This window comes from Desulfoluna sp., assembly GCF_030145185.1.
Lineage (GTDB): Bacteria > Desulfobacterota > Desulfobacteria > Desulfobacterales > Desulfolunaceae > Desulfoluna.
Genome location: NZ_JAQYWB010000029.1, coordinates 1 through 57,303 on the forward strand (window position 1 = coordinate 1; position 57,303 = coordinate 57,303).

A 57,303-nucleotide genomic window follows, 5' to 3' on the forward strand; every position below is an offset into this window, starting at 1 on the left:
CGGTATTCTGTCTGATTTTCTCACCCTTCGGGCGAGCCGGGTGCACTCATCTGCCGCGTTATCAGAGCTTTGAGGTAAACCACTACATCTTCAGCTCTGATGCCTTGCATATGAGCGCACCCAACTCGTGAAATATCCGGGTTAAGGACGGGGAAGCGAGTCTCAAGGGGGAGGTGTCTCCGGCAACGCGATCTTGGAAGAGACGGGCCAGCCTTTTGCCTGGATGGTTTTTTTCAGGATCTCTATGCGATCTTCCGGGTGGGGGTGAGACGCCACGAGATGGGCGAGGCGTCCGCTGCGTCGGCGCTCGGCGATCCGTATGAAAAAATCAACGGCACCACCGGCATGGCCGTATGCCTTGACGAGAAGCGACAGACCATAAAGGTCGGCGGCCGTCTCCTGTCTGCGGGAGTAAGAGGCGTGAAGGGTGCGGGTGAAAAAAGCGGTGAGGCGTGAAGAGATGGCCTCGCCCAGGACGAGTCGGCTTGCGATGCCAAAAAGAAGAACTCTTCCCAGTCGGGTGAGATGATCCTGGTGGGCAAAGTGGCCCAGCTCATGCCCCACGATCATGGCCAGCTCATTTTCCGACGCCACCTCCTTCAACAGCCCGGAGAAAACAACAATCGTGCCCCCGGGCAGGGCCACGGCGTTGATCTCCTCCCGGTCGATGATGCCGATCCGGAAATGACGGGTGTGGTTGGCCTCGTCTGGCGCGAACTCCCCTTCCAGGCGTTGCAGGATGTGATCGAGGCGAGGATCCTCCGATAAGTCCAGGTTGTTGGTGAGGTGATGGCCCAGCAGGTCTTCATACGAAGGTGGGATAAATTTTACCAGAGAGTCCACAAAGAAACCGGCCAGAATGAAGAGAAGCACCAGGCCCGCCACCATCCCGGAGAGGAGAAGACACAGGTCCCAGAGTCTGGATCCTTGAGACACATTGACGTTTCGGGCCAGGGGTCGGGGTTTGAATTTCATGGGTCTCCGCTGTGAGTGGTGAACCGTCAATCGGGACGTGGCTTCTTCCGGTGTATGGGGGGCGTCCTGCGCCGTCGAAGTTCTTTCAGATTTTTAAGGGTGCCTCGCTGGTGGGGCTTGTGCGGAGCCAGATGGCGGTGCCGTAAGCCAGGGTCTCCACGCTGCCAATCATTCTTTTTTGGTTGGCGCTGTTGCCGATGGCTGCGGTTTCCAATCGCATGTTGACGATGATGGCCGCGCCCGGAGCGCTCGCTTTCATACGAAGGATGGCCTCCCGTCGGGAGCGATCCACCAGGGTCTCGTAGGATTTGACCCGTCCGCCGAAGATGTTTCTCAGGCGGGCAAGAAATCGTTTGAAGTAATCGATACTGATCACCGCACTGCCTGAGACCATCATGCTGCCGCGGATTTCATCGACAGACTGGTCGTGTTTGATGGTCACGGCGGGAAGGGTGAGGAGTGCCTGTTCTCTTTTCATGAGGCTTCGGTAGTGGCGTTTCTCCACCAGGGTTCCCACCGTGTAGCCCAGGGTCACAAGGAAAAGAAGCGTCAACAGGCCGACGTTTTGCATTATCAGTTCGATCATGGGAGCTCCTGTGGGTAAGCCATGGTCCATGGCGGGTTGTGCTGGGATTACTCCACGCGAACGGCGGTTCCATAGGCAAAGAGTTCTGCCGCCCCTTGGGCCACAGATGAGGTGGCGAATCGGACATTGACCACGGCGTTGGCGCCAAGCTGAGAGGCTTGGGCCTTCATGCGCTCAACCGCCTCCTTGCGGGCATCTCCCAGGAGCTCCGTGTATCCCTTCAGTTCCCCTCCCACAAGATTTTTCAGGCTGGCCATGAAATCTCGCCCGATGTGTTTGGCCCGGACTGTGCTGCCCTGGACGAGGCCGTAATGTTCCACGATGGTTTTTCCCGGAATGGTTTCGATGTTGGTGATGTACATGAGATTCTCCGTGGTGAGTCAGGGAGGGTGGTGCTCTGTATGAAAGAGCGGCACCGGGTTGTTGTTTCTTCTTTATTTGGGGTCACCCGGGCGCTGAGATATGGCGTCGGGTGGCTTCACTGTTTGTACCGTTTATAAGTTTACCTTTTTGGGCGTGCACTGACAATTGATTTGTCTAAAGATCAGGTGTCAGAAATTTTTACCAGGGCAACCTATGTGCTTGATATGGATGCGGTACCAACGCAAACCTAACGCGTTAGGTTCGAAAAGGATATAGAGGACACAGAAAAGAACACTGTTTTATATCCAGTTGCTTGTTGCAGGGAGTGACGAGTGATCGAAATAAAAATAACCGGATTTTTAGGAAACGGTGGCACGCGATGAAAAAGTAGTTGGATTACCTTCCTATTTTTCATACCAAAAGTCCTTTTTTTAGTTCTGTTGCTTTCGGGGGAACGATTTTTTGACTGTTGCGAAACCCCGAAAGTAAAAGATCACTGTGGTGCGAAATTTCGTTTTTGTGGCCCAAAATGCCGTTTTTAAGATCGAATCGAATGATTTGATCAAAAAAATTCAACAAAACCGCAATGAATAGAATGTGTAAGCTGTTTCAGTGACTTATCAGGGAACGCAACCGGGGCGGGTGGGGTTCTTCAGACATCGCCGTTGCATTTTGGGGGGCGGCGTGTGTAACAAGATGACAGTTTCAAGATGTATGACGGGGGGTTGTCCTGTACCGAAAGGGAGGAGAGATACAACAATGTCTGAAGCAATCAAGAAGAAGTCCGCGATTCAGTCCATGGACCTGTCCGGTGTTCAGGTGGATGCGTCCGGAGCGGTCCGAAAAATGGAAGGGGTGAAGAACACGATTTTTGCCCCGGGGGTCAATGATCTGGGAAACCTCTATTTCCTTGAGGTGGATCACACGCTATGTCAGGGGTGTGGGGAGTGCGCCCACCACTGCCCCACCGGGGCGATCCAGGAGACGGAGGATGGCACGCGCAGCATTGTGGACCCGGCGGCCTGTATGAACTGTGGGCAGTGCCTGACCCACTGCCCATATGGCGCGGTGACGGAGCGTGTGTCGTACGTCAGCGAGGTGTTCGAAAAGCTCAAGGATCCCGATACCGTGGTGGTAACCATGACGGCGCCTGCCGTGCGGTATGCCTTAGGGGAGTGCTTCGGCATGCCCATGGGGACCTATGTGGGGGGGAAGGTGCATTCGGTGCTGAGGCGTCTCGGTTTTGACTATATTTGGGATAACGAATGGACCGCCGATGTGACCATCATGGAGGAGGGCACCGAACTGCTGGAGCGGGTGACGCAAGGGGGGAAAGGCGACAAGCCCCTGCCCCAGTTCACCTCGTGCTGCCCGGGTTGGATCAAATTCTGTGAGTCGTTTTATCCTGACCTGATTCCCCATCTCTCCACCTGCCGATCCCCCGTGGCCATGCTGGGGCCTCTGGCCAAGACCTATGGGGCCGAGCAGACCGGGAAAGATCCCAAAAAGATCTACACGGTCTCTATCATGCCCTGTATCGCCAAAAAGTACGAAGGCCTGCGTCCTGAGATGAATGCCAGCGGGCAGAGAGATATTGATGCCACCATCAATACCCGTGAGCTCGCGTACATGATCAAGAAAGCGGGGATCCCCTTCACCTCTCTTCCCGATGAAGAGCCGGACCCCATCCTGGGCATGTCCACCGGTGCCGCCACGCTCTTTGGTACCAGTGGCGGGGTGATGGAAGCGGCTCTTCGTTTTGCCTATGAGGCCATCTCCGGAAAGACCCTGGTGGATCCCTCCATCAAAGCGGTACGCACCGGTAAGGGGATCAATAAAGTGGAGGTGGAGGTTCCCGGCTTTGGCCCTGTGCGCATTGCCGTGGTGAGTGGACTTCAGAATGCGGCCAAACTTTGTGAGGAGGTGCGCGCCGGTACCAGTAATCTCCATTTTATCGAGGTGATGACTTGCCCCGGTGGTTGTGTCAATGGCGGGGGGCAACCCATGGACGATTCGATCCTTGAGGCCTCCCTTTTTAAAAAGATGATGGCCCGGGTCAACAAGCGGTTCACCCTGAGAAAGGTTGCATAAAGGAGATATGACGATGAAAAAAGGACGATGGGATCTCTCTCGACGTAGTTTTATCAAGGTGGCCGGCTTGAGTTGCGGGTATGCCCTGGTTGGGGCCAGGATGGCCCGGGAAAGCGTGGCCGCGGTTCTGGATCTGGTGGGACTTCGCCAGCAGTCCGTGTATGGCGCCGACGCCAATCCGAAGATTTACGCACTTCGTAAATCCCAGGAGAACCCCATGGTGAAGAAACTCTATGCCAAAGACGGGTTTTTAGCGGAGGGGCCCTGCGGGCACCATTCCCACACGTTGCTCCATACCCATTACAAGGACAAGAGCATGTTTATTAAGGCGTTAAAGAAAAAGGGCATTGAACTGGCGATGTGATTCGATCGCCTGGGGCTCCCCGGTTTTTCCGGGGTGCCCTGAAAAAAGACGGCGTGGCAGCCTTTTTAGATGAGAGCCGTCATTTTATGAGAGGTATGGCGTAAAATGTGCTTTCTCTCGTAGGGAGGTGAACCGTCGGCCGCCTGTGGAGTTCGAACGGTCTGAACCGCGGAAGCGGGGATGTGGCCGTCAACAGGCTGCTGATCGGAACGGATGCGGTTGAATGCTTCCCGATCCCAACCTGTGGTTATAATGTATCAGAATGCGGGGAGCCTTGACGCCAAAGACTGTCAGGTGTCTGGGACTTTCCGGTGTGACGCCTTGCGCCATGCCACTGGATGGACAAGATGACTTATGATTTTGAGAACCCCCAGGATTTTATTGATGCGGAAAAAATCTGGAACCACATAGAAAAGGCCCAGAGCCCGGCGCCGGAGCAGGTGCGTGAGGTCCTGGCCAAGGCCTTGGAAATGAAGGGGCTGGGCCTGGACGATGCCGCGGTTCTTCTGGCCTGTGAAGACACGGATCTTGATGAAGAATTGTTTGAAACGGCCAAAAAAGTAAAGGAGAGCATCTACGGCAACCGGATGGTGCTTTTTGCCCCTCTGTATATTACCAATGAGTGCAGCAACTGTTGCACGTATTGTGCGTTCAATGCCACGAACAACGAGCTTATTCGACGTACCCTGAACCCTGATGAGATCCGTCAGGAGGTGACGGCCCTGGAAGATCTGGGGCACAAGCGTCTTCTTCTGGTCTACGGGGAACACCCCCGCTTCGGGGCCGAGTGGATGAAAGAGACCATGGAGACGGTTTACGCCACCATGTCTGAAAAGAGCGGTCAGATTCGGCGTGTGAATGTCAATTGCGCCCCCCTGGACGTGGAAGGGTTCCGTACCCTGGCCTCCGCGGGTATCGGTACATACCAGTGCTTCCAGGAAACCTATCACCGGGAAACGTACGCGAAGTACCATATCAAGGGCAAAAAACGAGATTTCCTCTATCGGCTTCACGTCTTTCACCGCGCCATGAAAGCGGGCATCGAAGATGTGGGCATGGGGGCGCTTTTCGGCCTGTTTGACCACCGGTTTGAGCTTCTGGCCCTGCTCTCCCACGCCCAGCAGCTTGAGGCAGACTGCGGCGTTGGTCCCCACACCCTCTCTTTCCCCCGTATTGAGCCGGCTTTAGGCTCCGAGCTGGCCAGTAACCCACCGGACGTGATTACCGATCACCGGTTTAAAAAGATTGTCGCCATTATGCGCCTTGCCGTGCCGTATACCGGGTTGATCTTGAGCACCCGTGAGTCGGCGGAGATGCGGCGTGAGCTCATGGAGCTGGGGGTTTCTCAGATGAGCGCCGGGTCCCGGACCTACCCCGGAGCGTACTCGGACCCTGAGTATGACCGGCCCGAGGTGCAGCAGTTCTGTATAGGGGACAACCGCTCCCTGGAGGATGTGATCCTCGAGATGGCGCAAAACGGTTATATCCCCTCCTGGTGCACGGCCTGCTACCGCAAGGGCCGCACCGGCGATCATTTTATGACCCTGGCCAAGAAGGGTTTTATTCAGGAGTTCTGTATTCCCAACGCTCTTCTTACCTTCCGGGAGTATCTGACGGATTACGCCGGTCCGGAGACAAAAAAAGCAGGGGAAGCGGTGCTTGCTAAAAGCGCAGGGATGATGGCCGGCCGGAAATGTGCCGCAGAGTTTTCAGAGCTGCTCAAGCGGGTTGAGGCCGGTGAAAGGGACCTTTATATCTGAGCCGGGAGGCCTGTGAAAGAGACACTTGATCAGGCTTTTTTCAAAAGGGAGTGCGGATGACGAAAGAAGAGATCATCGCTTTTTTGGAAGGGGTGGACGATCTCTGGCTCTTTGCTCTCGCCCAAGCAAGGCGGACGGAGACCTTTGGAACGGATATCTACCTGCGTGGCATCGTAGAGTTTTCAAGCGTTTGTCGCTGTCAGTGCAATTATTGCGGTCTTCGGGCACCCAACGCGGAGATCCACCGCTACCAGCTCACCGAGGATGAGATCCTGGACGCCGTGGATGAGCTGGCATCCTTGAATCTTCCCACCGTGGTGCTCCAGGGCGGAGAAGATCCCTCCTACGATGTGGCCACCATCGGGCGCATTGTTCGAACCGTGAAAGCGCGGCATCACATGGCCGTGACCCTCTCCCTGGGTGAACGGGGGAGGGAGGCTTTTTCCCACTGGCGGGACTGCGGTGCCGATCGTTATTTATTGAAAATGGAGACGATGGACCGCTCCATCTATACGACGCTTCGGCCCGGATGTGACTTTGACGCACGCCTCGCCGGGGTCCGTACCCTGCAAGCCCTGGGCTACGAAGCCGGGTCAGGAATGATTACCGGCTTGCCTGGGATGACCATAGAAAGCCTGGCGGACGATATCCTGGCCGTTACCGCCCTGGACCTGGATATGATCTCGGCCGGTCCCTTTGTCCCCCATCCCCAGACCCCCTTCGGGGCGGAGGCGGGGGGCGATCCTCAACTCGCCCTGCGCACCATGGCCCTTTTGAGGCTCCTCAACCCTAAAGTCAATATCCCGGCCACCAGTGCCCTGGAAACCGTGCGGGCAGAGGGCCGAAAACAGGGGATCGACGCCGGGGCCAACGTCCTCATGTTCTCCGTCACCCCGGCGGCCGTGCGTAAAAATTACGCCATCTATCCGGGAAAAAATCAGGAGCCCCAGACCGCCTTTCAGACGGTTGAAAATGCCCGTGAACTGATCCGAAGCATGGGCCTGGTCCCCTCCATGAGCCTGGGTGGGTCCAAGGTGGCCAGGGGGTGATTCCGGGTTAATAACGTCAGTAGACGAACGGGTTTTTGTCTGCCGACAGCTTATGCCCTTGCGACGCACTGTGCGTTTCCTTGCACTTCACGCGAATGCGGACGCGTTTCAGCCTGGAATGACGACTCCCGATGCGCATTCGCAAACCCGCTTTCAAGGTGGTGCCACCTTGCCGCCGGAGGCTTTTTTTAAAACTTTATGCCCCTGTGGCTGAAAAAGGAGTTCGATATGTCTGTCAAAGCGCCCAAGGGGGTTCGGTTGGTGATTACGCTGACCGGGCGCCGGAATGCGGGGAAATCATCGCTGATCAACGCCATCTGCGGGGAGGAGATCGCCATTGTCTCGGAGATCCCCGGGACCACGACGGATCCGGTGGCTCGGCATCATGAGCTCTTGCCCCTGGGGCCGGCGACCTTTTACGACACAGCGGGCCTGGATGACGAGGGGCCTTTGGGCGAACTCCGGATTCAGGCGGCAAGAAAAGTCCTGTTTCGAACGGATGTGGCCGTGGTGGTGGCCGGAGAAGAGGGGATCACCGCCTATGAAAAGGAGATCATCGAAGAGCTCCGGCGGCTGGATATTTCGTTTCTGGTGGCGCTGAACAAAAAGGACCTTCGGAAGGACGTAGAGGCCGATCTCTACTGGTGCAACGATCAGGGGATTCAGGCGCTGTCGGTGTCAGCCCAGGGCGGAGACGGGGTTCGGGAACTGAAAGAGGCGCTCATCGCCATGGCACCCGAAGAGTTCCGTCAGGAACCCCTTCTTGTCAGGGACCTCGTGAACGAAGGGGACTGGGTGGTCTGCGTGGTGCCCATTGACCTGGCGGCTCCCAAGGGGCGACTCATTTTGCCCCAGGTAATGGTCCTTCGCGATATCCTCGATGCCGACGCCGTGGGCCTGGTCGTCAAGGAGCGGGAGCTCGAAGCGACCCTTGCCAATATGGGGAAAAAACCGGCCCTGGTCATCACCGATTCCCAGGCGGTGCTCGAGGTGGCCGCCGACGTCCCCGACGAGATCCCCATGACAACCTTTTCTACCCTCATGGCCCGCTACAAAGGCGACCTGAAAATCCTGGTAGACGGCGCCGACATGCTGGACAACCTCAAAGACGGCGATACCATCCTCATGGGAGAGGCCTGCTCCCACCACCAGGTGGACGACGACATCGGACGCGTGAAAATTCCCCACTGGATCACCCAGTATACCGGCCTGAACGTAAACTTTGAGTTCTACGCCGGCCATGATTTCCCAGAAAACCTCGAAAAATACGCCCTGGCCATCCACTGTGGCGGCTGCATGCTCAACCGCACCGCCATGCTTCGCCGCATTCGCGAATGCCAGCGCCGCGGCGTCCCCATCACCAACTACGGCGTGGCCATCTCAAAAGTCCAGGGCCTCCTGAACCGGGTCATCAAACCCTTTGGCATGGGGACGTAAACACGAAAAGCAAGCCTCCGGCGGCAAGGTGGCGCCACCTTGAAAGCGGGTTTGCGAATGCGATGTGGGTGTCGGGCCTTTGGGCGGAGATGCGTCCGCATTCGCGTGACGTTTGAGGAAATGCAACCTGCGCCACAAGGGCAAGTACTGCCTTAAAAGCAATCCTTTTGACCCGCTTTGACCCCCACATATCCCTCATGGTAGCTCTCCAGGCAGAACCCCTTCGCAGATTCGGTAACCCATATGTCTTCGTCTTCATCGGCAAAGAGGGCGGTATAGTGGATCACGGCTTCTGCTTGGAGTTCTATACTGGGGGTGTCGGCATTTCCAAAGGTCACGACGACCACATCGGAAGGCAAAAGGTGGGTTGCAAGGAGTGTGGAAATCAACCGATCCCTCTCGTCATCGCTTCCGTGCCAGATTTTTGTTGCACCTGGCACCTTGTCCCAGTCAATCCCGGAAAAAACGTAAGGGAAGGTCTCTGCGATCCATGCAAACGCCTCATCGTCGAGACGGAGGGTGTACGCAATCCGGTGCGCGTCCAGGTAGTTCCCGAGATCATCGAGCCGTGAGAGGCGGTCCTCCCGTTTCCGCTTAAGCTTGAGCGCTTCCCGCCTTTTGATCAGCTCTTCCCGTTTTGCCATCAGCTCGTTTCTGTTCATATTACGGCCTTAAATCAGTCAACCATTTTTTCATGGAGTAGAAGACCAGAACCCAGACGATGGACGAGAGAATGACACTGAGGGCTCCGGCGATATCTCCCAGTAAACCGGAGACGATATAGGCCGACGCACTGGCTGCAATCATCGCGTAAAAAGTGGGCATTATTGTTTTCCATTACATTGAAATTGAAAAAAATGATGAAGAAGGCAATATGGAAATAAAATTATCCAACCAAAGATATTGCCAAGATAATCCCTCGTGCCAATCGAGTCAATATGTACCCACTGACTGTGCTGGGCGATTGCAGGTAGATTGAAAAAATGCCTCCGGCGGTTCTGCCGGAGGCATGGCTTTGTGTCTCAGTTATCTTCGCCTCACAAAGGGTTACTCGTCAAACTCATAAGCTCCGATGGACCAGGGGGCCGTTCTCGGATGGTCGTCACAATCGTTTCCGATCTGTTCTGCCGAAAGGTCTCTGCCCCCCCGGGTGACTTCTTGCGGGGAGCTCGCCTGAAGATGGGGGGCTGTTGCGGAGACGAACATCGGGTTGACGGAGACGTTGTCGCTTGATTGAAAGCCGGGTAAGCTGTGGTTCAGCGTGTCAACGTCCATGGCGATTTTTTCACCCTTGTCATAGTAGCGAAACAGGCCATTCGGACAATCAAAGATGTTGTTGTTCCGGACAGACTCTGGACGGCAAGTGGGAGAGGAGGCGTTGAAGAAGATGCCGTACCGTTCGTCTCCGCCGGTAGTATAGATGATGTTGTTCTCAATCACCGGTTTTCCATTTTTGTGAAAGACCGAGACATCAAAGATACCATGGCTTTTTTCACCTGAACTACCTCCTGAAATGGTGTTATTCAATATTCGAGCGGAGGAGATCATGATGCTGATGCCATAGCTGGCTTCGGTTCCGGTACCTCCGTCAATGACATTGTTGATGATAAGCGGCCTGGGATCACCTGAAAAATTTGCAGACAGGAGAATTGCCGAGCAGGTTTCCGATCCGGGGCCTCCCGAAATATAATTATTTTTTATGAGGGGGGAGCATGCGGTTGTGGTCTGGATGCCGTATGTATAGGTCGCTCCCTCTTCAAGACCTCCGTATATGGAGTTGTGGCTTATGACAGGGGAGGCGTCAGCGGAGAGATGGATTCCCCAGGAACGTTCGGGGTCTACGTGCTTTGTGGCGATATGCTCATGATCATGCTGGTTTACATCCTGGCCGATGATGGTAAAGCCGTCGATCACCGTGTTGCGGGTTATGCCGCCCCCTGCTTCAACAGCATACCGGTCTGTTCCCCTGATTACCGTTTTGTATGTTTCATTCGCACGGTCCAGGTTGTTGCGGTCGGACCAGTAGAGTGAATGATATCCTCCGTAAAGCGAGATCCCTTCCTCCAATCGTATATTTTCCTTGTAGGTTCCGGCGGCGACATGGAGGCAATCTCCGGGGATGGCATGATCGATGGCATGCTGGAGGGCTCGAAACGGTCGGGCCGAGGAACCGGTTCCGGGATGGTCGGTACCTGCTTTGACAAAAACAATGGTTTTATACCGTTCATAAAGGCCTCCGATGGCATAGGGAGCCTTACAGCCGGATTCATAGGCCCCTCTGTAAATGATGGCCGGGTTATTCTCTGAGTCAATGGCCAGATCAGAGGAATTGCCGATCCTGATCCCCGGCGCGGGGGCGTCAGTTGAATGATGGCGGTGCGGGTGCGCCGGGGTTGGCGGAGTGGCACCCGCTGCGGTGACCACCTTCCACCCGGTTCCGTTGTATAACCCGTACATGAGGCCATGGCTGTAATCCGAGGTGCCTTCCTCCTCACCGCTGTGGTGACGGGCACAGAAGGTGAGGTGGACACGGTTCTGGCCATCGGTTTTCGCACCCATAAGAAAAAAACCGTAATAGGCGTCGGGATTTTCATAGATCAAGTCCGTAGCCCATGAGTCGTTGATTTTTTTTGCGCATTTGACCCCGTTCAGGATCCCGTCCAGCTCGTTTTCATAGCCTGTCATGATATAGGGGATGTCATTGGCTAAGGTGAACCCCAGGGTGACCAGAAAGGTCTCGTTCCATCCGGCGGCATCGCCGACATTTTCGATGGCCCAGCTGCCCTCTTTCTTAACGCCATAGCGGAGATGCATCCCTGCAATGTTTACCTTCGGGTGGCCGTCCGCTGCCGTCACGGTGTTGCCGGCTTCATCTGTGATCAGTTCAAGGTCGGAGCATTTATACGCAATATGAGGGTTGTCCAGGGAATCGAGTTGCAGTTTTAAGCCGTTGTGCCCTGGGATCACTTCCGAGGCGTCGGTCATCTCGACATCTTCCAGGATCCATGAGTCCCCGTCATAAACGGCCATTCTGATGGCCTTTTTCCAAGCCGACCAGGCAATGACGATGTTGTTTTGGGAGTCGATTTGGATGCTGGGCCTGTCTCCTGCATTTTCATATTTATTGGTGTGGGAGCTGCGCTCCCCGTCAACCCATGTGACCGTCCCCCAAGCACCTCCGCTGTTGTTAAGGTATCCCAGGGAGGTGTTGGCGACCGTTTGCCCGCGATACCCGAAGACCACATGGATCGCATCATTTTTGTCTATGGCCATGGCCGCACCCCGTTCGCCGGAGCCGGCTTCGCCTGCTATATCCTCCGTCGACCATTCTCCTGTTGCCTTTCCTTTTACCCCATGAACGAGTTTGAAGCCGTTCGATGCGGCAGGGTGTTTTGCCGTAACGGCTGCGCTTTTTTCAACTTCGGCCAGAAAGAGCACATGCAGGTTGCCTTTGGAATCGAACTCCGCGGATTGAACCACCGCATTGGCTTCACTGAAAATGCGGTTGGCCGGAAGGATACCTTCGGGCCAGGAACTCTCAGCGGGCAGCAGGCCGGTGTAGAACTTACTGAATGTGTACATGTAGTCGGCGGCACTCTGGGCATCGGTGACCTTCGTGGGGGTCAGGATGGGCCACCAGTTCTCGTTCCGGATCCCCTCCATGATTTCGTCAAAACCGGTTTTGTCGTATCTGATGTGGAGGTGCTGCTCCCCGCCCTTATGGTGGTCCAGAGGTTGAAGAATAAGATGACGGTATTTTTCGGCGGCTTCCGGGCTTCCCTCTTTCAGCATGAACTTCCGGGCGGGTTCTCCGCTCATGGTGCCGTCGCCAAGACTTTCGTATTCACAGGTGCATTGCACCGTGGTGCCATCCTGTTCATAAAAGGTGATGGTGTCGCCTTTAATTTTCAGGCGTCCGAAATCAGTATGGTAGGAGTCCTTGACCACGCCCTTGATATCATGGGCCGTATATCCTTCCTGCTCTGCAGCCATCTCCGTGAAATGTACCTGGGCTTCCTTTTCGTCCATGAGCGTGTAATGGCTCTTCCAGTCGCCCTCCCAGGCGGCCAGTGAGCCTTTTGTTGTCGGCTCCTGCGGGATCACATCGTCGTTGCTGTCTCCGCTCCCGCATCCATACAATCCGGTGAGCAGTAAAATAATAAGTGTTGTGATGAGCAGGTTGTTGAACGGCCGTTTTTTTCTTATCGCTGTCACGGGCTTTTTCCTTTTCAATATAGTTCTCCTTGTTTAAGAAACGTTGTGAACGTTGCCTTCTTTATCTGGCTCGATGGGCCTTACCGCAGGTCCCTGATTTAGAAGAGTCAGGGATCAGACGAAACACGGTGAGGCTGACCGCAACTAAAATGAATAGGTGTAACGGGCCAGGACTGTCAGGGGCATGCCTTTGTATCCGTAATAAAAGGTGTCTCCCGTTTGGATGTCGGTGGCCGTGCCCAGATCGGAGGCATATTTCTGGTCAAAAAGATTCTCGATGCGAAGGGACAGCCTGTGTCTCCGTTGGTTTCCAAAATTTACAAAGCCCGAGAGGTCCGTGATAAAATAGTCTCCGTAATGGATCTCGCTGTCGTAGCGCGAGTCGATGTCTCCGATGTATCTTAAGGTCAGATCTGTTCCAAAACGGCCGGAACCGTGCCGGTATGAGGCCATTGCCCTGGCGGTTAAGTTCGGGGTGTCCCCTGTTTCCCTGTCAGGGGAGTCCGATTGGACCGGCGGATTTGTGTCGTCGTGGGAGGTGCTGTGGTGGCGTGTGGTGACTTTGGGGGGAGGGGCGATAGCCGTTCGGGCCTCGGGAGTCCTTCGGGTGCTGATGTCCACGTAGGTCATGCTGCCGTGGAGCGACAGCTCATTGAGCGGCTGAAGCCGGGCCTGGAACTCGAATCCGTCAATTCGGGTTCTGCCCTCTGTGTTTTCGTATCTTGTCCACGTGGATGCTTCGGACGTTTGGGTAAGGTTGTCGATTTTGTGCGTGATCTCCTGGTGGAAATATCCCAGGTCCCAGTGGAAGAAAGAGCCGCTTCCGCCCATGCCGACGGTGGTGTTGAGACTCTCTTCAGGCTCAAGGTCAGGATTGCCTTTGGCGCTGCTTTCGTTCAGGTAAAGTTGTTCTGCTGTGGGGAGGCGGAAGGCGGTCCCGGCCGTGCCCCGGAGATAGGTTGTGCCGACCAGAGGTGTTTTAAGGTTCGCATTCCATATGGCCGTTCTATATTCATCCGTCCAGTTGTAGCGACCTCCAAAACCAATTCGGGTCTGGGGTGAAAAGGAGAGATACGGACGATACTCGGTGAACACCGCATAGACGTGTTCTTCCTTGTCGCTGATATTCCATACCTGATCTTCCGCCCAGTAATTCTGATAATCTCCGCCGGCAAGGATTTCGTGATCGCCGATCATGAAGCTTCCCAGGAGATTGACGCCCTGGTCTTCATAGCCCCATCGTGCTTTGTTATTTACCCAGGTGCCGTCGTTTTTCTGGCTGCTGTGATCGGACCACCACCTGTGAGTATAGCCCTTTAAGTAATAGGAGATATGGTCGTTTACATCGTGGTCCCATTTGAGAAAGGCGATGTCTTCCGTGCGTTCGTTGTACGCGGAGATCTCTTTAAGTTCATTGAAATCGAAGCGTCCCTCATTGCGCTGGAGGTGTGCCTTGAGCGTGGCCGATCCCACAAGGTCGATATCTTTGAGGTACTTTATTCCAAGTGTGGAGCGGCTGTATCCGTGTTTGTTGTTCAGGGTGCTTCCGGCAAGTGTGCAGGCTTGGCTGCTGAAGAGTTCGTATCCGTCCCACTCCTCGAAGTCGCCAAAGACCAGGAAACCGTGATCCTTGATGGTTTCTCCGGCATGTCCAAAAATGTCTTTGTAGTCGTCACTTCCGCAGGAAAAACCGAGGGTCCCGCCAGCCTTTTCGGGGACAGGGGTTGTGATAATATTGATCACACCGGAGGCTGCATCCGTCCCATAATAGAGGCCTTCGCTGTTTTTGAGTATTTCGATGCGCTCAATGAACTTCACGCTGATGGTGTCCAGATATCCAGAGCCGTAGAGCCGGTTGTTCAACCTTACGCCATCAAGGAGCCAGAGTATCTGTGATCCCCCATGTATTCTTGCGGTCGCGTAATCTCCCCGTCCACCTTTGGCTGAGAGATAGAGGCCGGGGATCAGGGCCTGAAGGGTCTGGCTCAGATCCGTAAAACCGCCCTCCTCAATTGTCTCACGCGTAATGATTTCAACGGGGTGGCCGAAGTCTTCGAGTTCTCCAGAGAAGTGATCTTCAATCGTTCTGGCCTTTACGGTGATGGCCGTCAGCCTTTGGGCGGGGGGCGGGGACAAGGCCTCTTCAATCTGGTCTCTGGAAATCACCCAGTCGGCAGCATGGCCGTCGCCGGATTCAAGAACGATTCTCAGCGATGTCCTCTCCGGAATTTTAAAGGAAAAATCTCCCTCGGGGCCGGTTTCTCCCTCCAGCAGTTTTTTTCCATTTGAGCCATAAATCAGGAGCTTTCCCTGGTTTACTTTTTTTCCCGATGGATAGGTACTTTCAGTGAAAACGGTGTCACCGTCTATCCATGCAAAAACATTCGCTCTGTGGGCGTCCGCCTGGCCTGCTCCCATCAGTGTAACAAGCATTACAAGCAACAAAAGAGCAAAACCCTTTCCTCTGGAGGTGTCGTTTGAGCAGAATTTTTCCATCATTTGTTTTGAAATCCTTTGACAGGGCCATGTTGACAGCCGGAGGTGGCCCGTAAAGTGAAACGTAGACATTGTTTGGTCTGGAAGGCGCACCTCTCCTGTATCGCGGATAGCGATTTGTAAGGGTGAGGTATCAATTGACGTGGGGAGGTCTCGGATGGTAGGAATAACCCGGGAATCCCCTTCAGGGATACTCATGTATAAGGAGGCAGCCCATTCTCTTGCCGGAGCCGGGCTGTCTCCTTTTTTTTGTCAGTTCATCGCATAGCAATGGAACATTTTTTTTATGATCAAAAACAATCATTACAGATGTTTGTAGGTCTTCGTTTTGAAAATAAAAAAGCCACAAAATCAGGTGAGAGAAACGTTTCACCTGCCTTCATGGCTTGGCTGCTTATTATGGTCGGTTCGTTAAATTGTTACAAGGTAGTCATTTTAAATTTGTTACTTCTCACCTTCAGGTGAGTATATTTATACTGACTTTTCATACCTTGGCCTTTGTGTCAACAGCTAAAATAAAGCAGGATAGAATATCCGACAGTAGACCCGGGTGGGTGTTTGCATACATTAATGATTCGCTGGGTGTCGACTTTTCGGGCGTTTTGTCGAACAAGTCAGGCGAAGAGTGATTTGACAGTGGCAGGATTTTGCTCTCACAGAGCTCCGCGGGGGCTTTATGGCACCATGAAACGCTTGGGGTTGAGCAGGAAGCGTTTCAACGCTGAGGTCCTCTGGGCCTTAACGGCCTTTTTTATCGGCAAACGGTTGCAAGGTTTGAGTGAACGAGCTTGAGAAGGGGGCCGACTTACTCCGACTGAGACTCCTGATCGAAGTCGACCCTGTCCAGCATCAACCCGGATGCCGGGGCAATTTGTCTTAAAGGACGCGCATCCTTTCCCGTCAGGGATTCGCGAATATCATCCAAATCGATTTCGCCCCTTCCGAGACAAAGCAGCTGCCCCATGATCAGACGGACCTGATATCGCATAAATCCCCGGGAATGGATGTGGAAGGCGTAGCTTGTTTTGGGGAAGAAACTTGCCGTTATCTCGGTGTTCTCTTCGATTTTACTGACCAGAACCTCCCGATCAAACACCGTCCCCGGTTTTGGTTTGGTGCAGTATTTTATAAAATTATGTCTGCCCTGAAACAGAAGGGCGCCTTTTTTCATTTGATCCATATCCAGGATCTCCTGGAAGGAGCAGAGCAGGGGGGCGCAGAAGGGGTGGCATTTTTCCCCGAAGGCGAAGAGATAGGTGTATTTTTTGGTCCTCGGGGCATTGATGATGCTGAAGTGTTTGTCCACCTCTTCGATGTTTAATACCCGGATGTCGTTGGGCAAGTTTTGATTTAAATCGCTAAGCAAGATCTCTGTATCCGCGGGTTCGTTCAAAAAGAGCTCGAAGGCGGAATGGTTGGCAGAGACTTTTGAATCTGTTCGGCTGCATCCTAAAATCTTGAAATCGGAATGCTCAAACAAAAACACCAATGTTTTGTGAATCATAGATTCAACGGTTTGGACCTTGGGTTGCTTCAGCCAGCCATGATACCTGAATCCCAGGTATTGAATATGAACCAGATAATAAAATGTCTGCATAGGCTCCTGTTCGTTTATGATTCCGTCAACGAATCACAGACCTTCATCTGCGATGGACGTCCATCCGTTGTTCTGCGCGTGTCCAGGCCCGCCTCTTGACCCACCGGTTGTCTGTAATACCGACAGTACCCCACAATGTTGCTGGTCATAAAGAGCATTTCCATGATGACGGCCATGGGGGAGTGTGCGAGGAGGTTGTGGCAGATCCAGAAGCCGGTCCCCACAAGGATCAGTTCGCGAAGCCTCTTATCCTCCTGGCAGAAGGCGGCGGTGGTCTGCAGGAGGGAACCCGCGCAGCTCAACAGGCTGAGAAGCCCCCCATAGGTCAGGGCGGTGCTCATCAGGGTGACAAAGGCAAAGAGCCCCATGGTTTTTTTTGAGGTGGTGAAAATGCTCGTAAAAAAACGGAGTGTGGCAATGGCCAGGAGGATGGCGGCCGTCGTCTGGCCCAGAAGCACAAAGTGAGCAGAGATCAGGGTGCAGGAACACGAGAGGCAGGCGACAATCTTTTTTCTCTCTTTGAACTGAAAGGAGAGAAGGTCAGAACAGATGGCACAGGCGATGAGGATTTGTGAGAGGAGGAAAGGGGACATCTTTACCTTGCATGGGTCGTCGTGTGGTAAAGATGCCTGCCGAAAGCCTCAAAACCGTGGAATCATCTCATTGCCCAGGCGTCTCGGACCTTACCTATGCAATGCGTCTGACAGGTTTATATCACGCATTCCATAAAAAGCATGCACCCTCTCCCCTTCTTTTTACATTTCACCTTTCAACAGCTCTCTCAGCACCAGGGGAAGGATTCCTCCGTGGCGGTAGGTTTCCACCTCTTTGGCTGTGTCCAGGCGGACGTTGACGCCGAAGAGGATGGCCTGGCCGTTCTCTTTCTGGGCGCGGACCGAGAGGGTGCCGCCAGCTTCCAGGGTGTCGAGGCCGGAGAAAGAGAAGGTCTCGGTGCCGTTTAAGTTCAGGGTGTGGGCGGATTCGTCTTTCATGAACTCCAGGGGAAGGACCCCCATGCCCACGAGGTTGCTGCGGTGAATGCGCTCGAAGCTCTCGGCGATGACGGCCCGAACACCCAGAAGGAGGCTCCCCTTGGCGGCCCAGTCCCGGCTGGAGCCGGTGCCGTACTCTTGACCGGCGAGGACGATGAGGGGGGTTTTTCGCTTCTGGTAGGTTTGGGCGGCGTCAAAGACGAAGTGCTCTTCGTTTTGGGGGAAGAGGGTGGTGTAGGCCCCTTCTTTTCCACTGGCCAGCTCGTTTTTGATGCGGATATTGCCGAAGGTGCCGCGCATCATCACCTCATGGTTTCCCCGGCGTGATCCGTAGGAGTTGTAATCATCGGTGGGGACCCCTTTTTCGGTGAGGTAGGTCCCGGCAGGGTAGGCGGGGGGGATGGCTCCGGCCGGAGAGATGTGGTCGGTGGTGACAGAGTCTCCGAGTTTTAAGAGGACGCGGGCGTCGGTGATTTTTTCCGGGGGTGGGGGGGCCAGGGAAAAGGCATCGAAGAAGGGGGGCTTTTTGATGTAGGTGGAGCGTTTGTCCCAGCCAAAGGTGAGGCCGGAGCCCGAGGCAATGCCCTGCCAGTGGGCGTCGCCCTCGTAGAGGGAGGCGTAGGTGGCGGTGAAGGTGGCCGGGGTGATGCAGCGGGCCACCACGGCGTCAATCTCTTCTCGGGAGGGCCAGAGGTCTGCAAGGAAGATCTCTTTGCCTTCCGGTGTGCAGCCGAGGGGCTCGCAGGTCAGGTCAATGTCGGTGCGGCCGGCGATGGCAAAGAGCACCACCAGCATGGGAGAGGCTAAAAAATTGCTGCGGATTTTCTGGTGGACGCGGGCTTCGAAGTTGCGGTTCCCGGAGAGGACGGCGGCGACGTTTAAGTTCTCTTCATCAACGACGTGGGCCACTTCCGGGGGCAGGGGGCCGCTGTTGCCGATGCAGGTGGTGCAGCCGAAACCGGCCAGGTGAAACCCCAGTTTTTCCAAAGGGGCCAGGAGGCCTGCATCTTCCAGGTACTGGACCACGGCTCGAGAGCCGGGAGCCAGGGAGGTCTTGACATAAGGGGCGATGGTGAGCCCTTTTTCCACGGCTTTTTGAGCGATGAGGCCTGCGCCGAGCATCACATGGGGGTTGGAGGTGTTGGTGCAGGAGGTGATGGCGGCGATGGCCACCGAGCCATCCTCCACCCGGCATAGCTTGCCCCCGATGGAGATATCCCGGCCCTTTTTTCCCCCTTCAAAGGTTTTTTTCATGACGGGCTTGAGTTCCCGTAAGGGAATCCGGTCCTGGGGACGGGAGGGGCCTGCCACGCAAGGGGTGATGTCGGAGAGGTCCAGTTCGATGACGCGGTTGAAGGCGGGTTCTGCTTTGGGGTCAAAGAAGAGCCCGGTCTCTCGGGTGTATGCCTCGGTAAATCGGGCGGCTGCATCCCGGCCGGTGATTTTCAGGTAGGCCAGGGTGACCTCGTCCACGGGGAAGAGGCCGATGGTGGACCCGTTTTCAGGGGTCATGTTGGCGATGGTGGCCCGGTCGGGCAGGGAGAGGGCGGCCAGGGAGGGGCCGAAGTACTCCACAAACTGCTCCACCACCTCCTCCCGTCTCAGCCGTTCGGTGACATAAAGGACTACATCGGTGGCGGTGACGCCTTTACCCGGTGTTCCGCAGAGGCAGACGCCGGTGACGTGGGGGAGTCGCATGGAGAGGGGCTGGCCCATCATCACCGCTTCGGCCTCGATCCCCCCCACCCCCCAGCCCAGGGTCCCCAGGGCGTTGATCATGGGGGTGTGGGAGTCCGTGCCCACCAGGGAGTCCATGTAGGCCCAGGTGCGGCCTTCCCAAGTGCTTTGTGTGACCACACTCCCCAGTTTCTCCAGGTTGATCTGGTGGCAAATGCCTGAGTTTGGGGGGACAATCTTCAGGTTTTTAAAGTTTTTCTGGGCCCACTTCAGGAAGGCGTAGCGTTCGTGGTTCCGTTTAAATTCCAGGTCCACGTTTTTTTGTAAAGCATCTTTCCTGCCGAAAAAATCGACCTGCACCGAGTGGTCGATGATGAGATCCACGGGCACCTCAGGGTTCACCCGGGAGGCGTCGAACCCGGCGGTGATGGCGGCGTCACGCATGGCCGCCAGGTCGCAGAGGGCGGGCACGCCGGTAAAATCCTGCATCAGCACCCGGGCCGGATAGAACCGAATGCCCACGGGGGCGAAGCCCTCGGGACGCCAGGAGAGGAGCCGGGTGAGATTCTCCGGTTCAAGGCGCCCCCAGAGGATGTTACGCACCATGTTCTCCGCCAGGATTTTCAGGGAGAAGGGGAGCCGGGACGGGACCACATGGTGGAGCGCCGTGAGGCCGGAGAGGTTGATGGCCGCATACGGGGTGCCATCCACGACAAGATTTTGAATCAAGGTGTCCAGGGAACTCACGGAGTGCCTCCTTTTATCGTTGGTCCGTGGGGACAAGGGTGCATCCTTCCGGTCCGCAGTAGGTCCCGATGTACTCGGATTCGGGCCGGTAGAGGACCGGTTTGTGGGCCTCATCGGCAAATTGCTCTTCGATGACGTGGGCGCACCATCCGGCCACACGGCTCATGGCAAAGACCGGCGTGAACAGGTCGTAGGGGAGTCCCATGGTGTGGTAGAGGGAGGCGCTGTAGAAGTCAACATTGGGGAAGATATCGATGCCTTTTTTTTCCTTGAACAGGGCTTTTCCCACGGTCTCAAGCTCTTCGGTCATTTCGTACCAGTGGGTATCGCCAACCTTTTCACCCACCTCTTTGCTCATGGGGCGCAGAATCTCCACGCGGGGGTCTCCGTTTTTGTAGACGGCATGGCCCAGGCCCATGACGAGCTCGCCTTTTTCCAGCTTCTCCTCCACAAAGGCTCTGATGTTGGCTTTCTTGCCGATGGCTTTGAGCATCTCCATGACCCGGGTGTTGGCGCCGCCGTGGAGCTCTCCGGAGAGGGAGCCGATGGCCGCGGAGACGGCCGCGTACATGTGGGCGCGGGTGGAGGCCACCTCGCGGGCGGCAAAGGTGGAGGCGTTAAAGGCGTGCTCGGCGTGGAGGACCAGGGCGCGGTCGAACAGCTCGGCCATGCGTCGGTCCGGCTCTTCGCCGTGGAGCATGTAGAAGAAGTTCTCGGCCATGGAGAGGCCCGGCATGGGATCGATGGGCTCCAGCTTTTGTCGGATGCGTGTCCAGGCGGCCAGCACGGTGGGGAGTTTGGCGATGAGGCCGATGGCCCTGTTCCGGGCGAGCAGGAGGCTGTTTTCCGGCAGGGTGTCGTCGTGGTGGGCCAGCAGAGCGACGCAGGCTTGAAGGATGTCCATGGGCGGGGTGGTGACCGGGCGCGTCTGCATGGCGCAGAGGAGGTTGGGGGGCAGGTAGCGCAGGCGTTCCAGCTGCTGGGTGAAATTAACCAGCCCCTGGATGTCGGGCAGCTTGTCATAAATGAGCAGGTGGGCGACCTCGGGGAAGGTGGTCCCCATGGCCAGGTCCTGAATGCGGTATCCGCGATAGACGAGCCGGCTGTTGGCGCCGTCTACGTCGCAGATTTTGGTGCTGGCAATCACCACACCTCGAAGGCCGATGTTTTTGATGGGGCTGTCCATGGGAACCTCCTTGAATACAGACGAATTTAAGAATGATAAAAAGATGAAAAAGTAGCCTCCGGTGGCGAGGGGTACCGCCGTGAAAGCGGGTTGGCCATGTGCATCGGCTCTGGAATGTCAGGGAGCCGTGCGTTTTTTATTTCAGGTGCCGGATACGTACAAAGGGGGCGGGGAAAGCATCACGAGGAGACCCAGCGTTATCGATGTGGGGTACAGGGCGTAAAGTAGGTGGTTGGCAAGACGCCTTGTAGTGACAAGGTTTTGATATCAATGAATTTTTGATGGTAGCTCATCGGAGAAATGAATGAATTTATTAAACATCAAATCCGGGATAACCACAAGGTAAAAAAAGGGCAATCGTCTTGCATGCCGATGGAAAAGAAGGTATATTCCAAGGGAACAATTTCTTTTCCAGGGCATTGCCATCGTCTCCGCTGTCCCATCGGCCCTGTTCCCCCGAGAGATGCTCTCCCCGTCGTGCCGGGTCCTTTCTTTCTGCCTTTTACCATCGGCACGTTCCAGGGCCAGGGCGAGAGACCCTATACCTTTTGGGCCCCCCATACCGAATGGATCCGATCGAGGCCCCCCCATCATTCGTTTTGAATGGCGACGAAAGAAAATCGTTTCGTCATCGCGTGAGATGAGCCGCCGCGATGTTGACCCAACGTATCTTGTTTTCTCACCCTCCCCTGAAAAAGACCGGTGACGGGTTTTTTACGGGACAGACCCCACGGGAAAAGCCGATGAAACGAGAGATCTACAGCAGCCAGGTGGGAACCGAAGGCACCAGTGGCATGCTCCGCATTATTAAGGAGATTGCCTTTTCCGACGACCCTAGAGATTTCGGTTACATGGCCGACAACGTTCCCTGTCAGCACGCATGCCCTGCCGCCACCAATATCCCCGGCTACATTCGATGCATCACCGAAAATCGCTATGGCCGGTCCTATGAGCTGAATCGGAGCTATAACATCCTCCCTGCCACCCTGGGACGCATCTGTTCCCGCCCCTGCGAAGCGGCCTGTCGCCACGGGGAGGACGACCTGGGCGATCCGGTGAATATCTGCCAGCTCAAGCGGGCCGCCGCCGATTTGAAGCCTGCCATGCACCGGATCAAAGAGGATCTGTATGCCCCTTCTGGAAAAAGTGTGGCGGTGATTGGCTCTGGTCCGGCAGGGATCGGCGCGGCACATGACCTGGCGGTTTACGGGCACAATGTGACCCTTTTTGAGAACATGCCGGAAGCCGGTGGGATGCTGCGATACGGGATTCCCGCCTTCCGGCTCCCCCGCGATATTCTCAACCTTGAAATCGCCAATGTCCTGCGTCTCGGGGTGACCCTGCAGACCCGGGTTCTGGTGGGGCACGACATTCTTTTAAAAGATCTCCTGAAAAAATATGACGCCGTCATCACCACCGTGGGATGCATGGAACCCAATCGTCTGGGGGTGGAAGGCGGTGAGATGGATGGGGTGGTGTCCGGTCTTGATTACATGGTGCGGACCAACCTCGGCCAGGAGGTGGAGACCGGCCGGAGGGTCATTGTGGTGGGGGATGGTTTCACCGCCATGGACTGCGCGCGCACCTCCCTTCGCAAGGGGGCTGAGAGTGTGCGCATCAACATCCGGGCCACCGAGGAATACATGCCCGTGGACGATCATGAAATTCGTGAGGTGAAGGTGGAGGGGGCTCGGATTTACAGCCTGGTAAGCACCCAACGCATTCTTGGGTCCCATGGAAAGGTGGAAGGCATTGAGTTTTTGAGGACCCGACTTGAAGACAGTCCAGACGGCATCGGCCGGATTGCCGTGCCCATCGACCATTCGGAGTTTGTCATGGAGGCCGATACCATCATCAGCGCCATTGGCCAGCACCCCAAGGTGGAGTTCGGGCAGCCCCTGGAGATGCACGGGCAGCGCATAGGCGTCCGGCCCGGTTGCTTTCTCACCTCCGTGGACCGTCTGTACGCCGCAGGGGACTGCGTCACCGGTGCCTCCAACGTGATCTCTGCTTTGGCCGCCGGGCGCAAGGCGGCCCATGAGGTGGATGAACGGTTTGCCGGGCGCCGGCGTAAAGCGCTTTTGGTTCGGTTTGAACCGGCCGAACAGACCGATCGGGACCGGGAGTACGATTTTATCAAGCCGGTGGTCATGCCGACTCTGCCCGTCAAAGACCGGCTTGAGGAGCCGGACAACGAGGTGGAACTGGGCTACAGCGAGGGGGAGGCAGGAAAAGAGTCCCTGAGATGTTATCTCTGCAGTTTAAAATACGAGATCGATGTCTCCCGGTGCATTTATTGCTCCATGTGTATCGACGTGGCTCCGAGGGACTGCATCAAAATGATCTCAAGCGTGGCTCAGAGGCCGGATGGCAGTTACGGCGAGTACGGTGAGACGGGTAACTGGAACGATGTGGTGGCCATCGCCATCGACAACAAACGCTGTATTCGATGCGGGAAATGTTACGAGGTCTGTCCCATGAACTGTATAACCATTACCAAAACCGAGCTGGTGGAGGTGGACAGGGAGGAATGATGCCGAAGGACGACCATTACGTGATCATAGGCAATGGGCCGGCGGGAAACAGCGCGGCCGACACCTTGCGGAAGGAAGACCCGGAGGCAAAGATCACCCTTATCTCCGATGAGAAGTCTCTTTATTACTACAAGCATCGGGTGCCTCTTTATACCGTGGGGGGCTGTGAGCCCGAGGACCTCTCCATTCGCCCCTACCGGTCCTACCTGGAGAATCGAATCCGTTTGCGACTGGGCCAGCGCGTGGAGAAAGTGGTCCCCGCGGAGAAGCTTCTCTACTTAAATCACATGGAGAAGGTTCACTACACCAAATTGATTCTGGCGGTGGGGGCCTCGGCGCGTCGGCTTCCCAACCACGCGGGTTTTGCCGATCACCTCTATTGCCTGGCCGGTTTAGATGACGCAAGGCGGGTCCGTAAGGCGATGATGGCGGCGTCCCGTCTGGTCGTGCTGGGGGGGGACCTCATCAGCATGGGGTTTGCGCGGGAGGCGCGCAAAGCCGGAAAAGAGGTGGTGTTTATTCTTTACAGCAGCCTCTTCTGGCCCGTGAGTCTGAAGGAGGAGATTCAGCAGAGCGTGACGAAACGCCTGAATTCCCTGGGGGTGAAGGTCATGAGCGATGCCGAGCCCGTGACGGATGTCCGGCCCGAAGGGGAAGGCTACACCCTGACCTTGCCCGATGGTGAAGAGATGTCAACGGATCTGGTGCTCTCATTTTTTGGGTCGGTTCCCAATATCCGTTTTTTGGTGGGCAGCGGCATCAACACCGAAAAAGGGGTGCTGGTGGATCATCTGATGCGCAGCAACCAGGAAGATGTTTACGCCTGCGGGGACTGTGCTCAGATTTACAACCCGGAGCTCAAGGATTACTGGGTTTCGGTGGGGTGGGGCAACGCCGAGGCCCAGGGGGAGCTCACCGCCATGAATCTCCTTGGACGGGAAAAGGTGATCGATTACCAACCCAAAGAGATCTTTGAGATGGACGGGGTCACCATCCGAACCTCCTGGTGGAAAACCTTTGCCTGAAAAAGAGGCCGGAGGCCTGTTGTTTAGGCCAGCTGGGCTCATAAAGAGGGCCTGACTTTTTGTCGTGAAGGGTGCATTAAATACCTTAGGGAGCGAACAAACAATGACGACCAGCGTTGATATTGTGATTGAAATCTGTGGCAGCGCAGGGGAGGGGACCATCTCCGCCGGAGAGGTGATGACCCGGTTCATGAGCAGTAAGGGCTATGAGATTGTCTCTTTTGATTCTTTCCCTTCTGAAATCAGAGGTTTTGGAAAGTGTGTGGCCCATTTTCGGGCCAGCACGGAGACGGTGCTCGCGCCGGGGAAATACACCGACGTGCTGATTGCATTAAACGATGCCCATGCCATTACCCAGCTTTCCGGGCTCAGGAAAAACGGGGTCCTGATTTACGACAGCAAGCCCCCGGTCTGCCACGAAGAGGACCGGAGTATTGCCGGATGGGCCGAACCCGGCATGACCGCTTACGGCATCCCCATGCTGGAGCTGGCCAATAAAGCCGCGGGTAACGCCAAGGGCCGGAACATGGTGGCCATCGGTGCTGTGGCCTGTCTTTTCGGCATCGCCCCAGAGGAGATGACTGCCTTTATCGAGAGGCGTTTTAAGGGCAAGAAGCCAAAGATCATCGAGAGCAATATCGACTCCTTTCTTCTCGGGTATGAATGGACGAAAACCCATGTATCCAAGGAAGATCCCTACACCTTTAAAGGGGCGGAGATCGTGCCCCCCGAGGGTGAAAAAACCATCATGAACGGCAACGAGGCCGTGGCCATGGCGGCCATGGACAGCGGGCTTCGCCTCTATGCCGGTTATCCCATCACCCCGGCCACCAAGATCATGGAGATCTTAAGCAAGCGCTTGGGAGAATCCGGTGGGGTGATGATCCAGACGGAAGACGAGATCTCGGCCGCAGGCAATGTGGTGGGAGCTGGCTTTTCCGGAAAAAGGGCCATGACGGCGACCTCAGGGCCGGGCTTTGCCCTGATGGGGGAGATGATCAATCTGGCGGTGATGGCCGAGGTGCCTGCCGTGATCGTCAATTCGCAGCGGGGCGGGCCCAGCACGGGGTTGCCCACGAAGATGGAGCAGAGTGACCTGTCGGCCGCGGTGAACGGCGGCACCGGTGATTCTCCCCGGGTGGTCTTTGCCCCCCGGGATGTGGTGGACTGCTACGCCATAACCTGTCTCGCCTTTTATATCGCTGAAAAGTACCAGACCCCGGTGGTGATTCTCCTTGATTTTTACCTGTCCAACAGCATTCGAAATATCGACAAGCCGGTCCCGCCGGATGCGGAGATGTGTTCGTCTAACGTGTTCCCCGCCGATGAGGCGTTAGATGATTACGAACGCTTTAAGATCACCGAGAGCGGCATCTCTCCGCGCACCCTTCCCGGCATGCCCTTCGGCATGTTCGTGGACACCGGGCTGGAGCACAACACCTATGGAAAACCCGTTTATGATGGGGAGAACCATCTGGTCATGACGGAGAAAAGATATCGCAAATTTCACACCATGCAGGCAGAGCTCCCTCCGGCCGTGGAGACAGGGACCGAAGGGGAGGTAGAGATCGGCATTCTCTCCTGGGGGTCGTCTTCGGGGGCCGCCGAAGAGGCGGTGAGAAAGGCCCAGGAGAAAGGGCAACGCATCGCTTCTTTTCATTGCTCGGTGATCTATCCTCTGCCTGAAGAGGCCCTGAAAGCCTTCAGCAGGCGGTGCCGGATCCTCGTGGTGGCTGAACTGAATTACACCGGTCAGTATGCCAATCTCATCGCCCCGGTGCTCAACCGGGAGGTGCGTCGCCTCACCCTGATCACCGGGCTCCCCATGGCGTCTGAAGATATCCTGGAGTTCATCGGGACGTTTAAGGGTTAAAAACCCACAGCACATGCGCTTGAGACGAAGGGGGCACCGCCTTACACATCACGCGAATGCGGACGCGGGGTGCCGCAAGTACCGATAGCCGGGGAGCATTCGCAAACCCGCTTTCAAGGTGGCGCCACCTTGCCGCCGGAGGCACGTTTTTACCCCGTACTTTAACCAGAGAAGGCATTTTTTTGAGACAGGACGGAGAGTTTCCATGACCTATATCAGTGACGCCCTGGTGAAAGTCCGGGGAGAGGGATTCCTTGATTACCGGACCCGTGAGCTACCCACCTGGTGCCCCGGTTGCGGGTACTTCGGCATTGCCCACGCCCTGTTGCAGGTGGTGGGGGACCTGGGCCTTAAAAATGAAGAGATGTGCGTGGTCAGCGGTATCGGCTGTGCGGGGCGGTTTCCGATCTTTATGAAAGTCTATGGGTTTCATACCCTTCACGGGCGGTCGGTTCCCATTGCCAGCGGCGTTAAGCTGGCCTCGCCGGAGCTGACGGTTTTTGCCGTGGGAGGCGACGGAGATATTCTGGGCATCGGAGGCGGACACCTGCCCCATATTGCCCGGAAAAACATTGACGTGACCCTGTTTCTTTTTGACAACTCCATCTACGGACTCACCAAGGGCCAGTCGTCACCCACGACCCCACTGGAACAAGCCACCGGCTCCCATCCCCGGGGCAACCCGGACACCCCTTTAAATCCAGTGGCCCTGGCCCTCTCCTATGGGGCCTCTTTTGTGGCCAGAGGCTTTGCCGGGGATGTGGAGGGCATGAAATCCATCATGCACCAGGCCATCACCCATAAGGGCTTCAGCTTTTTGCATCTGGTCTCCCCGTGCGTCACCTTTGACAAGGAAAATTACACCTGGAAACGGCTCTCGGAGTCGGTGATGCCCCTGCCCCACACCCATGTTCCGGGAGATCACGACGCGGCCCTGCGCCTTGCCCGGGACGAACGTCTGATGACCGGTCTTTTTTATCAGGACACTGTCCGTCCCTCTTATATTGATCATCTGGAAGCTCAGCGCCAGAGCGTCTAACCCCGATATTTCACGAGTCAGGCAGGAGCTGAGAGTCCCCTCAAACAACCGCGGCCCATGATGTTTAAACCCATCATGGGCCGCGATTGTTTTTTATCGGGTGGCGTCTCAGGTATTGGTGAGGATGTCGTCGATGAACTCTTCGATGGGCATGGCCGGCAGGGTCGTGGTTTTGACGGTGCCGAGGGCGTCTAATTCGGTGGTAATACGGAAGATGGCTTTCTCGTCGGCGGCCTGGATAATGGTCAGAAAATCCCAGGGGCCTAACAGGGCATACTGGTCCACGAGGACCCCGCCTCGGTTTTCGATGGCCTGGTTCGAGAGTTTCATGCCGGCGGGGTCGTTTTGAATGGTTTTTTTCCCCTGGTCGGTCAGTTCCGTCAGAATGATAAAGGTTTTCATCGGAGCACCTCCGGTTTGAGGTTGGCAACTGGCTGTCCGACAGGGTGTGGCGTAGCCCACGGGCCTGGCGGAGGGTGATGGGAATCGGTTGGGTTTTGTGGCTTGTGGTGGGATTTTATACCTTGTTGAGTATACCGTTTAATGAGGATTACTGTCAAACGAGACGTGAGGGTATCAATCACATTGGGCAGGTGGCGTGGGGGAGAAAAAAGGAGCTCTCCCATTGTGAGATGGGGGGGAATCCTGTATTAAAATAAAATTTAACACTCTTTTGCAGACGCATCATTTTTTTTGATTCGGAGGAACGATGGTTATTGATTTTGCAAAAATGGAAGGCCTGGGAAACGATTTTATCCTGCTTGACGACATGGATGGGGCCCTTGGCACCTTAGGCTATGCTGCCCTTGCAAAAAAGCTCTGTGACCGAAGGTTTGGTGTGGGGGCGGACGGCATGATTCTGGCCCTGCCCTCGGACTCGTGTGACATCGGTTTTCGTATTTTCAACTCGGACGGTTCGGAGGCAGAGATGTGCGGAAACGGGATGCGCTGTTTTGCTGCCTTTGTGACGGCTCGGGGGCTTCTGTCTGGAACCCGGTTTCGGGTAGAGACCAAGGCGGGGGTGATTGTGCCGGAGATTATAGAAGAGACGCGAAACGGCGTGACCCAGGTGTGCGTGGATATGGGGGAACCTGTGCTGAAGCCTCGCGACATTCCTTTTGATGTCGAAGGGGATCGAGCCCTTTCTGTTCCTCTGATTGCCGATGAACGGGAATTTGCCATTACCGCTGTCTCCATGGGCAACCCCCATGCCGTGATTGTGGTGGATCACCTGACGGGAGAGGAGCCGACAATTTTCGGGTCCGCCATTGAGACCCACCCTCTGTTTCCGGTGAAAACGAACGTGGAGTTTGTGGAGGTGGTGTCGCCTTCTGAGGTGAAGATGCGTGTCTGGGAGCGCGGGGCCGGTGAGACCCTGGCCTGTGGTACCGGGGCCTGTGCCACGGCCGTGGCCACTCATCTTCTGGGGTTGACGGGCCGTCAGGTGACCGTGGGACTGAAAGGGGGGGATTTGGCCATCGCCTGGAATGAGGGGGACAATCACATCCTGAAGACCGGTCCGGCCACCCTGGCCTTTGAAGGGCGTGTGAGGGTGTGACATTCGTGAGACGGTTTCTGGGCCTTGATCATGAAATCGCCGGAACGTTTAAAACCGAATCGAATCAATCCTTATAGCAGGATGTTTTGCACCGAATCCCATACCCCGTTGAGGCCACCGCCTCACGGGGTTTTTTGTTTGGGCTTTCGGGTCAATCTTGCGGCCGGAGGCTTTTTTTGGCGCTGAATAGTTACAGGCTTTTTAAAAATAGCTTTGATAGACGAGGCGCGCGGTGGTGAGGAAGACCACGGTGATGAAGATGGGCTTGATGAGTCGGGCCCCATTTTTGATGGCCAGGGAGGAGCCGGTGCGGGCGCCGATGATTTGTCCGACGGCCATGATGAGTCCGGCGGTCCAGATCACATTGCCTAAGGCGATGAAGACGGAAAGGGCCACGATATTGCTGGTGAAGTTCATGACGCGGGTGTATCCGGCGGCCCGGGTCATGGAGAACCCCAGGAAAAGCACCATGCCGGTGGTCCAGAAGGAGCCAGTGCCGGGGCCGAAGAAGCCGTCGTAAAATCCCAGAAGCAGGCCGAAGAGGGTGTAAAAGATGGGGACAGGCAGTTTGGGTTTACGCTGGGTGTCTCCGAAGTCCGGGGAGGCCAGGGTGTAGAGAAGAACCGCCATGAGCAGGATGGGGATCAGGCCTTTGAGAAAACCGGCCTCCATGTGCTGGATGGTCCAGGCTCCGGTGGCGGCCCCGGCAAAGGTGGCGGCGATGCCGACGACGGCTTCTTTGAGATGGACCTCGCCTTTCTGGATGTAGTTCAGGGCTGCTGAGAAGGTGCCGAAGGAGCCCTGCAGTTTGTTGGTACCCAGGGCCATTTGAGGTGGCATCCCCACGGCAAGCAGCATGGGCAGGGCCACAAGTCCGCCTCCTCCCGCGATGGAGTCCACAAATCCGGCGACGGTTCCGGTGGCGAAGAGACAAAGGGCGATGATGGGGGTAAGAGCAAAATCCATGGGCCTCCAAACGGTGCCAGAGAGAGTACGGTGCAAGAGAGAGTGTTGAAACGTGACTATTTAGTTTCTCTGTGTCCGCGGGGTCAATCTCTTTTTAGCAGGCCTCGAAAAAAAGACCCCGGAGCCTGGCTCACCCCTGTCTCAAAGGAGGTCGCCTCCCGCCCCCCGACTCAAGCCGTCGGCAAAGGGGCGTCATCTTGAACGCGGGATTGTGACTGCCTTATTTAAGGGGTCAGACAAACCGATTATCCGATCTTTTTTCTGAGACGGTTTTTTTATCGGCTGTCATCCACCCCGAGGTGCTTTCTTCGATGTGGTCGAAATTCTCGATATACGGTTTGATGTCGAGCAGAGGGGTGCCATCGAGCATATCGGCGCCGGTGAAGTGGAGGGTGTCCTTTGTTACCTTTGTGATGCGGACGATGGACATCCCAATGTGGGTAGGCCGCAAGGGAGATCGGGTGGAGAAGACGCCACGGGTTTCGGTGTCCATAAAGGGCACCACGGTAAGCTCGGTACGGGTGGTTTTATGAAAATGATAGATGAGGTAGATGTGGCTGAACCCATCCAGGTCGTTTAATCCTTCGATGTATTCCGGATGAAGGAGGGCTTGGCCCTTAATCTCAAGGGCGCCTTTGGGCTGGATGGGCATGGCCTCGAGTTGGGTGTGTGGGGTGTGCAGGGTCCCGATGGGGTGGATTTCCATGGTCTCTTGTCTCCTCTGCTTGTATCGATAGATGAAATGCATTACAAAAGATCTTCTTTGAACGGACTTTTCGTGAACACCGCAAGAACGGGGGGAATCCATGGACGCATTGTTTGAAAATTATGAGACGCTTCTTGCGCGAGTGAGTGCACGGTGTGAGGAGATCGAATCGGTCCTCTCCGGGCACATGGCCTGTCGAAAGGGGTGCGGTGGCTGTTGCCTCAATATTTCTCTTTTTCCGGTGGAGGCGTTGCGACTTCGCCTGGCCTTTGACACCCTGGAAGAGGACAGGACAGCTTTTGCACTGGCCCAGGCTGCCACCTCCAGTGATGAGGGGCCCTGCCCCTTGTTGGATGAAACAGGGGCCTGTCTCCTTTATGCCCATCGGCCTTTGATTTGTAGAACCCATGGGTTGCCCATTTTGTTTGACGATGGCCAGGGGAATCGCAGAGTCGATTTTTGTCCTGAGAATTTTCAGGCTCTGGAGTCCCTTTCCGGTGAGGTGATGCTAGATCTTGATCCCATGAACCAGATGCTGGCCGCCGTCAATGCGATGTTCTGTAAGGCTCTTTTTGGTGATACGCCCCCGTTTGAGAGGCTCTCCATTGCCGAGACCCTGTCCCTGGAACTTGAGTAGCGGCGGCAGGGGCATTCTCACCCCAGCCGGATGATGTCTCCCTTGCTTACCCTTTGATCCAGCGGGTCCAGCCGAATTTTGTCATATTTTTGCGGACGTAGCTGCTGTGAAGAACCAGGTGAAGTATCACGGCGAGGATGAAGACAAGGCCCACCCACTCATGGCATTCGGTCAAGAAATGTCGGATATCTATCAGAACGCTCCCCTTTGCTTCGTATCCGTGGGGTAGAACCCAGGCATTGATCAGGCCGGTCACCGCGAGGAAGCTTCCCAGGACAAAAAGAACCACGTTGACGCCCCACATTTTTTTTGGTCGTTCCATCTGTGTTTACTCCTTCATGTCAAATGTATCTATTCTTCTTTGAGTACTAGATATACGCTTGACACCTGAAAAAATCAAACCCCGCAAAGGCTGTTTCTTTGCAGGGTTTAAAAGGGGGGCTGATTTTCAGGATTCAGGGTTTACCTCATCGGTGCCCCGACGCACGGGTTTATCCTTCGGGGTTCCTCTCCCCGGCCGGTGGTTCGAGGGATTCCTGCTCGTTCAATATCTCTTGAAGCACGTGTTGGAGTTCAGCCATCCGGTAGGGCTTCTGGAGGTAGGCGCAGCGCGTGCCCGTGGCTGATTTGGGTTCAGTCGGGGCTGAATGATAGCCGCTGGCGATGATGGCCTTGACCGATGGATTGAGCTGCTGAATACGCTCCAGAGCTTCACTGCCACTGAGGCCCGGCATGGTCATATCCAGGATGACACAGCAGATATCTTTCTGGTGTGCCTCATATTGAGAGACGGCCTTGGCTCCGTCGTCTGCTGTAATCACAGAAAATCCCAGTTTTTCGAGCATGCGCTGAGAAATTTTCCGGATCGGCTCTTCGTCATCTGCAATCAGGATCAGTCCGCCATGAGGCTTGATTGGCTCTTTTGTGGGCGGCTTTTCCGGCGTCTCTTGTTCGTGTGAGGTGGTTTGAGACGCCGGAAAAAGGACGCGGATACGGGTGCCTTCACCCGGCGTGCTGTCGATGGTCATGGTGCCTCGTTGCTGGCGTACGATTCCAAGAACAGCGGCCATTCCGAGGCCTGTGCCTGTTTTTTTGGTGGTATAAAAAGGGTCAAAGAGTTTGGCCTGGGTGGTTTGATCCATGCCACACCCGGTGTCCTCAATGTCGATGAAGGTGTATGTGGCTTCGGGCAGGGGCGGGTCCACCCCCAGGCGAACAGGCATGGAGCAGGCGGCCAGGTCGTTTTGAGTATAAAAGACGTTCCCCGCCTGAATCGTGATTCGACCGCTGGCGTCGCCGATGGCCTGGGAGGCATTGGTCAGCAGGTTGAGAATGACCTGCTGGAGCTGGCTCTTGTTTCCTTCGACGACGGGGATGGGGTGGCCCGGATGAAAGTCGATCTGTACTTTTTTAGAGACCGACACCTTGATGAGGTGCATCATGTCTGTCACGAGGTCATTCACGTTGACGGCGCTGGTCTCCAACTCTCCTTTCCCTGAGTAAACAAGGAGCTGTTTCGCCAGCTCCGTGGCGCGTTTTCCTGCGGTGATGATGTTAAGGATGCTTTTTTTAGCCGCAGGATGTGATTCCGCCTCTTCCAGAGCGATGTCGGCGTGTCCGAGAACCGCCATGAGAATGTTATTAAAGTCATGGGCAATGCCTCCCGCAATAATACCCAGGCTCTCCAGTTTCTGAGCATGCTGCATCTTCAGCTCGAATTTGATTCGTTCTTCTTCGGTGTTTTTTTCCCGGGTGATATCGTTGCAGGCCCGAAGGACTTTAATCCCTGCCCCTTTGGTTCTCAGGGTGGTGGTGCGTTCCCGGAAGTGACGCCATCCATGGGCCAGGTGTCTGACGCGATAGTCCATGGGGAGGGGCGTGGCCCCGTGGGTGTTGTCCCGGTAGGTTTTGGCAATGCGTTGCCGGTCATCGGGATGAATGAGGGAGAGCCAGGAGCCCATGGTGGTGGGGCGGTTTTCCGGAATGGAGCCAATGACGGCGTCGATGTTTCCAAGCCAGACCAGGTCGTCAGTTGCGGGGTTCCATTCGCTGATGAGGTCGCTGGCGGTGAGGGCGGCCAGTTTGTATTTTTCTTCACTTTTGGCCAGGGCTTCCATGGCCCGGACGGCTCGCAGGGTTTCGGAGCTGTAGGAGGCCAGGAGCCCGCCCACCTCGCGGTCCTGATTCACGAAAGGGGGCGTTTTTTTCCCGTGCAGGGAAACGAGTCCAAAGGATTTGCCTTCCTGATTCTGGAGGGGAAAGATCGCAAAGGATCCATTGTGATAGCCGTTGTATCCGCTGGGTCGCAACGTTTTATCGCCGTGGATGTCTCCACTGAGTAATGGCATTTTTTGATGCAGGGCGTATCCGAAGGGGGATCCCTTCTCCACGGGGTAGGAGATGAGGCTGGGGGCGTGCCCACCGTCCAGGCAGTGGACGAGCCGCAGTCCTTCCTGGCCGGCAATATACAGGCTCCCTCCTGAGGCGTTCAGGTGGTGGCAAAACTCCTCAAGCAGACGGGACCCGAAGCTTTCAATGGTCACGCATGAGGAGAGTCGTTTGGAGGAGTCCACCACCCCCGTCAGGCGCCGATTCAGTTCGGTGAGGTAGCGGTTGGTCGCTTTGAGTTTTTCAGAACTCTGGGACATGCGTTCTTCTATAAGCTTTTTATAGGCCTGGTTTTGTTTTTTCAGTTTGGACTCCCGGATGGCTTTGGAGACTGCATGCGAGAGGCGGGCCATGTCTTCCATGGGTTTGGGTAGAAAATTGCGGGCTCCCTTTTGGAGGGTCGCCACCACCTCAGAGATCGTTGCCGTGGTGGCTTCGGTGATAATGATGATGGGAATTTCCGGCCATCTTTTTTGAAGATGGGTGAAGAAGGGGTACCCGTTCATCGCGGGGATCCGAAGTTCGGAAAGGATGAGATCCGGGGGGCGCACAGCGATGAGCTGGGTGGCGGTGCGGCCCTCTTGTGCGGAGATTACCTCATACCCACTTTTTTCCAGGTGCGAGGTATAGCGGCTGAGAACCGAGGTGTCTTCATCAATAATAAGGATGAGGCCCTGGGATGTCGGGTGGATCGCGGTCATGGTGATCTCCATTACATCGTCTGAGCAAAGGCGATGGCCTGCTATGGGCCGTCCAGGGAACACGGGTGACGAAAGAAGCAGCGGTGACATGACGTCTCATGAAATATCCGGGATAGGACTCCGAAGGAGGGGCATCCGTTTTCAGAGCATGGCTGCAGAAAAGGGGGTAGATGCCTGAAGAATTGTGATTTATTACATAAATATACCCAATGTGTCATTGGTCTGTCAATTGGGATTTCAATGGCTTACCCCTCGTCAGGATGCTTCGGGTCTGTGGGAGCCAGAGCGGAAAGGGGTTTACTTGTGTTGGAAAGATGGATGATTCTATTTTTACTTTGGGTTTGACAAGAGCATTTCCTTCACGGTATCTGTGTTAAATAATAGCAGACACGAAGTCTGCTGCGAGTCTCGTTGTTCTCAGTTGTCATGAATGGGCATTCCACGAAGGTAAAAGGCCACGAAGGCTTTCCGGTTTACTTAATGGTGGTTTTTTGCTTTTTGAAATGGAGGAAAGAGATGAAACGCTACGCAGCAGCCGTTGTTCTGACTTTAATGGTCTCCCTTCCCACGTCCGCCCTGGCCCATTTTGGCATGGTGATTCCTGACACATCCGTTGTTTCCCAGAAAACCGGAAAACAGGTCGATCTGGCCCTTTCTTTTTCACACCCCTTTGAGGGCATCGGCATGCCCCTTGAAAAGCCGGCGGAGTTTTCCGTTGTGATGGACGGGCACACCCAGGACCTGACAAAGACGCTTACCCCGATACAGGTCATGGGCCATTCTGCCTGGGCCTCCAGCTATGCCGTGAAGAGACCTGGGGTCTATCATTTCGTCATGACTCCGACTCCCTACTGGGAGCCCGCCGAAGATATTTTCATCATCCATTATACCAAAACCATCGTTCCGGCCTATGGCGGCGAGGAGGGCTGGGATGAAGAGCTGGGCCTCAAGACGGAAATTGTGCCCCTGACCCGTCCCTTCGGCCTCTATGCAGGCAACCTCTTTCAGGGGGTTGTAAAACTCGATGGTAAGGTGGTCCCCGGGGCCGAAGTGGAAGTGGAATTTTATAATCGGGACGGCAAGGCAAAAGCCGCCAACGACTACCTGGTGACCCAGGTGGTGAAGGCTGACGTCAACGGAATTTTCTCTTTCACCGTGCCCACCGATGGCTGGTGGGGTTTTTCAGCCTTGAATGAGGCGGATTACCAGCTGGAAGCGGAGGGTCAGAAGAAGGGCGTTGAGCTGGGTGCCGTTCTCTGGGTTGAGTTTACCAAGTGGCAGGGATGATGTGACCCTGAGGGTGGCTCGGATTTTAACGCTTCGGGCCATTAAGATAAAGATGATGTGTGCAATAAGGCATCATCGCAAAAGCGCCTCGCAACGTCACCCCGTGTTGTACGGCAGGTCCGAATATCGCGTGAGTGCCTGTTTGCGAGGTCCTTGAGAGCGACCAAGGAATTCAGCAATGCATATTTCGGAAGGTGTTTTGTCCGCCCCGGTTCTTATCGCGGGGGCTGTTGTTGCCGCAGGCGGTGTGGCTTATGGGTTGAAGCGCATGGACGGAGAAGGAACCGTCAGCGCGGCCCTGGTGACCTCCGCTTTTTTTGTGGCCTCTCTGATTCATCTCAATATCGGACCGGCCAGCGTTCATCTGGTGCTTAACGGGCTGGTGGGGCTGGTCCTTGGCTGGGCGGCTTTTCCGGCGATTTTTACCGGGCTGCTCCTTCAGGCCCTTCTCTTTCAATACGGGGGGTTGACCACCCTGGGGGTGAACACCGTGGTGATGGCCGCCCCGGCCGTGGCCGTCTCCCTGATGCTGTCGCCTCTGATCACGCGTAAAGGGCGCATGGGGGCAGTCGCCTCCTTTGGGTGCGGATTTCTTGCCGTGTTCTTCTCATCCCTTCTTCTGGCCGCTGCCCTGGTCTTTACGGGTGAAAATTTCAAGGTGATCGCCTGGGCCTCCGTCATTGGCAATGCCCCTGTGATGGTGGTTGAAGGATTCTTCACCGCTTTTGTGGTCTCTTTTCTCCGGCGTGTCTACCCGGAGCTGCTTCTCTGCCTTACCCCTGAGCCGCCCCAGATGGAGGAACGCATATGAAATCTCTGCGTTTTATTTTGCTCCTTGGCCTTTTCATTGCCCTGGCCTCTCCTGCCCTGGCTCATCGGATCAATATTTTTGCCCTGGACGAAGGGGGTGAGGTGTACACGGAAAGTACCTTTGCCGGAAAACGTCCGGTGAAGAAGGGGGTGATTCGCGTGTTTAACGTTGAAGGCACCCTGGTCTATACCGGTCAGACCGATGAGAAGGGCATTTGCACCTTTCCGAGGCCGGAGCCGGGCGCTTTGACCCTTGAGGTCGATGCGGGGATGGGCCATAAAAATAGTTGGGCGCTGGAATCTTCAGACCCGGCGGTTGCCTCCAATGAACCGGTTCTCATGCCCAACGATTCGGCGGTTGTTCCACCGAAGACCGCCTCCGTGGGGGGACTCTCTCCCGCAGACTGGAAGCGCATGGAACAGGTGGTGGATACGGCGGTGGCCAAGTCGTTGCACCAGGCCAGGGAAGAGACTCGGCTTCAGGATATCGTGGGGGGGATCGGTTATATTGTTGGTTTTTTTGGGCTGTTTGCCTGGATTCGAAGCCGTCGGGAGGCCGTGTGAACGAACCGTTTATCGATATTGATTCACCGATTCACCGAACCTCTCCTGCCGTGAGGGTGGCCGTCGCCTTTTTACTTTCCCTGGTGACGGCGCTGGCAAAGACACCCGTCGTCCCCCTGGCTGCCCTGGTCTTGGGCGTTTTTTCGGTGCTTGTGGCTCGGCTTCCCTTAGGGGCTGTGGCCAAGCGTCTGCTCCCCCTCTGTTTTTTTCTGATTCTCCTTTGGGTGGTCCTTCCCTTCACCGGGGGAGGCCCGGTTCTCCACACCTTTGGCCCCTTGACCGTCAAGGCGGACGGCCTGAACCTTGCCCTTCTTATCAGCCTGAAAGCCTTTTCTATTTTGCTGGTGCTGATGGCTTTGGTTTCCACCCTGCACACCTTTGCCATGGGGCACGCCCTTTACGCCCTGGGCATGCCGGAAAAGCTGACCTTCCTCATCGTGATGAGCGCCCGTTATATTTCCGTAATTGAACGTGAATACCAGAAGTTGAGGAACGCAGCCCGGATGAGGGGGTTCCAGCCCGACACCTCCCTTCATTCGTATCGAACCTTTGCCCACCTTGCTGCCATGCTTCTGGTCCGTTCCCATCTGCGCGCCGGCCGTGTTTACAACGCCATGGTGCTGCGAGGTTTTGACGGCCGGTTTCGTCTGCTGACGGACTCCCGTCCCGAAGGGCTGCGGGGCTGTCTTCCCCAAACCGCCGTGATGGCCTTTTCCGTGGTTGTTCTTGTCGCCCTTGAGGTGGCGGTGCGCATGGGTTGGGGTCTGTTTAACTGCTAAATGATCATTCAGGAGTGTGCGAATGGATGGACCATTGATGACGCTGTCGGGGTTGACCTATACGTATCCCGGTGGCCGTGACCCGGTAATTGACGGGTTGGATTTCACCATTTCCGAAGGGGCGAGCCTTGGGCTCATTGCCCCCAACGGCAGTGGAAAAACGACCTTGTTTCATCTGATGATGGGGCTTTTAAAACCCCAGGCCGGTGTGTTGACGGCCTTTGGCAGGGAGGTGACCGGGGAGAAGGGGTTTCGAGAGGTGAGGCGTCGGGTGGGGTTTTTGTTTCAGGACGCCGATGACCAGCTTTTCAGCCCGACGGTGATAGAGGATGTGGCCTTTGGCCCTCGGAATCTCGGGATGGGGCCTGAGGAGGCGCGGTCCAAGGCGAGGGCGGTGCTTTTAGAGTTGGGGCTTGCCGGTTACGAAGATCGGATTACCTTCCGGCTTTCCGGTGGGGAGAAACGGATGGTGGCCCTGGCCACGGTGCTTGCCATGGACCCGGATCTGCTTCTCCTGGACGAGCCCACCACGGGGTTGGATCATGAAACCTTTAAGCGGCTGGTGGCTGTGCTTCAAGCCTCCAAGGTGGCGCGCGTGGTGATCTCCCACGATTTTGATTTTCTGGAGAAGGTGGCGGATTCCATGTGCAGCCTGGTGCGGGGAAAAATCGTCATGGATGAGGGGCTTCATCTGCATCGGCATGCTCATGTGCATCGTCACGGGGATAATCCTCATTATCACTGAGGATGCGGGCGGCTTTCCGGAAGAGCGCGGGGCAGTCGTCCCTGCTCTCCTGGCGCCTGGCAAAGGCCAGGAAATCATCCGGGGTGTCGATGTCCTGCCAGCCAGCCAGACATCGAAGGCTGATATTGTGGGCCTTTGCCCGTTTGATTGTCTCGGCCATGACCGAGTGATGGCTCCATCGCATTCCTTCAAAAAGGGGGGTGAGAAGGGCTCCTTTCCGCGCTCCCACCAGGCAGTATCCTCCATCGGAAACCGGCACAAACACCGTGTCAAAGGTTGTCAAAGCCTGAAAGGCTTCATCAATCAGGCCCACGGGAAGGTCGGGGATATCCCCCCCTATGATGACGGCTTTGGCGTGCCCTTCTGAAAAGGCATCGGTCAGGGCATTTTCCATCCGTTTGCCCACGTCCCCCCCCCGTTGGGGGCGCATCTCATGGCTTTCTGAAAGCCACTCTTTGATCACATTCTTCTTCTTTTCAGGGCTGTAGGCAATGCGCAGCGGCGCGAAGGCGTCCAGGCGGGCCAGGGTGGTTTCCACAAAACATCGGTAGAGGGACAGGGTCATCGCCTTTCCGAAGGCGGGGACCAGGCGCGTTTTGACCCGGCCGTACTCCGGGGCTTTGATAAAGAGAATCACGAGGGGCATGGACCTCTCCCATGGGGTTTAAAACGAAGGGTTTTTTCACCACCTACTGTGGGACTGGCCTTTGGTATAACTGGATTATCTTACCGGGCAAGCGGGGTCTCTGTCCACCTTTCTTCTTGCATTTGAGGGGCTATGGGCTTCATAATGAATGTTTATGAAGCCAACCACTCATAATGATGATGAGACCCTTTGTTACTGTTTTGGGTTCACCCGCAAGGAGATTGTGGATGACCTGAAGCAGCATGGTACCTCTACCCTTCTGACGAACATTACCCATGCCAAGCGTGCCGGTGAGTGCCGGTGTATGGAGACCCACCCGGAGAGGCGCTGATGCGTCGGAGACATTCGCCGGGCGGTGAAATCGGAACTTTTGAAGGCAACCCAAAAAGCAGACCGCTGATATCTGAAAAGTGATCCATGAGTGAATTAACCAAAGAAAGAGTGACCGCCATGCTCTCTCGATTTAACCGAGATGACCAGGTGATGATTCTCATCAACGCGGACCCCGACGCCATTGCCAGTGCTGTGGCCGTTAAACGACTCCTCTGGAGGCGGGTCAACCATGTGGTGATCGCCTCGATTAACGTGATCAAGCGTCCGGACAATCTGGCCATGGTGCGGTACCTTAAGGCAGATATCAAGCCCTGTTCCCACGCGTTGATGCAAGGGGCGACTCGGTTTGTGCTGGTGGATTCTCAGCCCCATCATTCAGAGGTGTTTGAAAAAATCACCTTTGACGTGGTGATCGATCATCACCCCGATGGGGGCCGCCGGGATGGGTTTACCGATATCCGTCCCGAGTATGGGGCCACCGCCACCATGATGACCGAATACCTCCGGGGCGCCCACATCAAGCCCTCTGTCCGTCTGGCCACGGGTTTGCTCTACGGCATCAAGACCGATACCAATAATTTTCAGAGAAAGACCCAGGTGGAGGATGTCAGGGCGTTTCAATACCTTCATCGACTCTGTAACGTGCATATGCTGCAGAAGGTGGAGCAGGCGGAACTCAAACCCAGTTTTCTCAAATATTTTCAGCGGGCCCTTAAAATTCGGCAAATCAGGCGAAGCCGGATTTACGCGCATGTCGGCACGGTGCCCACCCCGGATGTTCTGGTGCTCATCGCCGATTTTTTTATGAAGGTCGATGCCGTCAGCTGGAGCATTGTCTCGGGGATTTATGGGAAAAAGCTGGTGGTGATTTTCAGAAATGACGGGGTGAGAAAAAACGCAGGGCGCCTGGCCGAGAAAAGTTTTGGTGGGTTTGGAAGCGCGGGCGGGCATAAGGATATGGCTCGGGCTGAGATGGTGGTGGCGGAGTGCGGGATTGATGCCGTCAGCCAGGATGATGTCAAGATGCAACGATGGATTATCGGGCAGATCGAGAAACGAGGATAATGGACACACAGACAAAACAGGCAAGGGGAAAAATCAGCCGAAATCGGCTGTTGGTGATTATCATGGTGCTTTTCAGCCTCTTGGCGCTGGTGGTGGCCGCCGGGGTGACCACAGGGTTTCGAGCGAAGCAGGAGGTGGTCCTTACCGGAAGGACCATGGGCACCACCTATCACATCAAGGCGGTGGTCTCCGGTAAAATGTCCTCGGACATCTTGGCCCAAGCTGTGACCCGTCGCCTTGCAGAGATCAATCGCAGCATGTCCGTTTATGATCCAGAGAGTGAGATTTCCCGTTTTAACCGTGCAGAACAGGGCGAATCGGTCTCTGTCTCCTCGGATTTGTTGACGGTCTTTTCCGTGGGTTCGCGGATCTATGCCCTGACCGATGGCTCCTGGGATGCCACCGTGGGGCCATTGGTCAATCTCTGGGGGTTTGGCCCGGCGAAGGCTGCAGAGCGTTTGCCGGAGGATGCCGAGGTGGCACAGGCCCTTGCCCGCGTGGGGTTCGGAGCCATCTCCCGGCAGGGTGAGACGAGGCTGGTGAAGAACCAGGCCGGTCTCTATCTTGACTTCGGGTCCATTGCCAAGGGGTACGGTGTGGATGCCGTGGCGAGGCTTCTCCGTGAAAAAAAGATTCACCACTTCCTGGTGGAAATCGGCGGTGAGGTCTACGGTGAAGGCCTCCGCATGGATGGCACCCCCTGGCGGGTAGGGATCAACACCCCCGAGCGGGGGGCGATGGTGGGGGATCTGTTCCAGGTTCGCCCCCTGAAAGGCCAGGCCCTGGCCACGAGCGGCGATTACCGTAATTATCGTGAGGTGGATGGGCGCATCTGGACCCATGTCATCAATCCCCGCACCGGCCGTCCCGTTGACAACGGGGTGACCAGCGCCTCGGTTCTGGCTGGGTCCGCTGTCTTTGCCGATGGTCTGGCAACGGCCCTTATGGTGATGGGACCGGAGAAAGGGCTTCCCCTGGTCAACCGGCTTGACGGGGTGGAGTGCCTGCTGGTGGTCCGAAAACCCGGGGGCGATCTTCAGGTGTTCGCCTCGGATGCCTGGGTGGTTCCCTCCGAATAGCGGCAGGCAGCGAGGCCGTGTGTTGTTTTTATTTGAAAATGAGCCGGGGAAAATGATTTTACTTCGTTCCCTGGTTCCTGACCCTTTGGTTGACACAATGTTTTTGTCTGGTGTACCATGACCGACATGGTGCCAGGTCATACCAACGAGTGGATGACTGTTTTATCTCATCATTTGGTTCCTTCTGATTCCCCTCTGGCCGCACTTAGCCCGGATATTTCATGAGAAAACAATCAGGACTAAGGAATAATCTGTAATTACAGATCTTTGTGGTAATATTTTCAGTCGTTTCAAAAATTCAAAATGTAATTCACCGTTTTCTGCTCGCTTTTCTCATCCTTCGTGCAAGCCGAGTGAAATATCCGGGTTAGAGCCCCGTCATACGATGTTTCTTAGACGATAAGCGTGCAGGAATAAATACGTATAACTTATCCTGCGACCCATCAGAGTCGTATCGTCTACCGTATTAACAGCATACGCCACATGTGCCCAACAGGTTTCTTCTGATCATTTATGCGCGCATGCTTATCCCCTTTTCCAGACGTTTATTCATGCCTTTAATCAAGGCGTCTTTCGGGACAGAACCCTCTGAAGACGCTCATGTTCCCGAAAGGTGTGTTTCAGATGATCAAAACCTTGACGGTCAAAAATGGATTTTTTCTCACCACCTCCGGGCAGGTGGCGGAGCGTGTGCGAAAGGCATCCGCCCCGTCCATGGTGGCGTTGATGCCGGGATGGATTCCCCATGTGAAGCCTCGTCTTCTGGTGAAGGAGGGCGATGCGATTAAGGGCGGAGCCCCCTTGTTTGAAGACAAACGAAACCCTGTCGTGGTCTATCCGAGTCCAGGGGGCGGGGTGGTGAAGCGCATTGTTTTCGGTCCGAGACGCCGCATCGACGAGGTGGTGATTGCCCTTGATGAGACCGAAGGCTGGGAACGATTTGAGCCCATCTCTCCCCACCGAATTGCCCATACATCCACAGATACCCTGCGTCATATGCTGCTCAAGGGAGGCGCCTGGCCTCTGATTCGGGCCTTGCCTTTTCGGGATCATCCCGAGCCCTCCAGTCGGCCCGTTCATATTATTGTTACCCTGGGGTGGGCCGGAGGCCATCTTGCCCGTCCCTCCCTTGCCTTGAAAGGAGAGGAGGCGGCCTTTCAGGCCGGCCTCGCCATCTTACGCCAGTTCTGTCCTTCAGTGTCTGTGATCGCCCCCTCTGACACCGGGGTGCTTCCAGAGTCCATTTTGCATTCCGTCACCGCACGCATCCAGGGCGGCTACCCCGCCGGTGACCCCGGTCATTATCTCTATCGCATCCGCAAAGAGGCCGCTGAGAATCACAGCTGGTATATCGATGCCCAGGATCTGGTCGCCCTTGCCCGGTTTGTCACCGAAGGGTGTTTTTATCCGAAACGGGTCTATGCGGTGGGGGGCAATGCGTCCACGGTTTGTGAGCATGTCTCTTCCCGCGTCGGCGCGCCGGTGGCCACGCTGGACCCTTCCGGGGCACGTCGGCGCCAGATCGGCGGGTCTCCCTTTGCCGGACTTTTTCTTCCCGCGACAGGCTTCATGAACTTTTTCGATAAGGGGTTGACCCTCTTACCCGTGGGTGATGAGGAGGACTTTTTCGGGTTTCTTCGGGCGGGATACACCCGGCCGAGCCTTTCCCGTACCTTCCTTTCCGTTTTCAACAAACGACCGTTGGACCTGGATTGCGGAATGCATGGGGAGGAGCGGCCCTGCATCAACTGCAGCCGATGTGCCGAGGTCTGTCCTGTCGGAATTCTCCCCCAGTACACCATGAAGTCTATGGCGGCAGGAGAGGTGGAGGAGGCTTTGTCACACGGCCTGTTGGATTGCATTGAGTGTGGCCTTTGCGCCTATGTCTGCCCGTCGAAAATTGAATTGCTTGATCTCTTGAAAACCGCCAAGACCCAGTATCGGAAGGAGCGCGACGGATAGAATGAAAAATGTGAAGCAGGCCTTGGATCGACTGGAGATTTATTTTCATAAGGGGGCGAAACTCGAACGGTTTCACCCCCTTTACGAAGCCACCCGGACCATTTTTTTTGTTCCGGGGGAGGCCACCGTGTGCATGCCGGCGCTACGGGACAGCCTTGATTTGAAACGGTTCATGTCCCTGGTGATCCTGGCCCTGATTCCCCAGACCCTTTTCGGCATGGTCAACGTGGGCACCATGGCCCTGATGGCCGAAGGGGGGGCCGTCTCTTGGGGCCATGCCCTCTATCGGGGCGTCGAGGTCTTTCTTCCCATGCTGGTGGTCTCCTACGGGGTGGGGCTTGCCTGGGAAGGGCTTTTTGCCGTGGTGAGGGGGCATAAGATCAGCGAAGGCTTTCTCGTCACCGGCCTTCTCTTCCCCCTGACCTTGCCGCCTACGGTTCCCCTCTGGCAGGTGGCGGCGGGGATCTCTTTCGGGGTGGTGGTGGGCAAGGAGGTCTTTGGCGGGACCGGACGTAATATCCTGAATCCGGCCCTCACCGCACGGGCCTTTCTCTTCTTCTCCTATCCCATCTCCATGAGTGGCGACTCGGTGTGGATCGCGACACGGGCCGTGGATGCCGTCACGGGTGCCACCCCCCTTTCTCTCACCTTAGGTGCCCGGGGGGATATGGTGCCTGAGGCCATGATCAGGCATGGGTATACATTCTGGAACGTGTTTTCCGGCGGGATCCCGGGAAGTGTCGGGGAAACCTCGGCCCTTCTCTGCATGGTCAGCGCGGTGTTTCTCTGCGTGGTGGGGGTGGCGAGTTTTCGCATCATCGTGGGAGGGGTTATCGGGGCGCTCGTCATGGGCTTTGCCGCGGCGCTTGTCTCCACCGAGCTTTCCCCCTGGCACTGGATCAATCCCTGGCATCATCTCATCATGGGGGGCTTTGCCTTTGGCATCACCTTTATGGCCACGGATCCGGTGTCGGCACCCGGTACCAACGGCGCCCGGTGGGTCTACGGTTTTTTTATCGGCGTGCTGACGGTGATTGTCCGGGTTTACAATACGGCCTATGCCGAAGGGGTGATGCTGGCGATTCTTTTTATGAACCTTTTTTCTCCCATGCTGGAGATCATCGAAATTAAACTCCGGACAGGAAAACGGGTGCCCAATGTCTGAAACGAGAAAGGCCCTTACCTTTGCAATCCTTGTCGCCTTTATCTGTTGCCTTTGTATCACGCTGGCTTCCACGGGCTTGAAAGCCAGGCAACAGAAGAACATGCGCTTGGATCGCCAGAAGAACATTCTCAAGGCGGCCGCCATTGGCTATGACGCCAAAAAGGTCTCAGAGGTTGAGATTAAGGCCCTTTTTGATCAACACATCCTCCAGGTCTGGGCGGGGATGGACGGGGTGCTTCACCCGAAGCCTTTGGGGGCGGATGTCTCCTATCTCCCCCTCTATTTGACATTGAACGGGGGGCAGATCGTCTCCTACATTCTGCCAGTGGACTCCCGGGGCCTGTGGGGGCGCATTAAAGGCTACCTGGCCATTGACGCCGATGGGATCACCATCAAAGGGTTTACCGTTTATTCCCATCAGGAGACCCCCGGATTGGGGGGCGAAATCGAGAGCGAGTGGTTTCAGAAAAATTTTACGGGTAAGAAAATCGTGGGCAAATCGGGTGAATTTGTCTCGATAAGAATAGCCAAGGGAAAGGCTCTGGGCGATCTGGACAACGTGGTGGATGGAATCAGCGGAGCCACGTTGACCGGAAAGTACCTCAGCCAGGGGTTGGCTGCCAATCTCGAGACGTATGAAAGTCTCTCCCTGCGGTTTCGCCAGAACCTCATCAAAAAACATGTGGAAAATCTGAAAGATCTGGAGTGATCATGCGCTTTTCCCGAACCCGAACATTTCGAACCTTTAAGGCCGCGCTCTGGGAAGACAACCCCATCTCCCGTCAGATTCTGGGGATCTGCTCCGCCCTTGCCGTGACGGTGCAGATGAACACAGCCCTGGTGATGGCCCTGGCCCTGACGGCGGTGCTGACCTGCTCGAATTTCATTATCTCTTTGCTGCGCCATCAGATTCCCCGCAATATTCGCATGATCGTGGAGCTGACCATCATCGCCTCTCTCGTGGTGGTGACTGACGAAATCCTGAAAGCCTATCTTTATGACATCAGCAAGCAGCTCTCGGTGTTTGTGGGGTTGATCATTACCAACTGCATCGTCATGGGCCGCGCCGAATCCTTTGCCATGGCGAACCCGCCAGGGCTTTCCATCGCTGATGGGCTTGGAAACGGCATGGGCTACGGTCTTGTCCTGGTGGGCGTCGCCTTTATCCGGGAGTTGCTCGGGGCCGGGAAGATCTTCGGGATCTCCGTCATACCGCAGGCCCTCTATGATCTTGGCTATATGGATGCCGGCCTCATGGTGCTGGCCCCGGGTGCTTTTATCGTCATCGGCCTGCTTGTCTGGATCCAGGGCGACATGGGGGAGGAGTAGGGGATGAGCGATTTATTCGGTCTGTTTTTCAATTCGGTGTTTGTGGGCAATATCCTCCTGGCCTATTTTTTGGGGATGTGTTCCTTTGTGGCGGTCTCTAAAAACCTTCGAACGGCTGTGGGGCTGGGGCTTGCCGTGGTCTTTGTGCTGACCATTACCTCCCCTGCCAACTGGTTTATCTACCATTTCCTTCTGGCGCCGGGGGCGCTTTCCTGGGCTGGACTTCCCGACGTGGATCTTAACTTTTTGAAGTACATCGCCTTTATCGCCACCATCGCCGCCATGGTGCAGGTGGTGGAGATGATCATCGATCGTTACTCCCCGGCCCTTTATGCCAACCTGGGGGTTTTTCTCCCCCTGATCGCCGTGAACTGCGCCATCCTGGGAACCTCGCTTTTTATGGTGGAGCGGAATTACACCTTTGTGGAGTCGGTGGTGTTCGGGTTCGGCTCCGGGACCGGATGGATGCTCGCCATCATCACCATGGCCGCCATTCGGGTCAGGATGCGGTACGCCAATGTGCCGGTGGGGCTGAGGGGGTTTGGGATCACCATGATCGTCAGCGGCCTCATGGCCATGAGTTTTATGATTTTTTCCGGGATGGGGACCTGAAGGAGGTGGCTTTGATTTATCTGGTCAGCCTGTGCGTCTTTGTTGGGATTATTTTGTTTCTGGTGGTGCTCCTCCTCATCGTGGAGCGGTTCGTTATGGTTCAGGGGGAGCGGACCATCATCATCAATGAGGACACCGGAAACCCCATTCGTGTGGAGGGCACCCCTACCCTGCTTTCCGCCCTGCTGGGCAACGGGGTACTGCTTCCCTCCGCCTGCGGAGGCTGTGGATCCTGCGGGATGTGCAAGTGTGTGGTGGAGAAAGGCGGCGGTGAGGTTTTACCCACGGAGCTCAGCCATGTGTCGCGCAAGGAGCGTATGGCCAACGTGCGGATTGCCTGCCAGCTCAAGGTGAAAGAGGACATGGAGATTCACGTCCCCGACGAGATCTTCAGCATCAGCAAATACAACGGCACCGTGGTCTCCAATGACAATGTCTCCACCTTCATCAAAGAGCTGATCATCGACCTGGATGATGGCAAGGTCATGGATTTCAAGGCCGGATCCTATGTTCAGATCGATATCCCGCCCTACGAGATCGGTTTTTCTGATTTCGACATCGCCGAAGTGTACCGGGAAGACTGGGACACCCATCACCTGTGGACCCTCTCACACAAAAACGAGGAGAACGCCTTCAGGGCCTATTCCATGGCCAATCCGCCGTCAGACGACCGGCGGGTGATGCTTAATGTGCGTATCGCCACCCCGCCCCCCCATGTCCCCGATGCCCCCCCTGGGGTGGGATCCACCTATCTCTTCAATCTTCATTCCGGTGATAAGGTGGTTTTGTCCGGTCCCTACGGGGAGTTTTTTGTTCGTGAGACCGATCGCGAGCTTTGCTTTATCGGCGGCGGTGCGGGCATGGCCCCCATGCGCAGCCACATCTTTCATCAGCTGCACACCCTTGGCAGCCATCGAAAGATCAGTTTCTGGTACGGAGCCCGTTCCAAACGCGAGATGTTTTACGATGAAGAATACAAAAAACTCACGGACGATTATACGAACTTTTCCTACCACGTGGCCCTGTCTGTCCCCCTTCCCGAGGATGAATGGAAAGGCCATCGGGGGTTTATCCATAACGCCGTTTATGAGTACTTCCTCAAAGACCACCCCGATCCTGCTGAGATTGAATATTACCTTTGCGGTCCTCCTCTGATGATCGACGCCGTCCTCGCCATGCTTGACAGCCTGGGTGTCGAAGAGGAGATGATCCTCTTCGATAAATTCTCCTGAAAAGATAAACAGAAAAAATCAAGGCGGTCATCGGCCGGGGAACCACCGCGAAAGCGGGGTTGCCCTGGGGACCTTCTCTTTGGATCCTTGCGTGTTTTGTGGGGGTGTATTACATGAATCATGCAACGCAAAATTAAAAATTCCGATTGTTTTGACAGGGATTCGGGTGCGTAGGTGACTCGTGAAATATCCGGGTTAGCGGCGGTCAGGCTATCGGGTGATGAGGGTAAAACGTGGAGGAGCAGGGATGGCGGGACCGAAACTTAAGATCCGTTCGAAGGTGTGGCTTGAAAATGAGGCGGGGGAGGTGGTGTTCGGCCTGGGGCGCATGAAGATTCTTGAGGCGGTTCAGCGATTGGGGTCCATTCACGCGGCGGGCAAAGAGTTGAATATCGGGTACCGTGCGATTTGGGCACGGATCAAGGCCACGGAGGATCGCCTGGGCGAGCCGCTGCTGATCAAAAAAATTGGCGGGGCCACCGGCGGAGGATCCACCCTGACCTCCCTGGCCGAAGAGCTGGTAACGGAATACGGGAAGGTTCAGAAAACCATCGCAGACAAGACAGACGCCCAGTTTGAAAAGCGTCTGGGGATGCATCTGGATCTTTAAATGATCCGGGACAGGTGCCCTTGCGCCCTGCAAAAAATTGAAAAGCCCTTTGCACAGACTTGATGTGCAAAGGGCTTTTTTTTGTAACTATTCAGTTCCCAAAAAAGCCTCCGGCGGCGAGGTGTGCCACCTCGAAAGCGGGTTGGCGAATGCGCATCGGGAGTCGTAACTCCAGGCTGAAATGCGTTCGCATTCGCCTTTAAAACCTGTTTGTTAAACCCGTCTTAATAAAATCAGGCAAAAGTTTAGCCCCCGGCAGGGCCGCCGGAGGCACTCTCTGAATAGTTACTTTTTTTTAAATCTTTTCTACCTGCACGGCGCAGGCTTTGTATTCAGCGGTGAGGGTTTCAGGGTCGTAGGCCGGGTTGGTGAGCCAGTTGGAGTTGCCTTCCCGAAAGTGAAAGGACATCCAGATCATGCCATCGGGGATTTCCCGGGTCACCCGGGCTTTGACCTCTACGGCGCCGCGTCGAGAGGAGACCCGGACCGTCTCTTCCGGGTGGATGCCCAGGCGTCGGGCGTCTCCGGGGGAGATATCGCAGGTCTCTTCGCCCAGAAGGTCGTCTAAGCCTTCGCAGCGGCCGGTCTGGGTTCGGGCGTTGTAGTGGTAGAGGCGTCGACCGGTGCTCAGGACAAAGGGGTACTGCGCATCGGCCACTTCGGCGGGGGGGGTCCAGGTCGTGGGGGTGAAGGCCCCTTTTCCGCGAGTGAACTGCCCCTCTTTGTGCAGGAAGACGGTGCCGGGATGGTCCGCATGGGGGCAAGGCCACTGGAGGCCGTTGGTCTCGATGCGGTTGTATGTAATGCCCTTGAAGTTGGGAGCCAGGGCTGCAATTTCATTGTCCCAGATCTCCTGGGCGCTGTTGGAGGGCCAGGTCTGGCCGAAGCGTTTGGCCAGTTCTTTGAAGATCCACCAGTTGGGTTTTGCTGCGCCAGGTGGGGTTGATGCCGTGCGCACGCGGTTGACGCGGCGTTCGCTGTTGGTGAAGGTGCCGTCATTTTCGCTCCAGGCGGCGGCGGGCAGGACCACGTGGGCAAAGGCGGTGGTTTCGTTTAAGAAGATATCCTGGGAGATGAGAAATTCTGCGGAGCTGAGCTCATGCTCGACTTTGCGGATATCGGGTTCGGTGTTGGCGAGGTTTTCTCCGAAGATCCAGAACGCTCGGACTTTTTTGTCCACGAGTCCATCCATCATCTGGGGGATCATCAGGCCCGGTGTGGCGGAGAGACCGGTCACCCCCCAGGCCGCCTCGAATTTCTGGCGGACGGACGGGTCGACCACGCTTTGATACCCATGGAAGACACCGGGCAGGGCCCCCATATCGCAGGCTCCCTGGACGTTGTTCTGGCCGCGCAGGGGGTTGACGCCCCCGCACTCCACGCCCATGTTCCCTAAGAGCATCTGGAGGTTGGCCACGGACATGACGTTGTTTTTGCCGCAGGTGTGTTCGGTGATGCCCAAGGTGTAGCAGAGCATGGCAGGGCGCACCGAGGCAAGCATGCGGGCGGCTTCACGAATGGCCTCTGCCTCGATGCCGCAGATGGGGGCCATGGCCTCGGGGCTGGTTTGGGCCACCTCGGCGGAGAGGGCCTCAAACCCTTCGGTGTTTTCCTGAACAAAGGTGGGATCAAAGAGCTCTTCTTCGATGATCACATGCATCAGGGCGTTTAACAGGGCGATATCGCTGCCCACCTTGAGCTGGAGGTGAAGGTCTGCATATTTTACGAGGTTTTGTCTGCGGGGGTCGGCCACGATGAGCTTGGCCCCATTTTTGACCGCATTTTTAAGAAAAGTGGAGGCCACGGGGTGGGCCTCTGTCATATTGGAGCCGATGATAAAGAACATCTTGGCGTGATCAAACTCACCGAAGGAGTTGGTCATGGCACCGGAACCAAAGCTTGTCGCCAGACCGGCGACGGTGGGGGCATGTCAGGTGCGGGCGCAATGGTCTATGTTGTTTGTCTTGAACACCCCCCGAAACAGTTTCTGCATTTGGTAGGAGTCTTCGTTGAGGCTTCGTGCGCAGCTGACGCCGGCAATGGCATCCGGTCCGCTCTCCGCAATGATCCCCTTTAATTTATCGGCCACCAGGTCCAGGGCCTCGTCCCAGGAGGCTTCCCTAAATTCACCATTTTCTCGAATCAGGGGGGTGGTGAGTCTCTCGTCCGAGTAGATGAAATCGTACCCGAATCGCCCTTTGACGCAGAGGCGACCCTTGTTGGGGAGCCCTTCCTCATCTCCGGTGATTTTGACAATACGTCCCTCTTTGACATGCAGGATCTGTTGGCATCCGACCCCGCAATAGGGGCAGGTGGTGCGGATGGTCTCCACATCCCAGGGCCGCCAGATGCCCTTGGACTTTTTGTCTACGAGGGCCCCGGTGGGGCAGACTTGAACGCATTCTCCGCAGAAGACACAGGCCGATTGGCCCAGGGGCAGGTCGCCCAGAGCAACGATTTTACTTTCGGATCCCCGATAGCCGTAACTGATGGCTTCGTTGACCTGCACTTCGTTACAGGCCTGGACGCAGCGTCCGCAGAGAATGCACCGGGAAAAATCCCGTATGATCATGGGATTCTTAAGCTCGGGGGGGTAGGTTGGTTTTGACCGGGGATAGGCGGTGCCGGTGGCCCCATAGGCGAGGGCGTATTCCTGCAGTTTGCAGTCTCCCCAGGAGGGGCAGAGGTGCTCGGAGTGCCCTTCGGCTTCGGCTCTTGCGTTGAAGAGCTCCCGGGCATCGGTGCCTGCGCCGGAGGTGATGCAGTCATGGTTCCCTGATGAGAGAAGAAGCTCTAACGTCATCTTTCGAGAGCTCATGACTGTCGGGGAGTCGGTAGTGACCTCCATGCCGTTTTCAGCCGGAGTGGAGCACGATGCCAGAAGATTCCTTGCTCCCTTGACTTCCACCACACAGAGGCGGCAGGCCCCTGTGGGTGTGGTGCCTTTTAAGTGACAGAGAGTCGGAATGGCAATGCCGGCTTCTTCTGCCACCTCGAGGATGGTCTGGCCGGGTTTAAAAGGGTGAGTGGTGCCATTGATCAAAAGGGTGCCGTCAGACATGTGCGTGAACCTCCGCTGGATGATCCCCTCAGCTGCGGACCGTCCCGCTGCAAATTCGGAGAAAGGGTTCTTCGTGGACGGTTATATCTATTCGGATGTCATGGTCTAAAGCCGCACAAGGAGAGACGAATTGAGGTCGAATCCATTATGCTCTTTATGTCATAACGGTTAATCGGAATACCGCCAATTGTCAATACAATTATCCGGGTTAAGTCCCGAAATTCAGCTTGATTTACGTGGTGGGGCCAAATGGGGAGTGGCCAGGGAAACCGAAGGGGGAGGCGGGTTACCTTTCATCGTGGCTCGGAACAGGTTACGCTCACTTTAATGAGTGATATATGGGGCTCCGATGTGCTCATGGATTGCTTGCGAGACAAAGAAAGCCCTTTGGGGTGATTGGCATTGCCCCATGGCCCTCTGGCCTATCCGAAAACGGTCACCCCTTGCCGGGAAATTCCAGCGAGCTGTCCGTCCGGGGTCCACAGCCTTGCTTCTTCACTCACATAGCCGGCATGGGCGGTATCCACGTGGGTTTTGAATCGCCACCCATCCGCCGTGGTGAATCCTTGTCCGGTGTGAAACAGTTCGAGGTGCCAGGTGAGCGTGCTGGCCGGTGCCACGGCGGAGAGCATCGAGAGGGAAGGGGACGGCCAGGCGTCCATGAGGCTGAGGAGGTAGGCTTCGTTGGTCTCGTTTTTCTCCCCATGGCAGCTGATCCAGCCCCCGTAGGCTCCTTCGGATCTGCCTTCAAAGGGGTAGGGGCCCTCGGCCCAGTGGTAGCGGAAGTATTGGGTAAAGGCGGGGGACAGGCCTTCCATGAAGGGGAGCTCGGTGAGCTCATCAGGGGCTGGCCAGGAAGGAGCTGTGTGGCCGTTTTGGGTGATAGCTGAGGGTCGGTCGGCTCCGAAGCATCCATGGAGGGTCGCGCAGAGTTCGCCTTCGTCGGTCATCACACTGGCCTGGGCGTGGGTGACGGATTTGCCTTTCCTGAGCGGTTTCCCTTCTGCACGGATGCCGCCGGTGCCTGTGGGCCCCACAAAGGCGATGAGAAGATTTCGCAGGGGCAGATCCTTTGGAACCTGCTCCCGCATGGCGGCAAGTCCGAGCACTGCCACGAGGCCCCCGAAGGCGGTTCGGCCCTGGAGCCAGGCCTCAGGAAGGTTCAGCCGGGTTCCGGATTTATCTTTTTGGATGGCAGCGATAACGGCGTGTATATCCACGAGGGGCTCCTTGGCTGATGTTTGTGTTGTGGACAATGTTTTTACCATTAAAGGCCGACTTCTGGCAACCGTACCTCATTTTATCGGTGCGGTTAGCCCGAAGGGTGAGAAAAGCGATCAGAAAACTGTGAATTATATTTTGTATTTTAAAATATTAACCCGGCAACTTAATATACAAAAAGCAGGTGAAAGAGATGTCAGCTTTATCGAGGTGATAACGCTCCTCGACATTCATGCATTTAACCGCCGGGTTAATATCTAAATTTTCACAGTAACTATCTGTAATAACATAGTATTGATTTGGCGCGATCGTCTTATTATGAACTATCCGGGTTAGATCGGGTCGCAGGGTGGGGGGGGAGCCCACGGGCCAGTGGCCTATCTCAGGGCTTCCATGGAGAGGGTGATGTCGACCTCTTTGTCGATGACCCCCATTTCATGAAATTTGCCGTTCCCCACCTGGAAGTCGAGGCGGTTGATGGTGAACTGGGTCGTGAAACCGGTGACGTTTTGTGACTTTTTAAAGGGGTTGGGCTTGACCCCATGGAAGGTAAAGGGGGCAGAGATTCTTTTGGTGATGCCTCGGATGGTGAGGTCCCCTTCAATGAGGTAGCGGTTTCCCCCCTTGGTGAGGATTTTTGAGCTCTGGAAGGTCATGGTGGGGTGGGTGCCGGTGTCAAAAAATTCGGCCGAGCGCAGGTGGGTGTCCCGTTTGCGGTTGAAGGTGTCAAGGCTTTGGGTCTGAACCGTGAAACGGCAGGCGGAAAGGGAAAGGGTGTCGGTGTCTATGCTGAGGGTGGCTTCATAGTCTGAAAAATGGCCTCGGAGGGTGGCAAAGATGTGTTTGACGTCGAAATAGAGTCCGGAGTGTTTGGTATCCAGCTTCCATGGAAGAGGGGCGGCCTGGGCGTTGGCGGTGATAAGAAGCAGGAACATGGGGATGAGAAGGTGTCTGGCTTTCATGGTGGAGTCCTCCTGAAGGGGGGTTAAAGTGGACGCATGGATGACACAGCTAAAATCCGAAGGTTTCGGTGTGGATTCGAGTGCAGGGGATGCCGATCTCTTTGAGCATGGTGGTGACAGAGGCCTGCATGGGGGGTGGCCCGCAGAGGAAAACCTGGGGACGGCTGAGGGGGCCGATGATCTGGTGCAGTCTTTTTGAGGTGAGTCTCCCTTCGCCGGGCTCGCCGGTGAAGAGGAGGTGCACGGTGAGTTGGGGGTGGTTTTTTTTAACGCGGATAAGTTCCTCGGTGTGGAAGAGGGTTTCATCGTTTCGGTTGCTCCAGATCAAGAGGGTTTTTCTGTGGTCGCCGGTGGCCTCCATAAAGCGCAGCATGCTGATCAGGGGGGTGATGCCGATGCCGCCGGCAATGAGGACCAGAGGGGTTTCATCTTCTATCAGGCAGTGAGAAAAGTGCCCGTAAGGTCCGTCAATATGGGCGATCTCTCCTTTGCGGAGGCAGTCGATACCCCGGGTCCAGTCCCCGTTTTTTCCGATGATGAATTCAAGGGCGTCTTTTTGGGTGGGGGTCGAGGCCATGCTAAAGGGATGGGGCTCTGGGGAGACGATGGAAGAGGGGAAGGAGAGAAAGGCAAATTGGCCGGGGAGATAGAAAAAGTTTCCCGGCCCGTCGGCTTTAAGACAGACGCGGGTGGCCCGTTTCCCGGCAGGGGCCACCTCAGAAACGTGCCAGGAGGTGAGGCCCCGAAAGGGGCGCCCGTGCCGGCGGAGGAAGACCAGCAGGCAGACGGCGGCAAAGGAGAGGCCTGCGCTTCGGGGGAGCCCCGTTTCAAACGTCTCACTGGAGAAAAGAAGGTGGACAAACAGAGCGGTCATGACCAGGCCGCCACCGATTTGATGGCTGCGCATCCAGAGGTGAAACGGGAAGGCGAGTTTTCGCCTGAAAAGGGCCGCGGCGGTCATGTAAAAGAGTCCCATGAGAAGCCCGGCCCCGACGATTTCAGGCCAGTATCTTGCCTCCAGGGGGAGGGTGGAGATCTCCTCGGGGCCGAAGACGAGCAGAGGGTGGATGAGAGCCAGGAGGGCAAGGAAGACGCCATTAAATTTGTGTGCCGTCAGGAGGTGGTCCATGCCGACCAGCCGGTTGACCCAGGTGAGGCGGGCCGCCAGGATCAGTTGTCCCACCAGCAGAAGAGCGGCTGCCAGCCCCACCAGCTTTCCGCTTCGGAGGAGCATTTTTTGAAGGCCGAATTTGTAGGTAAGGGAAAAGGACTCAAAGAGAAAGGGGAGGGTGGCGGCGCTTGAAAAAAGGAGGGCCAGCCCCACCCCGCAGAAGGCTATGCTTAGGTGGCGAGTCCTTCGGGACCCGAAGGTCGCCGTGTGAATCGTCATGGCCCCTCCTTTTGTACTTCGCTGAAAATGGCCTGGGCCAGCGGCAGTTTGCTCAGGAGAAGGCAGACAGGGATCAGGGTGGAATGGGTAAGAAGGGTCTCTGGGGTCAGGGGGGCCGGGGGGTTGAGAAGGGAAAAATAAGCCATGCCAACGCTGCCGGCTGTGACGGCAAAGGCGTTCATCAACACAGCCACCCCCGCGGTGGAGGCCCTTAAAAAGAGCGGAGGCAGGAGACACAGGCTCACGGCGCTCATGGGTGCGGCCCACCAGAAGTAGAGGCTTTTCATCGGCGGGTGGAACCTGAGGTGGAGAAACAGTCCGCCTATACTGAGCAGCATGTGGGATAAAACCAGCATGTGGGCAGGTTTGCGTGTCATCAGGGATCCATAAGGGGTGTTGGAGGTTTGGGATTGGCATGATTGAGCGCTAACAGCTTTATATTTAACAGATTCGTGGAGGGCTGTAAAGGATGCGAGTAGTCTGAGAAGGGGTGACGGGCAGGGCTTTGGGGGCGGCACCTTCCGGCCTGTGGCTACCGAATCTCCATTTGTTAAATGGCCCATAAAGACAAGCCGTTATTGTTGACATGGGGCGCGATATGGGTGAAAATAAGGCATTGTCAGGCTGACAGGATTGTTTCTTTATTCTTGTGATTCATCATCGCCTCGCCAAAAGCCGATCCAGTGCCTTTGGTTCGAGGCGTTTTGGTTTGTCCTTTCTCTTATGCATCATCTCCCCTTGTTTGTCCTTTGTGGGTCTCCCCAGCAGTATCCTGCTTGCCTTCCGCCCCGGGTCTTCGTGTCGTTGAAAAGGCTCGGGGTATCCTCATCATGATCAGTCCATGAATCCGGTCACCGGTGCCTTCCGGGGTAGGTTCGAGGCCCTCTTTGAGCGTTTTGAGTGATTCGGATGCCGGGTTTGTATGGGGAGGAAGCCATGAAACGCATCCTTTTTATCTGGTGCCTTCTCTTTGGCATGTCAATGGGTTCGGTTTACGGAGATGTCGGGTCCCTTCAGGTCTCGGGCGGTGTGGTGGCCCCGTATGATGTGTCGGCGAGTGACTCCGCGGTCGGATGGCAGGTCTCCTATGCTGCCGGGGTGACGGATCATGTGGAGATTGGGGCCGTGCTGATGAAGACCGGTGAATTCGAGGTGGACAACGATATCACAGACGGGGAGGCGGAGGTCTCCGCCTTGATGATTCAAGGGCGTTGGCTTTTTTCACCTGAACGGAAGACCCGTGGCTTTATCGATCTTGCCGGTGGGATGATGGATGTGGACGCCGTGACGCCGTCGGTTGTTTCCAGTCGGGCCGGGGGCGCGGCGCGCCTGGGACTCGGGGTGGACCACGATCTCTCAAGGAACCTTGCTATCCGTTTCAGTGTCGGCTACACCACAGGGATCGGTCGGACCAGCGAGATCGATCTCATCGATGCCGGTATTTCCCTTGTGTTTGGGGTCCGACTGTTTCGTTGAGCGAGGCATCGGT

At 56.0% G+C, this 57,303-nt stretch carries 50 protein-coding genes; 28 read left to right on the forward strand and 22 right to left on the reverse strand.

The window, feature by feature from the left end:
• Positions 1-162: 162 nt before the first annotated feature.
• From Q1Q75_RS10970 to Q1Q75_RS10980, 3 genes are all read right to left on the reverse strand, one after another.
• A complete protein-coding gene (locus Q1Q75_RS10970; protein WP_300670315.1) occupies positions 163-975 on the reverse strand; it encodes a M48 family metallopeptidase in 813 nt (270 codons plus the stop codon).
• Positions 976-1,060: 85 nt separating this feature from the next.
• Positions 1,061-1,561 (reverse strand): heavy metal-binding domain-containing protein, encoded by a 501-nt coding sequence (locus Q1Q75_RS10975; RefSeq protein ID WP_300670317.1) that lies wholly within the window; start codon positions 1,559-1,561, stop codon positions 1,061-1,063.
• Positions 1,562-1,608: 47 nt separating this feature from the next.
• Positions 1,609-1,923, reverse strand: coding sequence for a YbjQ family protein (locus Q1Q75_RS10980; RefSeq protein WP_300670319.1), 315 nt, complete (start codon positions 1,921-1,923; stop codon positions 1,609-1,611).
• 760 nt (positions 1,924-2,683) lie between these two features.
• Here Q1Q75_RS10980 and Q1Q75_RS10985 point away from each other — a divergent pair.
• The 5 genes from Q1Q75_RS10985 (at position 2,684) to hydF (ending at position 8,625) form a co-directional block, all read left to right on the forward strand.
• Positions 2,684-4,015 carry a [FeFe] hydrogenase, group A gene (locus tag Q1Q75_RS10985; RefSeq protein ID WP_300670321.1) on the forward strand — a complete coding sequence of 444 codons (1,332 nt, stop codon included), beginning with the start codon at positions 2,684-2,686 and terminating at the stop codon, positions 4,013-4,015.
• Positions 4,016-4,028: 13 nt separating this feature from the next.
• Positions 4,029-4,379 (forward strand): iron hydrogenase small subunit, encoded by a 351-nt coding sequence (locus tag Q1Q75_RS10990; protein ID WP_300670323.1) that lies wholly within the window; start codon positions 4,029-4,031, stop codon positions 4,377-4,379.
• Between the two features lie 347 nt (positions 4,380-4,726).
• Positions 4,727-6,139 (forward strand): [FeFe] hydrogenase H-cluster radical SAM maturase HydG, encoded by a 1,413-nt coding sequence (gene hydG, locus Q1Q75_RS10995; protein ID WP_300670325.1) that lies wholly within the window; start codon positions 4,727-4,729, stop codon positions 6,137-6,139.
• A gap of 56 nt (positions 6,140-6,195) precedes the next feature.
• The gene (gene hydE / locus Q1Q75_RS11000) at positions 6,196-7,188 is read left to right on the forward strand and encodes a [FeFe] hydrogenase H-cluster radical SAM maturase HydE (RefSeq protein WP_300670327.1); all 993 of its coding nucleotides are present in this window, start codon (positions 6,196-6,198) and stop codon (positions 7,186-7,188) included.
• Between the two features lie 228 nt (positions 7,189-7,416).
• Positions 7,417-8,625, forward strand: a complete 1,209-nt coding sequence (hydF, locus tag Q1Q75_RS11005) for a [FeFe] hydrogenase H-cluster maturation GTPase HydF (RefSeq protein ID WP_300670329.1) — start codon at positions 7,417-7,419, stop codon at positions 8,623-8,625.
• Positions 8,626-8,777: 152 nt separating this feature from the next.
• Here hydF and Q1Q75_RS11010 read toward each other — a convergent pair whose 3' ends face one another.
• The 8 genes from Q1Q75_RS11010 to Q1Q75_RS11045 all read right to left on the reverse strand — a co-directional run bounded on the left by Q1Q75_RS11010 (position 8,778) and on the right by Q1Q75_RS11045 (position 21,535).
• Positions 8,778-9,287 carry a hypothetical protein gene (locus Q1Q75_RS11010; protein ID WP_300670331.1) on the reverse strand — a complete coding sequence of 170 codons (510 nt, stop codon included), beginning with the start codon at positions 9,285-9,287 and terminating at the stop codon, positions 8,778-8,780.
• A gap of 1 nt (position 9,288) precedes the next feature.
• The gene (locus tag Q1Q75_RS11015) at positions 9,289-9,450 is read right to left on the reverse strand and encodes a hypothetical protein (protein WP_300670333.1); all 162 of its coding nucleotides are present in this window, start codon (positions 9,448-9,450) and stop codon (positions 9,289-9,291) included.
• Between the two features lie 222 nt (positions 9,451-9,672).
• The gene (locus tag Q1Q75_RS11020; protein WP_300670335.1) at positions 9,673-12,840 is read right to left on the reverse strand and encodes a ZinT/AdcA family metal-binding protein; all 3,168 of its coding nucleotides are present in this window, start codon (positions 12,838-12,840) and stop codon (positions 9,673-9,675) included.
• 144 nt (positions 12,841-12,984) lie between these two features.
• Positions 12,985-15,339: a TonB-dependent receptor gene (locus Q1Q75_RS11025; protein WP_300670337.1), complete on the reverse strand. Its 2,355-nt coding sequence runs from the start codon at positions 15,337-15,339 to the stop codon at positions 12,985-12,987.
• An 802-nt stretch (positions 15,340-16,141) separates the two neighbouring features.
• Positions 16,142-16,933 carry a tRNA pseudouridine(38-40) synthase TruA gene (locus Q1Q75_RS11030; protein WP_300670339.1) on the reverse strand — a complete coding sequence of 264 codons (792 nt, stop codon included), beginning with the start codon at positions 16,931-16,933 and terminating at the stop codon, positions 16,142-16,144.
• A 14-nt stretch (positions 16,934-16,947) separates the two neighbouring features.
• Positions 16,948-17,526, reverse strand: coding sequence for a YgjV family protein (locus tag Q1Q75_RS11035; RefSeq protein WP_300670341.1), 579 nt, complete (start codon positions 17,524-17,526; stop codon positions 16,948-16,950).
• A gap of 162 nt (positions 17,527-17,688) precedes the next feature.
• On the reverse strand, positions 17,689-20,349 hold the full coding sequence (gene acnA / locus Q1Q75_RS11040; protein WP_300670343.1) for an aconitate hydratase AcnA: 2,661 nt from the start codon (positions 20,347-20,349) through the stop codon (positions 17,689-17,691).
• A gap of 13 nt (positions 20,350-20,362) precedes the next feature.
• Positions 20,363-21,535: a citrate/2-methylcitrate synthase gene (locus Q1Q75_RS11045; protein WP_300670345.1), complete on the reverse strand. Its 1,173-nt coding sequence runs from the start codon at positions 21,533-21,535 to the stop codon at positions 20,363-20,365.
• A gap of 743 nt (positions 21,536-22,278) precedes the next feature.
• Here Q1Q75_RS11045 and Q1Q75_RS11050 point away from each other — a divergent pair.
• The 4 genes from Q1Q75_RS11050 (at position 22,279) to Q1Q75_RS11065 (ending at position 28,006) form a co-directional block, all read left to right on the forward strand.
• Positions 22,279-24,069 carry an FAD-dependent oxidoreductase gene (locus tag Q1Q75_RS11050; protein WP_300670347.1) on the forward strand — a complete coding sequence of 597 codons (1,791 nt, stop codon included), beginning with the start codon at positions 22,279-22,281 and terminating at the stop codon, positions 24,067-24,069.
• The gene (locus tag Q1Q75_RS11055; protein ID WP_300670350.1) at positions 24,066-25,094 is read left to right on the forward strand and encodes an NAD(P)/FAD-dependent oxidoreductase; all 1,029 of its coding nucleotides are present in this window, start codon (positions 24,066-24,068) and stop codon (positions 25,092-25,094) included. The genes Q1Q75_RS11050 and Q1Q75_RS11055 overlap by 4 nt, the downstream gene beginning before the upstream one ends.
• Before the next feature lie 103 nt (positions 25,095-25,197).
• On the forward strand, positions 25,198-26,967 hold the full coding sequence (locus tag Q1Q75_RS11060; RefSeq protein WP_300670352.1) for a 2-oxoacid:acceptor oxidoreductase subunit alpha: 1,770 nt from the start codon (positions 25,198-25,200) through the stop codon (positions 26,965-26,967).
• 205 nt (positions 26,968-27,172) lie between these two features.
• Positions 27,173-28,006, forward strand: coding sequence for a thiamine pyrophosphate-dependent enzyme (locus Q1Q75_RS11065; RefSeq protein ID WP_300670354.1), 834 nt, complete (start codon positions 27,173-27,175; stop codon positions 28,004-28,006).
• Positions 28,007-28,114: 108 nt separating this feature from the next.
• On the opposite strand, the gene Q1Q75_RS11070 is transcribed toward Q1Q75_RS11065, so the two are convergent.
• On the reverse strand, positions 28,115-28,408 hold the full coding sequence (locus tag Q1Q75_RS11070; protein WP_300670356.1) for a GYD domain-containing protein: 294 nt from the start codon (positions 28,406-28,408) through the stop codon (positions 28,115-28,117).
• Between the two features lie 307 nt (positions 28,409-28,715).
• On the opposite strand from Q1Q75_RS11070, the gene dapF reads away from it, so the two are divergent.
• The gene (gene dapF, locus Q1Q75_RS11075; protein WP_300670359.1) at positions 28,716-29,564 is read left to right on the forward strand and encodes a diaminopimelate epimerase; all 849 of its coding nucleotides are present in this window, start codon (positions 28,716-28,718) and stop codon (positions 29,562-29,564) included.
• 201 nt (positions 29,565-29,765) lie between these two features.
• Here the strand turns inward: dapF and Q1Q75_RS11080 are convergent, their stop codons facing one another.
• Together Q1Q75_RS11080 and tsaA are read right to left on the reverse strand one after the other, a co-directional pair.
• A complete protein-coding gene (locus Q1Q75_RS11080) occupies positions 29,766-30,530 on the reverse strand; it encodes a TSUP family transporter (protein ID WP_300670361.1) in 765 nt (254 codons plus the stop codon).
• 232 nt (positions 30,531-30,762) lie between these two features.
• Complete coding sequence (gene tsaA, locus Q1Q75_RS11085) at positions 30,763-31,236, reverse strand: tRNA (N6-threonylcarbamoyladenosine(37)-N6)-methyltransferase TrmO (RefSeq protein ID WP_300670363.1); 474 nt, start codon at positions 31,234-31,236, stop codon at positions 30,763-30,765.
• A gap of 100 nt (positions 31,237-31,336) precedes the next feature.
• On the opposite strand from tsaA, the gene Q1Q75_RS11090 reads away from it, so the two are divergent.
• A complete protein-coding gene (locus tag Q1Q75_RS11090; protein ID WP_300670365.1) occupies positions 31,337-31,873 on the forward strand; it encodes a YkgJ family cysteine cluster protein in 537 nt (178 codons plus the stop codon).
• A gap of 46 nt (positions 31,874-31,919) precedes the next feature.
• Here Q1Q75_RS11090 and Q1Q75_RS11095 read toward each other — a convergent pair whose 3' ends face one another.
• Positions 31,920-32,195, reverse strand: coding sequence for a DUF4405 domain-containing protein (locus Q1Q75_RS11095; protein ID WP_300670367.1), 276 nt, complete (start codon positions 32,193-32,195; stop codon positions 31,920-31,922).
• A 169-nt stretch (positions 32,196-32,364) separates the two neighbouring features.
• Positions 32,365-34,962: a response regulator gene (locus Q1Q75_RS11100; RefSeq protein ID WP_300670369.1), complete on the reverse strand. Its 2,598-nt coding sequence runs from the start codon at positions 34,960-34,962 to the stop codon at positions 32,365-32,367.
• A 516-nt stretch (positions 34,963-35,478) separates the two neighbouring features.
• Here Q1Q75_RS11100 and Q1Q75_RS11105 point away from each other — a divergent pair.
• From Q1Q75_RS11105 to Q1Q75_RS11125, 5 genes are all read left to right on the forward strand, one after another.
• Positions 35,479-36,249: a DUF4198 domain-containing protein gene (locus Q1Q75_RS11105; protein ID WP_300670371.1), complete on the forward strand. Its 771-nt coding sequence runs from the start codon at positions 35,479-35,481 to the stop codon at positions 36,247-36,249.
• Between the two features lie 178 nt (positions 36,250-36,427).
• Entirely contained in the window at positions 36,428-37,060 is a 633-nt protein-coding gene (cbiM, locus tag Q1Q75_RS11110) for a cobalt transporter CbiM (RefSeq protein ID WP_300670373.1), read from the forward strand.
• Complete coding sequence (locus Q1Q75_RS11115; protein WP_300670375.1) at positions 37,057-37,623, forward strand: hypothetical protein; 567 nt, start codon at positions 37,057-37,059, stop codon at positions 37,621-37,623. Before cbiM ends, Q1Q75_RS11115 begins: the two co-directional genes overlap by 4 nt.
• On the forward strand, positions 37,620-38,402 hold the full coding sequence (gene cbiQ, locus Q1Q75_RS11120; protein WP_300670377.1) for a cobalt ECF transporter T component CbiQ: 783 nt from the start codon (positions 37,620-37,622) through the stop codon (positions 38,400-38,402). The genes Q1Q75_RS11115 and cbiQ overlap by 4 nt, the downstream gene beginning before the upstream one ends.
• A gap of 22 nt (positions 38,403-38,424) precedes the next feature.
• Positions 38,425-39,147, forward strand: coding sequence for an ABC transporter ATP-binding protein (locus Q1Q75_RS11125; RefSeq protein ID WP_300670379.1), 723 nt, complete (start codon positions 38,425-38,427; stop codon positions 39,145-39,147).
• Here Q1Q75_RS11125 and Q1Q75_RS11130 read toward each other — a convergent pair.
• Entirely contained in the window at positions 39,074-39,793 is a 720-nt protein-coding gene (locus Q1Q75_RS11130; protein WP_300670381.1) for a TIGR04282 family arsenosugar biosynthesis glycosyltransferase, read from the reverse strand. The two genes, Q1Q75_RS11125 and Q1Q75_RS11130, sit on opposite strands and share 74 nt — an antisense overlap.
• Before the next feature lie 154 nt (positions 39,794-39,947).
• Here Q1Q75_RS11130 and Q1Q75_RS11135 point away from each other — a divergent pair, with 154 nt between their 5' ends.
• The 10 genes from Q1Q75_RS11135 (at position 39,948) to Q1Q75_RS11180 (ending at position 49,180) form a co-directional block, all read left to right on the forward strand.
• Entirely contained in the window at positions 39,948-40,124 is a 177-nt protein-coding gene (locus Q1Q75_RS11135) for a hypothetical protein (RefSeq protein ID WP_300670383.1), read from the forward strand.
• 86 nt (positions 40,125-40,210) lie between these two features.
• Complete coding sequence (locus Q1Q75_RS11140; protein ID WP_300670385.1) at positions 40,211-41,191, forward strand: DHH family phosphoesterase; 981 nt, start codon at positions 40,211-40,213, stop codon at positions 41,189-41,191.
• The gene (locus Q1Q75_RS11145) at positions 41,191-42,270 is read left to right on the forward strand and encodes an FAD:protein FMN transferase (RefSeq protein ID WP_300670386.1); all 1,080 of its coding nucleotides are present in this window, start codon (positions 41,191-41,193) and stop codon (positions 42,268-42,270) included. The genes Q1Q75_RS11140 and Q1Q75_RS11145 overlap by 1 nt, the downstream gene beginning before the upstream one ends.
• Positions 42,271-42,894: 624 nt before the next feature.
• A complete protein-coding gene (locus Q1Q75_RS11150; protein ID WP_300670388.1) occupies positions 42,895-44,232 on the forward strand; it encodes a 4Fe-4S dicluster domain-containing protein in 1,338 nt (445 codons plus the stop codon).
• A gap of 1 nt (position 44,233) precedes the next feature.
• Positions 44,234-45,397: an NADH:ubiquinone reductase (Na(+)-transporting) subunit B gene (locus tag Q1Q75_RS11155; protein WP_300670389.1), complete on the forward strand. Its 1,164-nt coding sequence runs from the start codon at positions 44,234-44,236 to the stop codon at positions 45,395-45,397.
• Positions 45,390-46,106 (forward strand): FMN-binding protein, encoded by a 717-nt coding sequence (locus Q1Q75_RS11160; protein WP_300670390.1) that lies wholly within the window; start codon positions 45,390-45,392, stop codon positions 46,104-46,106. Before Q1Q75_RS11155 ends, Q1Q75_RS11160 begins: the two co-directional genes overlap by 8 nt.
• Before the next feature lie 2 nt (positions 46,107-46,108).
• Entirely contained in the window at positions 46,109-46,726 is a 618-nt protein-coding gene (locus Q1Q75_RS11165) for an NADH:ubiquinone reductase (Na(+)-transporting) subunit D (RefSeq protein WP_300670391.1), read from the forward strand.
• 3 nt (positions 46,727-46,729) lie between these two features.
• Positions 46,730-47,338: an NADH:ubiquinone reductase (Na(+)-transporting) subunit E gene (gene nqrE / locus Q1Q75_RS11170; RefSeq protein ID WP_300670392.1), complete on the forward strand. Its 609-nt coding sequence runs from the start codon at positions 46,730-46,732 to the stop codon at positions 47,336-47,338.
• A gap of 5 nt (positions 47,339-47,343) precedes the next feature.
• The gene (nqrF, locus tag Q1Q75_RS11175) at positions 47,344-48,570 is read left to right on the forward strand and encodes an NADH:ubiquinone reductase (Na(+)-transporting) subunit F (RefSeq protein ID WP_300670393.1); all 1,227 of its coding nucleotides are present in this window, start codon (positions 47,344-47,346) and stop codon (positions 48,568-48,570) included.
• Positions 48,571-48,817: 247 nt separating this feature from the next.
• Positions 48,818-49,180, forward strand: a complete 363-nt coding sequence (locus Q1Q75_RS11180) for a LysR family transcriptional regulator (protein WP_300670394.1) — start codon at positions 48,818-48,820, stop codon at positions 49,178-49,180.
• 295 nt (positions 49,181-49,475) lie between these two features.
• Here Q1Q75_RS11180 and fdhF read toward each other — a convergent pair whose 3' ends face one another.
• Positions 49,476-52,241, reverse strand: coding sequence for a formate dehydrogenase subunit alpha (gene fdhF, locus Q1Q75_RS11185; protein ID WP_300670396.1), 2,766 nt, complete (start codon positions 52,239-52,241; stop codon positions 49,476-49,478).
• A gap of 422 nt (positions 52,242-52,663) precedes the next feature.
• The gene (locus Q1Q75_RS11190) at positions 52,664-53,461 is read right to left on the reverse strand and encodes a thioesterase family protein (RefSeq protein WP_300670398.1); all 798 of its coding nucleotides are present in this window, start codon (positions 53,459-53,461) and stop codon (positions 52,664-52,666) included.
• A gap of 10 nt (positions 53,462-53,471) precedes the next feature.
• Here Q1Q75_RS11190 and Q1Q75_RS11195 point away from each other — a divergent pair, with 10 nt between their 5' ends.
• The gene (locus tag Q1Q75_RS11195) at positions 53,472-53,723 is read left to right on the forward strand and encodes a hypothetical protein (RefSeq protein WP_300670400.1); all 252 of its coding nucleotides are present in this window, start codon (positions 53,472-53,474) and stop codon (positions 53,721-53,723) included.
• Between the two features lie 116 nt (positions 53,724-53,839).
• Here the strand turns inward: Q1Q75_RS11195 and Q1Q75_RS11200 are convergent, their stop codons facing one another.
• Genes Q1Q75_RS11200 through Q1Q75_RS11210 form a run of 3 tightly spaced genes read right to left on the reverse strand, consistent with a single transcriptional unit; the run spans position 53,840 to position 56,191 of the window.
• A complete protein-coding gene (locus tag Q1Q75_RS11200; protein WP_300670402.1) occupies positions 53,840-54,424 on the reverse strand; it encodes a YceI family protein in 585 nt (194 codons plus the stop codon).
• 49 nt (positions 54,425-54,473) lie between these two features.
• Complete coding sequence (locus tag Q1Q75_RS11205) at positions 54,474-55,814, reverse strand: ferric reductase-like transmembrane domain-containing protein (protein ID WP_300670404.1); 1,341 nt, start codon at positions 55,812-55,814, stop codon at positions 54,474-54,476.
• Positions 55,811-56,191 (reverse strand): hypothetical protein, encoded by a 381-nt coding sequence (locus Q1Q75_RS11210; RefSeq protein WP_300670406.1) that lies wholly within the window; start codon positions 56,189-56,191, stop codon positions 55,811-55,813. Before Q1Q75_RS11210 ends, Q1Q75_RS11205 begins: the two co-directional genes overlap by 4 nt.
• Before the next feature lie 559 nt (positions 56,192-56,750).
• Between Q1Q75_RS11210 and Q1Q75_RS11215 the strand changes: the two genes are divergently transcribed.
• On the forward strand, positions 56,751-57,290 hold the full coding sequence (locus Q1Q75_RS11215) for a hypothetical protein (RefSeq protein WP_300670408.1): 540 nt from the start codon (positions 56,751-56,753) through the stop codon (positions 57,288-57,290).
• Positions 57,291-57,303: the final 13 nt, after the last annotated feature.

Coding starts and splice junctions, on each gene's coding strand:
- Q1Q75_RS11215 (WP_300670408.1), top strand. CDS start 56,751: ATGAAACGCATCCTTTTTATCTGGTGCCTTCTCTTTGGCATGTCAATG.
- Q1Q75_RS11160 (WP_300670390.1), top strand. CDS start 45,390: ATGTCTGAAACGAGAAAGGCCCTTACCTTTGCAATCCTTGTCGCCTTT.
- Q1Q75_RS10970 (WP_300670315.1), bottom strand. CDS start 975: ATGAAATTCAAACCCCGACCCCTGGCCCGAAACGTCAATGTGTCTCAA.
- Q1Q75_RS11180 (WP_300670394.1), top strand. CDS start 48,818: ATGGCGGGACCGAAACTTAAGATCCGTTCGAAGGTGTGGCTTGAAAAT.
- Q1Q75_RS11200 (WP_300670402.1), bottom strand. CDS start 54,424: ATGAAAGCCAGACACCTTCTCATCCCCATGTTCCTGCTTCTTATCACC.
- tsaA (WP_300670363.1), bottom strand. CDS start 31,236: ATGGAAATCCACCCCATCGGGACCCTGCACACCCCACACACCCAACTC.
- Q1Q75_RS11055 (WP_300670350.1), top strand. CDS start 24,066: ATGATGCCGAAGGACGACCATTACGTGATCATAGGCAATGGGCCGGCG.
- Q1Q75_RS11205 (WP_300670404.1), bottom strand. CDS start 55,814: ATGACGATTCACACGGCGACCTTCGGGTCCCGAAGGACTCGCCACCTA.
- Q1Q75_RS11135 (WP_300670383.1), top strand. CDS start 39,948: ATGAAGCCAACCACTCATAATGATGATGAGACCCTTTGTTACTGTTTT.
- Q1Q75_RS11030 (WP_300670339.1), bottom strand. CDS start 16,933: ATGCAGACATTTTATTATCTGGTTCATATTCAATACCTGGGATTCAGG.
- Q1Q75_RS11045 (WP_300670345.1), bottom strand. CDS start 21,535: ATGGACAGCCCCATCAAAAACATCGGCCTTCGAGGTGTGGTGATTGCC.
- Q1Q75_RS11125 (WP_300670379.1), top strand. CDS start 38,425: ATGGATGGACCATTGATGACGCTGTCGGGGTTGACCTATACGTATCCC.
- Q1Q75_RS11065 (WP_300670354.1), top strand. CDS start 27,173: ATGACCTATATCAGTGACGCCCTGGTGAAAGTCCGGGGAGAGGGATTC.
- Q1Q75_RS11095 (WP_300670367.1), bottom strand. CDS start 32,195: ATGGAACGACCAAAAAAAATGTGGGGCGTCAACGTGGTTCTTTTTGTC.
- hydE (WP_300670327.1), top strand. CDS start 6,196: ATGACGAAAGAAGAGATCATCGCTTTTTTGGAAGGGGTGGACGATCTC.
- Q1Q75_RS11070 (WP_300670356.1), bottom strand. CDS start 28,408: ATGAAAACCTTTATCATTCTGACGGAACTGACCGACCAGGGGAAAAAA.
- Q1Q75_RS10980 (WP_300670319.1), bottom strand. CDS start 1,923: ATGTACATCACCAACATCGAAACCATTCCGGGAAAAACCATCGTGGAA.
- Q1Q75_RS11035 (WP_300670341.1), bottom strand. CDS start 17,526: ATGTCCCCTTTCCTCCTCTCACAAATCCTCATCGCCTGTGCCATCTGT.
- Q1Q75_RS11010 (WP_300670331.1), bottom strand. CDS start 9,287: ATGAACAGAAACGAGCTGATGGCAAAACGGGAAGAGCTGATCAAAAGG.
- Q1Q75_RS11105 (WP_300670371.1), top strand. CDS start 35,479: ATGAAACGCTACGCAGCAGCCGTTGTTCTGACTTTAATGGTCTCCCTT.
- Q1Q75_RS11165 (WP_300670391.1), top strand. CDS start 46,109: ATGCGCTTTTCCCGAACCCGAACATTTCGAACCTTTAAGGCCGCGCTC.
- Q1Q75_RS11210 (WP_300670406.1), bottom strand. CDS start 56,191: ATGACACGCAAACCTGCCCACATGCTGGTTTTATCCCACATGCTGCTC.
- Q1Q75_RS11060 (WP_300670352.1), top strand. CDS start 25,198: ATGACGACCAGCGTTGATATTGTGATTGAAATCTGTGGCAGCGCAGGG.
- Q1Q75_RS10985 (WP_300670321.1), top strand. CDS start 2,684: ATGTCTGAAGCAATCAAGAAGAAGTCCGCGATTCAGTCCATGGACCTG.
- Q1Q75_RS10990 (WP_300670323.1), top strand. CDS start 4,029: ATGAAAAAAGGACGATGGGATCTCTCTCGACGTAGTTTTATCAAGGTG.
- dapF (WP_300670359.1), top strand. CDS start 28,716: ATGGTTATTGATTTTGCAAAAATGGAAGGCCTGGGAAACGATTTTATC.
- Q1Q75_RS10975 (WP_300670317.1), bottom strand. CDS start 1,561: ATGATCGAACTGATAATGCAAAACGTCGGCCTGTTGACGCTTCTTTTC.
- Q1Q75_RS11100 (WP_300670369.1), bottom strand. CDS start 34,962: ATGACCGCGATCCACCCGACATCCCAGGGCCTCATCCTTATTATTGAT.
- Q1Q75_RS11130 (WP_300670381.1), bottom strand. CDS start 39,793: ATGCCCCTCGTGATTCTCTTTATCAAAGCCCCGGAGTACGGCCGGGTC.
- hydG (WP_300670325.1), top strand. CDS start 4,727: ATGACTTATGATTTTGAGAACCCCCAGGATTTTATTGATGCGGAAAAA.
- Q1Q75_RS11140 (WP_300670385.1), top strand. CDS start 40,211: ATGAGTGAATTAACCAAAGAAAGAGTGACCGCCATGCTCTCTCGATTT.
- Q1Q75_RS11090 (WP_300670365.1), top strand. CDS start 31,337: ATGGACGCATTGTTTGAAAATTATGAGACGCTTCTTGCGCGAGTGAGT.
- Q1Q75_RS11115 (WP_300670375.1), top strand. CDS start 37,057: ATGAAATCTCTGCGTTTTATTTTGCTCCTTGGCCTTTTCATTGCCCTG.
- Q1Q75_RS11080 (WP_300670361.1), bottom strand. CDS start 30,530: ATGGATTTTGCTCTTACCCCCATCATCGCCCTTTGTCTCTTCGCCACC.
- nqrE (WP_300670392.1), top strand. CDS start 46,730: ATGAGCGATTTATTCGGTCTGTTTTTCAATTCGGTGTTTGTGGGCAAT.
- hydF (WP_300670329.1), top strand. CDS start 7,417: ATGTCTGTCAAAGCGCCCAAGGGGGTTCGGTTGGTGATTACGCTGACC.
- Q1Q75_RS11150 (WP_300670388.1), top strand. CDS start 42,895: ATGATCAAAACCTTGACGGTCAAAAATGGATTTTTTCTCACCACCTCC.
- Q1Q75_RS11145 (WP_300670386.1), top strand. CDS start 41,191: ATGGACACACAGACAAAACAGGCAAGGGGAAAAATCAGCCGAAATCGG.
- Q1Q75_RS11025 (WP_300670337.1), bottom strand. CDS start 15,339: ATGATGGAAAAATTCTGCTCAAACGACACCTCCAGAGGAAAGGGTTTT.
- Q1Q75_RS11050 (WP_300670347.1), top strand. CDS start 22,279: ATGAAACGAGAGATCTACAGCAGCCAGGTGGGAACCGAAGGCACCAGT.
- cbiM (WP_300670373.1), top strand. CDS start 36,428: ATGCATATTTCGGAAGGTGTTTTGTCCGCCCCGGTTCTTATCGCGGGG.
- Q1Q75_RS11015 (WP_300670333.1), bottom strand. CDS start 9,450: ATGCCCACTTTTTACGCGATGATTGCAGCCAGTGCGTCGGCCTATATC.
- Q1Q75_RS11155 (WP_300670389.1), top strand. CDS start 44,234: ATGAAAAATGTGAAGCAGGCCTTGGATCGACTGGAGATTTATTTTCAT.